Origin of the sequence: Manganibacter manganicus (assembly GCF_002075885.1) — a bacterium.
GTDB classification, from domain to species: Bacteria; Pseudomonadota; Alphaproteobacteria; order Rhizobiales; family Rhizobiaceae; genus Mesorhizobium; species Mesorhizobium manganicum.
Genome location: NZ_MDET01000023.1, coordinates 55,345 through 112,281 on the forward strand (window position 1 = coordinate 55,345; position 56,937 = coordinate 112,281).

General features: G+C 61.7%; 56 protein-coding genes (2 of these 56 cut by a window edge). 18 read left to right on the forward strand and 38 right to left on the reverse strand.

The annotated features are described in order from the left end of the window. The 8 genes from dxs to aroC form a co-directional block, all read right to left on the reverse strand. Positions 1-1,449 carry the 5' portion of a 1-deoxy-D-xylulose-5-phosphate synthase gene (gene dxs / locus BFN67_RS14570; RefSeq protein WP_080920290.1) on the reverse strand. 468 nt of this gene lie to the left of the window's left edge, so the window shows 1,449 of its 1,917 coding nt (coding positions 1-1,449); it begins with the start codon at positions 1,447-1,449; its stop codon lies beyond the left edge, outside the window. A 66-nt stretch (positions 1,450-1,515) separates the two neighbouring features. Continuing rightward, positions 1,516-2,436 carry a pirin family protein gene (locus tag BFN67_RS14575; protein WP_080920291.1) on the reverse strand — a complete coding sequence of 307 codons (921 nt, stop codon included), beginning with the start codon at positions 2,434-2,436 and terminating at the stop codon, positions 1,516-1,518. Positions 2,437-2,453: 17 nt separating this feature from the next. Beyond that, positions 2,454-2,846, reverse strand: coding sequence for a type II toxin-antitoxin system VapC family toxin (locus tag BFN67_RS14580; RefSeq protein ID WP_080920292.1), 393 nt, complete (start codon positions 2,844-2,846; stop codon positions 2,454-2,456). After that, complete coding sequence (locus BFN67_RS14585) at positions 2,843-3,094, reverse strand: type II toxin-antitoxin system Phd/YefM family antitoxin (RefSeq protein ID WP_080920293.1); 252 nt, start codon at positions 3,092-3,094, stop codon at positions 2,843-2,845. The genes BFN67_RS14580 and BFN67_RS14585 overlap by 4 nt, the downstream gene beginning before the upstream one ends. Positions 3,095-3,160: 66 nt before the next feature. Further along, positions 3,161-3,412 (reverse strand): exodeoxyribonuclease VII small subunit, encoded by a 252-nt coding sequence (locus BFN67_RS14590; RefSeq protein ID WP_080920294.1) that lies wholly within the window; start codon positions 3,410-3,412, stop codon positions 3,161-3,163. Positions 3,413-3,415: 3 nt separating this feature from the next. Next, positions 3,416-4,342 carry a histone deacetylase family protein gene (locus BFN67_RS14595; RefSeq protein ID WP_080920295.1) on the reverse strand — a complete coding sequence of 309 codons (927 nt, stop codon included), beginning with the start codon at positions 4,340-4,342 and terminating at the stop codon, positions 3,416-3,418. An 83-nt stretch (positions 4,343-4,425) separates the two neighbouring features. Next, complete coding sequence (gene ribB / locus BFN67_RS14600) at positions 4,426-5,523, reverse strand: 3,4-dihydroxy-2-butanone-4-phosphate synthase (RefSeq protein WP_080920296.1); 1,098 nt, start codon at positions 5,521-5,523, stop codon at positions 4,426-4,428. 103 nt (positions 5,524-5,626) lie between these two features. Further along, positions 5,627-6,733 (reverse strand): chorismate synthase, encoded by a 1,107-nt coding sequence (gene aroC, locus BFN67_RS14605; RefSeq protein WP_080920297.1) that lies wholly within the window; start codon positions 6,731-6,733, stop codon positions 5,627-5,629. A 183-nt stretch (positions 6,734-6,916) separates the two neighbouring features. Between aroC and BFN67_RS14610 the strand changes: the two genes are divergently transcribed. Beyond that, on the forward strand, positions 6,917-7,183 hold the full coding sequence (locus BFN67_RS14610) for a DUF1344 domain-containing protein (protein ID WP_080920298.1): 267 nt from the start codon (positions 6,917-6,919) through the stop codon (positions 7,181-7,183). A gap of 12 nt (positions 7,184-7,195) precedes the next feature. Here the strand turns inward: BFN67_RS14610 and BFN67_RS14615 are convergent, their stop codons facing one another. From BFN67_RS14615 to BFN67_RS14630, 4 genes are all read right to left on the reverse strand, one after another. Next, entirely contained in the window at positions 7,196-7,783 is a 588-nt protein-coding gene (locus BFN67_RS14615; RefSeq protein WP_080920299.1) for a histidine phosphatase family protein, read from the reverse strand. A 58-nt stretch (positions 7,784-7,841) separates the two neighbouring features. After that, complete coding sequence (fabI, locus tag BFN67_RS14620; RefSeq protein ID WP_080920300.1) at positions 7,842-8,660, reverse strand: enoyl-ACP reductase FabI; 819 nt, start codon at positions 8,658-8,660, stop codon at positions 7,842-7,844. A gap of 83 nt (positions 8,661-8,743) precedes the next feature. Further along, entirely contained in the window at positions 8,744-9,679 is a 936-nt protein-coding gene (locus tag BFN67_RS14625; protein WP_080920301.1) for a DnaJ C-terminal domain-containing protein, read from the reverse strand. An 89-nt stretch (positions 9,680-9,768) separates the two neighbouring features. Then, complete coding sequence (locus BFN67_RS14630) at positions 9,769-10,230, reverse strand: RT0821/Lpp0805 family surface protein (protein WP_080920302.1); 462 nt, start codon at positions 10,228-10,230, stop codon at positions 9,769-9,771. A 38-nt stretch (positions 10,231-10,268) separates the two neighbouring features. Between BFN67_RS14630 and pdxH the strand changes: the two genes are divergently transcribed. Further along, positions 10,269-10,886 carry a pyridoxamine 5'-phosphate oxidase gene (gene pdxH / locus BFN67_RS14635; RefSeq protein ID WP_080920486.1) on the forward strand — a complete coding sequence of 206 codons (618 nt, stop codon included), beginning with the start codon at positions 10,269-10,271 and terminating at the stop codon, positions 10,884-10,886. 837 nt (positions 10,887-11,723) lie between these two features. Here pdxH and BFN67_RS14640 read toward each other — a convergent pair. From BFN67_RS14640 to purD, 3 genes are all read right to left on the reverse strand, one after another. Continuing rightward, on the reverse strand, positions 11,724-12,476 hold the full coding sequence (locus BFN67_RS14640) for a crotonase/enoyl-CoA hydratase family protein (RefSeq protein ID WP_080920487.1): 753 nt from the start codon (positions 12,474-12,476) through the stop codon (positions 11,724-11,726). A 15-nt stretch (positions 12,477-12,491) separates the two neighbouring features. Then, complete coding sequence (locus tag BFN67_RS14645; RefSeq protein ID WP_080920303.1) at positions 12,492-14,267, reverse strand: acyl-CoA dehydrogenase family protein; 1,776 nt, start codon at positions 14,265-14,267, stop codon at positions 12,492-12,494. Between the two features lie 105 nt (positions 14,268-14,372). Then, positions 14,373-15,659, reverse strand: a complete 1,287-nt coding sequence (gene purD / locus BFN67_RS14650; protein WP_080920304.1) for a phosphoribosylamine--glycine ligase — start codon at positions 15,657-15,659, stop codon at positions 14,373-14,375. 137 nt (positions 15,660-15,796) lie between these two features. On the opposite strand from purD, the gene ubiA reads away from it, so the two are divergent. After that, the gene (gene ubiA, locus BFN67_RS14655; protein ID WP_080920305.1) at positions 15,797-16,780 is read left to right on the forward strand and encodes a 4-hydroxybenzoate octaprenyltransferase; all 984 of its coding nucleotides are present in this window, start codon (positions 15,797-15,799) and stop codon (positions 16,778-16,780) included. Between the two features lie 10 nt (positions 16,781-16,790). Here the strand turns inward: ubiA and BFN67_RS14660 are convergent, their stop codons facing one another. The 7 genes from BFN67_RS14660 to BFN67_RS14690 form a co-directional block, all read right to left on the reverse strand. Then, positions 16,791-17,357: a DUF6101 family protein gene (locus tag BFN67_RS14660; protein ID WP_080920306.1), complete on the reverse strand. Its 567-nt coding sequence runs from the start codon at positions 17,355-17,357 to the stop codon at positions 16,791-16,793. Between the two features lie 283 nt (positions 17,358-17,640). Continuing rightward, positions 17,641-19,071 carry an FAD-binding oxidoreductase gene (locus tag BFN67_RS14665; RefSeq protein ID WP_080920307.1) on the reverse strand — a complete coding sequence of 477 codons (1,431 nt, stop codon included), beginning with the start codon at positions 19,069-19,071 and terminating at the stop codon, positions 17,641-17,643. Then, complete coding sequence (locus BFN67_RS14670; protein ID WP_139789189.1) at positions 19,064-20,059, reverse strand: L-threonylcarbamoyladenylate synthase; 996 nt, start codon at positions 20,057-20,059, stop codon at positions 19,064-19,066. The genes BFN67_RS14665 and BFN67_RS14670 overlap by 8 nt, the downstream gene beginning before the upstream one ends. Positions 20,060-20,109: 50 nt before the next feature. Next, complete coding sequence (gene glyS / locus BFN67_RS14675) at positions 20,110-22,344, reverse strand: glycine--tRNA ligase subunit beta (RefSeq protein WP_080920308.1); 2,235 nt, start codon at positions 22,342-22,344, stop codon at positions 20,110-20,112. Next, the gene (locus tag BFN67_RS14680; protein ID WP_080920489.1) at positions 22,344-23,273 is read right to left on the reverse strand and encodes a glycine--tRNA ligase subunit alpha; all 930 of its coding nucleotides are present in this window, start codon (positions 23,271-23,273) and stop codon (positions 22,344-22,346) included. The genes glyS and BFN67_RS14680 overlap by 1 nt, the downstream gene beginning before the upstream one ends. Positions 23,274-23,510: 237 nt before the next feature. Beyond that, a complete protein-coding gene (locus tag BFN67_RS14685; protein WP_080920490.1) occupies positions 23,511-25,301 on the reverse strand; it encodes a tetratricopeptide repeat protein in 1,791 nt (596 codons plus the stop codon). Between the two features lie 171 nt (positions 25,302-25,472). Beyond that, positions 25,473-26,489, reverse strand: a complete 1,017-nt coding sequence (locus tag BFN67_RS14690; protein ID WP_080920491.1) for a polyprenyl synthetase family protein — start codon at positions 26,487-26,489, stop codon at positions 25,473-25,475. A 173-nt stretch (positions 26,490-26,662) separates the two neighbouring features. Here BFN67_RS14690 and BFN67_RS14695 point away from each other — a divergent pair, with 173 nt between their 5' ends. From BFN67_RS14695 to moaB, 7 genes are all read left to right on the forward strand, one after another. Next, positions 26,663-28,357 carry an alpha/beta hydrolase gene (locus tag BFN67_RS14695; RefSeq protein WP_342587449.1) on the forward strand — a complete coding sequence of 565 codons (1,695 nt, stop codon included), beginning with the start codon at positions 26,663-26,665 and terminating at the stop codon, positions 28,355-28,357. 43 nt (positions 28,358-28,400) lie between these two features. Further along, positions 28,401-28,619, forward strand: coding sequence for a putative signal transducing protein (locus BFN67_RS14700; RefSeq protein ID WP_080920310.1), 219 nt, complete (start codon positions 28,401-28,403; stop codon positions 28,617-28,619). A 2-nt stretch (positions 28,620-28,621) separates the two neighbouring features. Beyond that, positions 28,622-29,419, forward strand: a complete 798-nt coding sequence (locus BFN67_RS14705) for a methyltransferase (protein ID WP_080920311.1) — start codon at positions 28,622-28,624, stop codon at positions 29,417-29,419. Positions 29,420-29,494: 75 nt separating this feature from the next. Further along, a complete protein-coding gene (locus BFN67_RS14710; protein ID WP_080920312.1) occupies positions 29,495-30,352 on the forward strand; it encodes a S49 family peptidase in 858 nt (285 codons plus the stop codon). A 96-nt stretch (positions 30,353-30,448) separates the two neighbouring features. Continuing rightward, positions 30,449-30,634: a hypothetical protein gene (locus tag BFN67_RS14715; RefSeq protein ID WP_080920313.1), complete on the forward strand. Its 186-nt coding sequence runs from the start codon at positions 30,449-30,451 to the stop codon at positions 30,632-30,634. A 25-nt stretch (positions 30,635-30,659) separates the two neighbouring features. Next, a complete protein-coding gene (locus BFN67_RS14720; RefSeq protein WP_080920314.1) occupies positions 30,660-31,529 on the forward strand; it encodes a 4-(cytidine 5'-diphospho)-2-C-methyl-D-erythritol kinase in 870 nt (289 codons plus the stop codon). A 10-nt stretch (positions 31,530-31,539) separates the two neighbouring features. After that, positions 31,540-32,079, forward strand: a complete 540-nt coding sequence (moaB, locus tag BFN67_RS14725) for a molybdenum cofactor biosynthesis protein B (protein WP_080920315.1) — start codon at positions 31,540-31,542, stop codon at positions 32,077-32,079. Between the two features lie 3 nt (positions 32,080-32,082). Here moaB and BFN67_RS14730 read toward each other — a convergent pair whose 3' ends face one another. From BFN67_RS14730 to cysD, 8 genes are all read right to left on the reverse strand, one after another. Further along, on the reverse strand, positions 32,083-32,943 hold the full coding sequence (locus BFN67_RS14730) for a C40 family peptidase (protein ID WP_080920316.1): 861 nt from the start codon (positions 32,941-32,943) through the stop codon (positions 32,083-32,085). Positions 32,944-32,954: 11 nt separating this feature from the next. Further along, positions 32,955-33,305 (reverse strand): MarR family winged helix-turn-helix transcriptional regulator, encoded by a 351-nt coding sequence (locus BFN67_RS14735; protein ID WP_080920317.1) that lies wholly within the window; start codon positions 33,303-33,305, stop codon positions 32,955-32,957. Between the two features lie 84 nt (positions 33,306-33,389). Further along, positions 33,390-34,457: a calcium:cation antiporter gene (locus BFN67_RS14740; protein ID WP_080920318.1), complete on the reverse strand. Its 1,068-nt coding sequence runs from the start codon at positions 34,455-34,457 to the stop codon at positions 33,390-33,392. A gap of 36 nt (positions 34,458-34,493) precedes the next feature. Further along, positions 34,494-35,858, reverse strand: a complete 1,365-nt coding sequence (locus BFN67_RS14745) for a leucyl aminopeptidase family protein (protein WP_080920492.1) — start codon at positions 35,856-35,858, stop codon at positions 34,494-34,496. Between the two features lie 78 nt (positions 35,859-35,936). Next, entirely contained in the window at positions 35,937-36,551 is a 615-nt protein-coding gene (locus BFN67_RS14750) for a hypothetical protein (RefSeq protein ID WP_080920319.1), read from the reverse strand. Positions 36,552-36,618: 67 nt separating this feature from the next. Further along, positions 36,619-37,446: a 3'(2'),5'-bisphosphate nucleotidase CysQ gene (gene cysQ, locus BFN67_RS14755; protein ID WP_425349784.1), complete on the reverse strand. Its 828-nt coding sequence runs from the start codon at positions 37,444-37,446 to the stop codon at positions 36,619-36,621. Further along, positions 37,424-39,361 (reverse strand): sulfate adenylyltransferase subunit CysN, encoded by a 1,938-nt coding sequence (gene cysN / locus BFN67_RS14760; RefSeq protein ID WP_080920320.1) that lies wholly within the window; start codon positions 39,359-39,361, stop codon positions 37,424-37,426. The genes cysQ and cysN overlap by 23 nt, the downstream gene beginning before the upstream one ends. A 2-nt stretch (positions 39,362-39,363) precedes the next feature. After that, on the reverse strand, positions 39,364-40,269 hold the full coding sequence (cysD, locus tag BFN67_RS14765) for a sulfate adenylyltransferase subunit CysD (protein ID WP_080920321.1): 906 nt from the start codon (positions 40,267-40,269) through the stop codon (positions 39,364-39,366). A 409-nt stretch (positions 40,270-40,678) separates the two neighbouring features. Here cysD and BFN67_RS14770 point away from each other — a divergent pair, with 409 nt between their 5' ends. Further along, positions 40,679-41,413 (forward strand): outer membrane protein, encoded by a 735-nt coding sequence (locus tag BFN67_RS14770; RefSeq protein WP_245295277.1) that lies wholly within the window; start codon positions 40,679-40,681, stop codon positions 41,411-41,413. A 357-nt stretch (positions 41,414-41,770) separates the two neighbouring features. Continuing rightward, positions 41,771-42,532, forward strand: a complete 762-nt coding sequence (locus BFN67_RS14775; protein WP_245295271.1) for a tetratricopeptide repeat protein — start codon at positions 41,771-41,773, stop codon at positions 42,530-42,532. 776 nt (positions 42,533-43,308) lie between these two features. Here the strand turns inward: BFN67_RS14775 and BFN67_RS14780 are convergent. From BFN67_RS14780 to BFN67_RS14815, 8 genes are all read right to left on the reverse strand, one after another. Further along, positions 43,309-44,325 carry a type II secretion system F family protein gene (locus BFN67_RS14780; RefSeq protein WP_080920324.1) on the reverse strand — a complete coding sequence of 339 codons (1,017 nt, stop codon included), beginning with the start codon at positions 44,323-44,325 and terminating at the stop codon, positions 43,309-43,311. Positions 44,326-44,331: 6 nt separating this feature from the next. After that, positions 44,332-45,345, reverse strand: a complete 1,014-nt coding sequence (locus BFN67_RS14785; RefSeq protein ID WP_080920325.1) for a type II secretion system F family protein — start codon at positions 45,343-45,345, stop codon at positions 44,332-44,334. 24 nt (positions 45,346-45,369) lie between these two features. Further along, complete coding sequence (locus BFN67_RS14790) at positions 45,370-46,863, reverse strand: TadA family conjugal transfer-associated ATPase (RefSeq protein WP_080920326.1); 1,494 nt, start codon at positions 46,861-46,863, stop codon at positions 45,370-45,372. A gap of 29 nt (positions 46,864-46,892) precedes the next feature. Then, positions 46,893-48,176, reverse strand: a complete 1,284-nt coding sequence (locus tag BFN67_RS14795) for a CpaE/TadZ family protein (protein ID WP_080920327.1) — start codon at positions 48,174-48,176, stop codon at positions 46,893-46,895. A gap of 28 nt (positions 48,177-48,204) precedes the next feature. After that, positions 48,205-48,930, reverse strand: a complete 726-nt coding sequence (locus tag BFN67_RS14800) for a CpaD family pilus assembly protein (RefSeq protein ID WP_139789190.1) — start codon at positions 48,928-48,930, stop codon at positions 48,205-48,207. Positions 48,931-48,941: 11 nt separating this feature from the next. Next, positions 48,942-50,426 carry a type II and III secretion system protein family protein gene (locus tag BFN67_RS14805; RefSeq protein ID WP_080920329.1) on the reverse strand — a complete coding sequence of 495 codons (1,485 nt, stop codon included), beginning with the start codon at positions 50,424-50,426 and terminating at the stop codon, positions 48,942-48,944. Beyond that, positions 50,423-51,241 carry a Flp pilus assembly protein CpaB gene (gene cpaB, locus BFN67_RS14810; RefSeq protein ID WP_080920330.1) on the reverse strand — a complete coding sequence of 273 codons (819 nt, stop codon included), beginning with the start codon at positions 51,239-51,241 and terminating at the stop codon, positions 50,423-50,425. Before cpaB ends, BFN67_RS14805 begins: the two co-directional genes overlap by 4 nt. 160 nt (positions 51,242-51,401) lie before the next feature. Continuing rightward, on the reverse strand, positions 51,402-51,920 hold the full coding sequence (locus BFN67_RS14815; protein WP_080920494.1) for an A24 family peptidase: 519 nt from the start codon (positions 51,918-51,920) through the stop codon (positions 51,402-51,404). A 182-nt stretch (positions 51,921-52,102) separates the two neighbouring features. On the opposite strand from BFN67_RS14815, the gene BFN67_RS14820 reads away from it, so the two are divergent. The 6 genes from BFN67_RS14820 to BFN67_RS14845 form a co-directional block, all read left to right on the forward strand. Beyond that, positions 52,103-52,522 (forward strand): pilus assembly protein N-terminal domain-containing protein, encoded by a 420-nt coding sequence (locus BFN67_RS14820; protein WP_080920331.1) that lies wholly within the window; start codon positions 52,103-52,105, stop codon positions 52,520-52,522. 100 nt (positions 52,523-52,622) lie between these two features. Continuing rightward, the gene (locus tag BFN67_RS14825) at positions 52,623-53,231 is read left to right on the forward strand and encodes a TadE/TadG family type IV pilus assembly protein (protein ID WP_425349787.1); all 609 of its coding nucleotides are present in this window, start codon (positions 52,623-52,625) and stop codon (positions 53,229-53,231) included. 92 nt (positions 53,232-53,323) lie between these two features. Then, positions 53,324-53,920: a TadE family protein gene (locus tag BFN67_RS14830; protein ID WP_245295272.1), complete on the forward strand. Its 597-nt coding sequence runs from the start codon at positions 53,324-53,326 to the stop codon at positions 53,918-53,920. A 101-nt stretch (positions 53,921-54,021) separates the two neighbouring features. Next, positions 54,022-55,260, forward strand: a complete 1,239-nt coding sequence (locus tag BFN67_RS14835; RefSeq protein WP_080920332.1) for a phosphopentomutase — start codon at positions 54,022-54,024, stop codon at positions 55,258-55,260. Further along, on the forward strand, positions 55,253-56,143 hold the full coding sequence (gene mutM / locus BFN67_RS14840) for a bifunctional DNA-formamidopyrimidine glycosylase/DNA-(apurinic or apyrimidinic site) lyase (RefSeq protein WP_080920333.1): 891 nt from the start codon (positions 55,253-55,255) through the stop codon (positions 56,141-56,143). The genes BFN67_RS14835 and mutM overlap by 8 nt, the downstream gene beginning before the upstream one ends. Positions 56,144-56,212: 69 nt before the next feature. Further along, on the forward strand, positions 56,213-56,937 hold the 5' portion of the coding sequence (locus BFN67_RS14845; protein ID WP_080920334.1) for an enoyl-CoA hydratase. 49 nt of this gene lie beyond the right edge of the window; 725 of the gene's 774 nt are visible here — the first part of the coding sequence; it begins with the start codon at positions 56,213-56,215; its stop codon lies off the right edge, out of view.

The window sequence follows — 56,937 nt, forward strand, 5'->3', positions numbered from 1 at the left end:
GACGCCATTGCCGCGCGGATAGCGGAAGGAGATCGGCCCCTCGTCATATTCGGCCGCCGTGCGCACCATATGGCGCAGTTCCGCCTCGTCGCTCGCCGCCATGACCACGAAGCCCGGCAGCGAGGCCAGGAAGGTGGTGTCGAAGGCACCGCAATGCGTCGCGCCATCGGCACCGACATAGCCGGCGCGGTCGATCGGAAAACGGACCGGCAGCTTCTGCAGCGCCACGTCGTGCACGACCTGATCGTAGGCGCGTTGCAAAAAGGTGGAATAGATCGCGGCGAAGGGCTTATAGCCCTCGCTCGCCAGACCGGCGGCGAAGGTGACGCCATGCTGCTCGGCAATGCCGACATCGAAGGTGCGCGTCGGAAAAACCTCGCCGAACAGGTCGAGCCCGGTTCCGGACGGCATGGCGGCGGTCACGGCAACGATCCTGTCGTCCTCCGCCGCCTCGCGGATCAGGCTTTCTGCGAAGACGTTGGTGTAACTCGGTGCATTCGCAGGGGCCTTTGCCTGTGCGCCGGTGATGACATCGAACCGGCTGACGCCGTGATATTTGTCCGATGCCGCTTCGGCCGGGGCGTAGCCCTTGCCCTTCTGCGTCACCACATGGATCAGCACCGGGCCGCGTCCATTGTCGCGCACATTCCTCAGCACCGGCACCAGATGCTCCAGATTGTGCCCGTCGATGGGGCCGATATGGTAAAAGCCCATCTCCTCGAACAGCGTGCCGCCGGTGACGTAGCCGCGCGCATGTTCCACCGCGCGGGTGATCGCGCGATCGACGCGACGGCCGAGATAAGACGTCAGCTTCTTACCGACATCGCGCAGGCCCTGATAGGTGCGCCCCGATGCCAGTCGCGCCAGATAGGCGCTCATGGCCCCGGTGGGCGGGGCGATCGACATATCGTTGTCGTTCAAGATCACGATCAGGCGCGCGTCCAGCGCACCCGCATTGTTCAGCGCCTCATAGGCCATGCCGGCCGAAAGCGCGCCATCGCCGATCACGGCGATGACGTTGTTTTTACCGCCACCAAGGTCGCGCGCCACCGCCATGCCGAGGCCGGCGGAAATGGAGGTGGATGAATGTGCGGCGCCGAACGGATCGTATTCGCTCTCGTCGCGCTTGGTGAAGCCGGAAAGGCCGCCTTCCTGCCGCAGCGTGCGGATGCGGTCGCGCCGCCCGGTGAGAATCTTATGCGGGTAGGCCTGATGACCGACATCCCAGATGATGCGGTCGGCGGGCGTGTCGAAGACGTAATGCAGGGCAACCGTCAGTTCGACCACGCCCAGACCCGCACCGAGATGACCGCCGGTCTGCGACACGGCGTCGATCATCTCCGCGCGCAATTCGGAGGCAAGCTGCGGCAGGTCGCGCTCGGCCAGCGTTCGCAGATCGGCAGGAATGACGACCTTGTCGAGGAGCGGCGTATTGGGCTTCGCATTCATGGCGCCAACCTGATCGGGCTTCTGACGAAACCGGGCATAGGCTGTGGGCAAGCGAAAGTAAACGTATCACCGCTCAGGCAGCGGAATGAATTCCTCCTCGTCGCCCGGCACGATGTCGAAGCGCCCGGTCTTCCATTCATTCTTGGCCTGCTCGATGCGCTCCTTGGAAGAGGAGACGAAATTCCACCAGATATAGCGCTTCGAGCCAAGCGAAGCGCCGCCGAACAACATGAAATGCGCACCGGTCGCGGAGGAAACGACGATCTCGTCGCCCGGCTTGAACACCAGCAGCCTTGCGGCCGGGAAACTGTCACTGGTAATCGTCACCTCGCCATCTAGCGTATAAATGGCGCGCTCCTCGGCATCGGCCGGAATCCTTATCCGTGCGCCCGGCGTCAGGCGGATATCGGCATAAAGTGTGTCGGACGCCACCTGTACCGGCGAATGCAGGCCGGAAAACGAACCGATGATGATGCGGCCTTTCACGCCTTCCGCATCGATGACCGGCAGTTCGCCCTTGCCTGTATTCTCGAAGATGGGCGCCACCTCCTCCTTGCCGTCCGGCAGCGCCAGCCATGTCTGCAGGCCGGAGATCGACATCGGCGCGCCGCGCGATTCTTCCGGCGTGCGCTCGGAATGGACGATGCCGCGCCCCGCCGTCATCAAATTCACGTCGCCCGGCTCGATCACCATTTCGGTGCCGAGCGAATCGCGATGCCGGATCTTGCCGTCGAACAGATAGGTGACCGTGGAAAGCCCGATATGCGGATGCGGCCGCACATCGAGCCCCTGCCCGGCGCGCAGGATCGCCGGCCCCATCTGGTCGAAGAAGATGAACGGCCCAACCAGTCGCCGCCGCGCCGTCGGCAGCGCGCGACGAACCTGGAATCCGTCAATGTCACGGGCGTTGGGAATGACCATCAGTTCGATCTGGTCGCACGCCGAGGCATTGCCGAGGACGGGATCGTTTCCGGGGAAGAAGGACATTGAATCGGTCTCCTTCGTTATGGCCAGGTAAGAATTCCCACATCATAGCGCGCTAGGTGGCGATCGAATGTCACAAACTGCATGTCCTCCATGATCGCCTGTGCAAGCATGATGCGGTCGAACGGGTCGCCATGCAACAATGGCAATCGCTCAACGAATGCGGCGTGTGCCGGCGTGATGTTTATCAGTAAAAACCCGGCCGTTTCGAAATGCCTGATTGCCTCATGGCCAGAAAAGGGCGGGCTATCGGGACGCCGCAGCCGGTGTTTTATAGCGATCTCCCACACGGCCGCCGCGGAAACGCTAACGGTGTTCTCGGCATCACCGATCCATTCCATAAGATTTGAGGGGATACGCTTGGGCTCGGTGAGCGTCCAGATCGCTACGTGTGTGTCGAGAAGGAGCCTCACTTTTCCTTACCGAGGAACATGGTCTCAATCTCAGCATCCATGGCCTGAAAGGCTTCAAAATCCATTGGCGGGTATTTGCCGGCGAGCAATCCCAGCCGGCGCTTCTTCCTCGGGACAGCAATCGGCACCAGCCTCGCTGCCGGCTTGCCGTTGCGCGCGATGACGATTTCTTCCTCTGCCCCGCTTTCCACCGCTTCCACAAGTTTGGACAGCGACGTCTTGGCCTCATGCATGTTCACCATTCCCATGGTGATCTCCTTAGCTAACTATGGCTAAGTATATGCGGTCGAGCGCGCCAGTTCAACAAGCCCGCGCTATTCCCCGTCGAGCGGCTCCGTCCCCGTCGGCTTGCCGTCACGCGAAAGGCGAATCTTTTCAACCTTATCCTCGGCGGCCTTCAACAAGCGGTCGCAATGCGCCTTCAGCGCCTCTCCGCGCTCGTAGATGCGGATCGACTGATCGAGCGGCACCTCGCCCCGTTCCAGATCCTCGACGATCTTCTCCAGCGCATCCAGCGCCTGCTCGAAGCTCATCGTCTTGATGTCGTCATTGCTTGCGCCGTCCATACCCTATCCCTTCATCAATCGGCCGACATGGGCGGCGACCGAAAACGCCAGCCCGTGCAGGTCGTAGCCGCCTTCGAGCAGGCTGACCAGACGGTTGTCGCAATGGTGCGCGGCGCATTCCATGACCTGCCCGGTCGCCCAGTCGAAATCCGCCTCATCGAGATTGATCTCGGCCAGTGGGTCGCGGCGATGCGCGTCGAAACCGGCCGAAACGATAATGAGATCGGGCCGGAAAGCATCGACAGCCGGAAGCACGCGAGAAGAAAGCGCCTCGCGAAAGATATCGCTGCCGGTATCGGGCGCAAGCGGCGCGTTGACGATGTTGCCGGCACCCATCTCGTTTTTCGCTCCGGTGCCGGGAAAAAGCGGCATCTGATGCGTCGAGCAATAGAGCACGGAGGGGTCGTCCCAAAAGATATCCTGCGTGCCGTTGCCGTGGTGAACGTCCCAGTCGATGATGGCCACGCGTTCGGCACCGTGTTTCTTCTGCGCATGGCGCGCGGCGATGGCCGCATGGTTGAACAGGCAAAAGCCCATCGCCGTGGCCTTCTCGGCGTGGTGGCCGGGCGGACGGGCCGCAATGAAGACATTGTCGGCCGTGCCCAAGAATACGTCGTCCACCGCCGCGTTCGCCGCGCCGATTGCCGTCAGCGTCGCCTGCCAGCTTTTCGGGCTGGCCGTGGTGTCGCCATCGATGCGGACAATGCCGGTTTCGGGAATGGCGGCGCGCACACGCTCCACGAAATCAGCCGGGTGCGCGTAAAGGATCGTCGCCTCATCGCCCAACGGCGCTTCGACCCGATCAACGCCGATAAAGGCTTCCTCGTCCAGCACCCGCTCGATGACGCGCAGCCGGTCCGGCCGCTCGGGATGACCCGGCGGCGTGATGTGCTCCAGAAAAATCGGATGGGTATAGAGACGGGTGGTCATGCCCCGATATAGGCGCGCAGAGGCGATTTGGCCATGCACCGCGCCTCCCGCCCTGCCCTGTTCAACAGAAGATCGGCGGCAGGCTACAGAATTTCGGTCTCGGCGATATGGATGCCGAAGCCCTCCAAGCCGACATAATGGCGTTCGCGCGAGGCGATCAGCTTGATCGAGGAAATCCCGAGGTCTTTCAGAATCTGGGCGCCAAGACCGATCTCGCGCCACTCGTTCTCGCGGCGGCGCGCCTCCTCATGGTCTTCCCGGCCCTCGGCTGCGGGGCGTTGGCGATCCTGATGAGCCACGCCGACCGAGCCCTCGCGCAGATAGACGATCACGCCGCGCTGGCGCTCGCCCATGGTCCGCATCACATCGTCCAGCCTGTGGCGGGTGCCGAACACATCGCCCACCACGTCCTCCGAATGCAGCCGCACCGGCACCTCATGGCCGTCGCGAATATCGCCAAAGACGACAGCGAGATGGTGCATCACGTCCCATGGCAGCGTGTAGGTGAAGGCCTTGGCCTTGCCGCCGGGGGTTTCGATATCCGAACAGGCGACGCGCTCGATCAACGTTTCCTGGCGCTGGCGATAGGCGATCAGGTCCGCGACCGAAACCTGCTTTAGCCCGTGCTCTTTCGCGAAAGCGTCAACCTGCGGGCCGCGCTTGACCGTGCCGTCATCGTTGACGAGTTCGGAGATGACGCCGACCGCCGGCAATCCCGCCAGCTTGCACAGATCGACCGCCGCCTCGGTATGGCCGGAGCGCATCAGCACGCCGCCCTCGCGCGCGATCAGCGGGAAGATATGGCCAGGCCGGACGAAATCCGAGCCGCCGACATTGCCATTGGCAAGGTTGCGCACGGTCAGCGTGCGGTCCTCGGCCGATATGCCGGTGGTGGTGCCGTGCTTGAAATCGACGCTGACGGTAAAGGCGGTGGTGTGGGCCGAATCATTGTCGGCCACCATCGGTGCCAGGTTCAGCCGCTTGGCGTCGGCCCGCGTCATCGGCGTGCAGACGATGCCCGAGGTGTGGCGCACGATGAACGCCATCTTTTCCGGGCTGCAATGGACGGCGGCGACGATCAAATCGCCTTCGTTCTCGCGCCCGTCATCGTCCATGACGACGACGATTTCGCCGCGCTCGAAGGCGCGGATGGCTTCAACGATCTTCTTCTGGTCGTACATGGCTCACTTCGTTCGCGGCAATCGGCATCAGGCAATAGGCAATAGGCAATAGGCAATAAGGGAAGACGGGACGAAGCGAAAGCCATAACCGACTGCCGACTGCCTACTGCCGTCCTTCCCCCACCTGCCCCCTGTGCCGCAGATAATGGTCCGCAATCACGCAGGCAAGCATCGCTTCGCCGATCGGCACGGCGCGGATGCCGACGCATGGATCATGACGTCCCTTGGTGCGAACCTCGACATCCTTGCCGTCCATGTCGATGGACTGGCGCGGCGTGAGGATCGACGAGGTCGGCTTGACGGCGAAACGGGCGACGATCTGCTGGCCGGTGGAAATGCCACCCAATATGCCGCCGGCATGGTTCGACAGGAAAACCGGCCTGCCGTCATTGCCCATGCGCATCTCGTCGGCGTTTTCCTCGCCGGTGATGCGGGCGGCCTCGAAACCGTTGCCGATTTCGACGCCCTTGACCGCATTGATCGACATCAGGCCCGACGCGATGTCCTGATCGAGCTTGGCATAGATCGGCGCGCCGAGGCCAGGCGGCACGCCATCGGCCACCACCTCGATCACCGCGCCGACCGACGATCCGGCCTTGCGGATGGCGTCAAGATAATCGGCGAAGACCGGCACGGAGGCCGGATCGGGCGTGAAGAACGGGTTTTCGGCGTCATCGACGAAATTCCAGTTCCAGTTGGCGCGCTCGATGGCCTTGTCGCCCATGGCAACCAGAGCACCGCGCACGACCATGCCCGGCACGACCTTGCGCGCCAGTGCGCCGGCGGCGACGCGCGCGGCTGTCTCGCGGGCCGAGGAACGGCCGCCGCCGCGATGGTCGCGCAGGCCGTATTTCAACTCATAGGTGTAATCGGCATGGCCGGGGCGATACTGGCGGGCAATCTCGCCATAATCCTTGGATCGCTGATCGACATTTTCGATCAGCATCGAAACCGGCGTGCCGGTGGTGATCATCGTGACGCCGTCGTCATCCAAAATGAATCCGGACAGGATCTTCACCTCGTCGGGCTCGCGGCGCTGGGTGACAAAGCGCGACTGACCGGGGCGGCGGCGATCGAGATCGGCCTGGATTTCGGCGCGGGTGAAGCGAATGCCGGGCGGGCAGCCATCCACCACGCAGCCGAGCGCTGCCCCATGGCTCTCGCCCCAGGTGGTGACACGGAAGAGATGGCCGAAGGTGTTATGCGACATTCCTGATGGCCCTAACGCGGCGGCTGACCGCCGCCTTCTATTGCCGTTTCCCGCAAGGGTCAAACGATGGTACAGCCGATCATCGCTTGTGACTGAGTGGTTTTAGTTTTGACATATTCTTCGAATGGGGTCGCCCCTCGATTATGAATCACGTGCGCCAGGCACAAACCAGTGAGGACGAATATGCGTAGTATTTCGAGGCGTATGCTTGCCGGCGCCGTAGCCGCCCTGCTGTTCACATGTGGAATGGCTTTTGCCGCCCAGACCGAAGGCGTCATCAAGAAAATCGACAAGGACGGCATGACGCTCACCCTCGATGACGGCAAGGCCTACAAGCTGAACGGCGAAATGAATATGGATTCGCTGAAGGTCGGCATGGATATCGTCATCGCCTATGACGTCACCAACGGCGAAAACGTCATCACCGACATGCAATTGCCGGACGACTGAGGACGAGATGGCTTATAGCCATTCCAGGCGGCCGCCGCGCAGTCGCAACACCTTGTCATGCGGGGTTTCAAGGTTCGCGGCCTCGTTGCCGGGCACCTTCTCGATGAGGTGGAACAGGACGCGGATAACGCCGCCATGGGTGACACAAACCGTGTCGCCGGCAAGCTCTTCCAGCCATGGCCTGATGCGCTCACACAGCATCGCATAGCTTTCGGCACCCTCGCCCGGCGGCAAGAAATCCCATTTGTCGAGCGAGCGTTCCTGCGCGGTGCCAGGATGCCGCGCCTCCAGCTCGGCATAGGTGAAACCCTGCCATTCGCCGAAATTCACCTCCACCAGCCGCGGATCGGTGCGGTAGGCCGTGGGGTCGAGCCCCATGGCGGTGCGTGCTAGTTCCATCGTGTCGCGGGTGCGCCGCATCGGGCTTGCGACGAAATCGAACCCCTCCGCCTTGCCGATCAGCGCCGATAGCTTGCGGCCGTTCTCGCTCGCCTGTTGTCGCCCCAGCGCGTTGAGATCGATGTCGGACTGGCCCTGCAACCGGTCCTGTGCGTTCCAGTCGGTCTGGCCATGACGCACGAAATAGGCGAGTGCGGACATTTCCGCTCCTGCTTCCCCTGAATTAAAGGGCTTGTGTGAAGAAAGGCTGGACCGCAGATCAGTCCTTGACGGTGGCGATATCGGGGGCGTCGACGGCCTTCATGCCGACAACATGGTAGCCCGAATCGACGTGATGAACCTCGCCGGTGACACCGCGCGACAGGTCCGACAGGAAGTAGAGCCCGGCATCGCCGACCTCCTCGATGGAGACGCTGCGGCGCAGCGGCGCGTTATATTCGTTCCATTTGAGGATATAGCGGAAATCGCCGATGCCCGACGCGGCCAGCGTCTTGATCGGCCCGGCCGAGATGGCGTTGACGCGGATGTGCTTCGGCCCGAGATCCACCGCCAGGTATTTCACGCTGGCCTCAAGTGCTGCCTTGGCCACGCCCATGACATTGTAGTTCGGCATGACCTTTTCGGCGCCGTAATAGGTCATGGTCAGGATCGAGCCGCCGTCGTTCATCAATTTCTCGGCGCGCTGGGCGATCGCGGTGAAGGAATAGACGGAGATGTCCATGGTGCGCAGGAAATTGCCGTGGCTGGTATCGACATAGCGCCCCGTCAGTTCCTCCTTGTCGGAGAAACCGATGGCGTGCACGACGAAATCGAGCTTGCCCCATTTCTTTTCAATGGCGGCAAAGCAGGCGTCGATGCTCGCCATGTCGGTGACGTCGCAATGGCCGGCGACGAAAGCGCCGATCTCGGCGGCGAGCGGCTCGACGCGCTTCTTCAGCGCATCGCCCTGATAGGTGAAGGCGAGTTCGGCACCCTGATCGGCGCATGCCTTGGCGATGCCCCAGGCGATCGACCGATTGTTGGCGACCCCGAGAACAACGCCGCGCTTGCCTGCCATAAGGCCCTGTTGACCTGCCATGTGACCGCTCTCCAGACATATCAATCGATTTGGAGTGCCTATCGCACAGGCACACACAGCCTTCAAGCGCCCAAACGAACAGCTTAATCCTTGCGCGCGCGCATCAGCGCCTCAAGCTCGCTGTCGCCGCCTTCCGGCAGCATCAGGCGCACATGGACATAGAGATCGCCATGGCCGCCGGCCTTGAGCGGCAGGCCACGGCCTTTCAGGCGCAAAATCTTGTCCGAACTCGACCATGCCGGCACATTGACCGCGACCCGGCCGGTCGGCGTGTCCACCGCGACCTTGGCGCCCAGCACGGCATCGGCAAGCGGAACCGGCTGGTCGGCGTGAAGATCGCGGCCTTCAACCCGATAGCGCGGATCATGCCGCAGGCGAATCTTGACCAGCGCGTCGCCCGGCCCTCCCGGCCCCTGCGCGCCCTGCCCCTTGAGGCGGATCGTCTGGCCGTCCTCGACATAGGCCGGCAGTTTGACAGCGATCTTGTGGCCGTCGGGAAACTGCGCCGTGACCTTGGCCGCGGTGGCGATCTCCTCGATCGTGACATCCAACGTCACGTTGAGATCGGCGCCGGCGGAGGCGCGGCGACGGTCGCCCATGCCGCCTCCGCCGCCGCGCAGGGCGTCGCCGAATATCTGGCTGAAAATATCGCTGTTGCCGTCGAACGGGTCACCGCCCGGACGGCTGGACCTGAACTCGAAGTGAGCGCCACCCGGCCCGCCGCGCTGCTGGCGAAAACCGGCGAAAGGATCGCCGCCGCCGGCGTTCTGGAAGCCCTCGAAGCCCTGAAACCGCTGTTTGCCCTCGCCATCGATCTCGCCACGGTCGAACGCCGCCCTGGTCTTGTCGTCGCCAATGACCTCATAGGCCTGAGTGGCGGCGGCAAAACGGTCCTTCGCCTTGGGATCGTCCGGGTTCTGGTCCGGATGATATTTCTTGGCGAGCTTGCGGTAAGCCGATTTTATGTCCTTGGCCGAAGCGTTTTTGGCTACGCCCAGCACCTCATAAGGGTCGCGCATTGATCCTGCCTGCAAAGCGGGTGAATTCACCACTCCTATATGCGTCGGTATAGGAAGAAATTCCAGTGTTTCCACACGAATGGCCGAAATCAGAGGGGCTTGAACTCGGTAAGCGTCCAAAACCCCTGCGAAACCATACAGGCTTCGCCCTTATACATAGCCACGCCGTCATAACGCTCGCGCGACGTGGAAAACCGCCGGCAGGGCTCGCTGCCGTTGTTGTTCTCGCTCAGGCCGCTGATCGAACCGCGCGACCCGGTCGCGGCGTTCGCCCACACCACCGCCCCGCCGGCCAGCGTCGCGACATCGGCGGAGGACACCGCATCACGGATGGTCGCCTTGTCGGCGACGAGATCGGGCGCAGGCTGATCCGGGCCGGAGGCGATCGACCCGGTGACGATGGAGCGATCCACCTCGGCCTTTTCAAGGCTGAACCCGCCCATGCCGCAACCGCTCAGGGCAAGAGCGGCAATCAACAGCGCGGCCGCAGGCCTGGCAGAAGCGATAATGTGGCTTTGCCGCCTGTCAAAAACCGACGCGGTGAGCGACAATGGCTGATCTCCTGCCAAAAAATGGAACTGAAAAACTTATGAGCGACACGGAGTTAACATCGAGTGACTTCACCGAGCGGGCGGAGCCTTTCAGATTGTTCGCCGAATGGCTGGAGGATGCCGGAAAGAGCGAGCCCAACGACCCGAACGGCGTGGCGCTAGCCACCGTCGACGCAGACGGCCTGCCCGACGTGCGCATGGTGCTGCTGAAGGGTTTCGACGAACGCGGCTTCACCTTCTACACCAATTTCGAAAGCGCCAAGGGCCGCGAGATCCTCGGCAGCATGAAGGCGGCGATGTGCTTTCACTGGAAGTCGCTGCGGCGGCAGGTTCGGGTGCGCGGGCCGGTCGAGATCGTCAGCGACGCCGAGGCCGATGCCTATTACGCCAGCCGACCGCGCGGCAGCCGTATCGGCGCCTGGGCCTCGAAACAGTCCCGGCCGCTGGAAAGCCGTTTCGCGCTGGAAAAAGCCGTTGCCGAATATACGGCGCGCTATGCCATTGGCGAAATTCCACGGCCAAAACACTGGTCGGGCTTGCGCATCATGCCGAGCAGCATCGAGTTCTGGCACGACCGCCCGTTCCGGCTGCACGACCGCGTCGTATTTTCACGCAACAAGGATGGCGGCTGGGACAAGACGCGGCTTTATCCGTAGAGGATGATATGGCCCGCTTTCATGGTGCTGCGTAACGGGTTGCCCTGCGCCGTTCGAGACGGCGGCTCACGCCGCCTCCTCACGATGAGGGAGCTTGGCGCGATACACCCCGCTCTGCCTCCTGAGTTTTATCGAAGGGCGGCCATCTCCCCACAGGGAGGAAGATCAGATGTCGCGGCGGTTTTCGCCAATCGCAAACGTTGCAGAACTGGCGAGATGGGCAAAGCTGCTGATCTCCCTCCTTGTGGGGGAGATGGCCGGCAGGCCAGAGGGGGGTGCTGTCCCGCTGACAGTCATGATTGGCGTGGATGAAAAATCACGACAGTCAATCATTGGCAAAGATATTTCCCTTGCCAATCAGACGCTTGCCCATTCAGCGGTGATTTCTTCGCACTTGCTTTATCCACACCCGCCATCCTTCCCCCATAATCCGTCTCAGCAGCTTGCCAGCGGGAACGGGTGTGCACACTCGAGCATCCAGGCAAGTGTGGCGCCGGGTGTGTTATCCGTAACAGTGAACGGAACCGCCCGGCCCGAACCGGACCTGCGTTGCTCGCGCCCGCAAATGGGCGATGGGCCGGGAAAGGTAAGGGTAGAAACGCCGGCGGCGCATGGCAGAGCGTCACTACTTAAATAACCAGGCGCAATGCCATGCGCCGTCTCCCGACCTTTCCAAAAGAAAGGTCCGTTCTTTGAAATGGCCAGACGGCGAAAGCCGGGCGTGGCAACGGTGAAGTGCGGCTTGGCGCGAAATGACATCTCGTTGAGCCGCCATCTCGCTCAATTGTTTAGCGCATGATCTTATCCGAAAAGTCTGCAACTTTTCGGGATCAGGCTTTATCTTTTCTTGCGCTCCATGAATGCGCGCAGCGCCGCACGTGCCTCGTCGGATTTCAGCCGCTCACGAAAGCGGGCGGTTTCCTCGCCGATGCGGGCGACCACGGCATCGCGTGGGCCACGAATCAGTTCACGCGCCATGCGCAGGGCCTCCTGCGGCTTGGCGGCAATGCGCTCCGCCGCCGCCATAACCGTTTCCTCAAGCGCATCTTCGGCAACGACATCGTAAATCAGGCCCGCAGCCTTGGCGTCGGTCGCCGACAATCCCTCGCCCAGCGCCAGCAGGGCAAACGCCCGCTGTGGCCCGAGCAAGCGCGGCACGATCAGGCTGGAGCCGGCCTCCGGCAGCAGGCCGAGATCGACAAAGGGGGTGAGAAAGACGGTGCGCTGCGTGGCGAAAGTCAGGTCGCAATGCAGGTTGAGCGTCGTGCCGATACCGACGGCGATGCCATCGACCCCGGAAATGACGGGTTTCCGCAATTGCGCCAATGCCAGCAGGAAATCCCAGACCTCTGAACCGCCGTCATCGCCATTGGCGATATCGAGGAAGTCTCCAAGGTCATTGCCGGCCGAGAACGCGCCCGGCACACCGAAAAAGACATGCACGCGCACCGCTTCGTCGGCTTCGCCAGCGGCCAGCGCCACCGACATGGCGGCATACATCGCCCCGGTCAGCGCGTTCTTCTTGTCCGGGCGGTTCATGCGGACGATCTGCGCGGCGCCCCTGCGCTCGACGAGAATGTGATCGGTCACGGCCATCTCTTGGGTTCAATCCGAAGCCAATGCCTTGCCGGCATCGAGCAGGCTGGCCGCACCGTCGATGGCGCGCCCGCGCAGCGCCACCACTTCACTCAGGAGGTTCTCGGCATAGAAGCGACACAGCGCGATCCGGTCCGCATCATTGCCGGCCAGGGCGGATTTGGCCAGGTATGCACCGCCCGCGGCCAGCGAAAACAGCCGAAGATAAGGCGTGGCGCCCGCCAGCACCTCATCGGTTTTCCCGTCGAGGAGCAGTCTCTGCAAATGCCCTGTCACCTCGGTCAGGACATCCAGCGCATCGTCCATCAGATCGCCGGTATGGCCGAAGCCGGGATGATTGGATTCCTGCACCTCGGCGATGATGGCGGCGAGTTCGCCGATGTAATAATGCACATGCTCGCCTTCGCTGAGATCGAGCTTACGCAGCACCAGATCGATGGCCTGAATGCCATTGGTGCCTTCATAGATCGGGGCAATACGGGCATCGCGGTAAAGGGCGGCCGCGCCCGTCTCCTCGATGAAGCCCATGCCGCCATGGACCTGCACGCCGAGCGAAGTCACTTCAACGCCGACATCGGTCGAAAAGGCCTTAGCCAGCGGCGTCAGCAGATCGGCGCGCTCGCGCCAATACCGCGCCTTGTCGCGCTTCGTATGGTGCGCCATGTCGATGGCGTGCGCACAGGCATAGCAGATCGAACGGGCGGCTTGCGTCAGGGCCTTCATGGTCAAGAGATTGCGCTGAACGTCCGGGTGGTGGACGATCGGCGCCATGCCGTCGCCCGCATAGCTCGATGCCCTGCCCTGACGGCGCTCATTGGCATAGGCCAGCGCCTTCTGGAAGGCGGCCTCGGCCACCGCCACGCCCTGTATGCCGACGGCGAGGCGGGCATTGTTCATCATGGTGAACATGCAGGCCAGCCCCTTGTTCTCCTCGCCGACCAGCCAGCCGACGGCGCCGGGTTCTGCGCCCTCGAAACCGTCGCCATAGACCATGGTGCAGGTGGGCGAGGCATGGATGCCGAGTTTGCGCTCGATGCCGGCGCAGAACACATCGTTGCGGCGGCCGGGGGAGCCATCCTTGTTCAGAAGGAATTTCGGCACCAGGAACAGCGAAATACCACGCGTGCCGGCAGGCGCGTCGGGCAGGCGCGCCAGCACCATATGCACGATGTTGTCGGTGAGATCGTGCTCGCCATAGGTGATGAATATCTTCTGGCCGAAAATACGATAGGTGCCGTCCGGGCCGCGTTCCGCACGGGTACGCAGGGCATTGAGGTCGGAGCCGGCCTGCGGCTCCGTCAGGTTCATCGTCGCCATCCACTCGCCGGAGACGAGCTTGGCCAGATAAGTGTGCTTGAGAGCGGCGGTCGCGTGCTTGTCCAGCGCCTCGATCGCGCCCATGGTGAGTGTCGGGCCGACGCCGAAGGCCATCGAGGCCGAATTCCACATTTCGAGCACGGCGACGGAAAGCATGGTCGGCAGGCCCTGCCCGCCGTAGTGTATCGGGCCGGTCAGCGCGTTCCAGCCACTGTGTGCCCAGCGCCGGTAAAGATCGCGCCAGCCGGCCGGCATGGTGACGACGGCGCCTTCGAGCTTCGCCCCTTCGCCGTCACCGACCTTTGCCAGCGGCGCCAGCTCCTCGCCGGCAAAACGGCCGGCTTCGGCAAGGATCGCCTCGACCACATCGCGGTCGAGATCGCCGAACGTGCCGGCCTCCAGCGCGGCATCGAGGCCGGCGACTTTATTGAGCGTGAAGGCGATGGTTTCGACCGGTGCACGATACATGCCGCTCCTCCCCTTGTGTCAGGGCGAACATCAGGCCGAAAACCGGATTCGATGTCTCAGCCGGATGCTTTAGCTGTCACTATAGCAACTGGCGCCACAATTCCATCAGGACGGTTCGGTGTTGTCCTCTCTTTCGATTGCACGCCAGCCGATATCATGACGATAAAAGCCCTGCGGCCAGTCTATCCTGTCGATCGCATCATAGACCCTGGCCTGCGCCGCGCCCACCGTCGATCCGGCTGCCGTGACATTAAGCACCCGCCCGCCATTGGCGACAAGCGCGCCGGCATTGATGGCGGTGCCCGCATGGAAGATTTCGACGCCCTCGCCCGCCGCCTGGTCGACACCCCTGATGACCGAGCCTTTTTCGGGTGTGCCGGGATAGCCTTTGGCGGCCATCACCACGGTGAGCGCAACGGCATCGCTCCAGCGCGCCGAAACGTGTGCAAGCTGGCCATCGACGGCGGCATTGAGAAGGACGAGCAGATCCTCCTTGAGACGCATCATCAGCACCTGACATTCCGGGTCGCCTAAACGAACATTATATTCGATCAGCTTCGGCCCCTGATCGGTGATCATCAGCCCAGCGAACAGGATGCCGGAAAACGGTGCGCCTTGTTCGGCCATGCCCCGCATCGTGGGCTCGACGATCTCACGCATGGTGCGCTCGGTCAGTTCGTGCGTCATCACCGGGGCCGGTGAATAGGCGCCCATGCCGCCGGTGTTGGGGCCGGTGTCGCCGTCACCGACGCGCTTGTGGTCCTGAGCGGTGCCGAAGGGCAAGGCGGTCCTGCCGTCACACAGGCAAAAGAAACTGACCTCCTCGCCCTCAAGATATTCCTCGACCACGACCTCGGCTCCGGCGCTGCCGAACGAGCCTTCAAAACAGGCTTCGAGCGCGGCCAGCGCCTCGGCCAGCGTCATGGCGACGGTGACGCCCTTGCCGGCCGCCAGCCCGTCGGCCTTGATGACGATTGGCGCGCCCTTTTCCTCGACATAGGCTTTGGCGGCGGAAAGATTGTCGAAGCGGCCAAAGGCGGCGGTCGGAATACCATAACGTGCGCAAAGCTCCTTGGTGAAGCCTTTCGACCCTTCCAGTTGGGCCGCGGCCTTCGTCGGCCCGAGGATGCGGACACCGGCGGCGCGCAAATCGTCTGCGATACCGGCGACCAGTGGCACTTCCGGCCCGACCACGACCAGATCGATATCCTTTTCAGCACAGAAAGCCGCCACCGCGGCATGATCCGCGACATCGAGTTCGACCAGTTCGGCTTCCTTCGCGATACCGGGATTGCCCGGCGCACAATAAAGCCGCGTGAGCATCGGTGAAGCGGCCAGTTTCCAGGCCAGCGCATGCTCGCGGCCACCGGAACCGAGAAGAAGAACGTTCATGAACCGCCCTGACGTGTCTGTGGTTTGGACTCAATTTTCGGCCTCTATAAGAGAATGTCGGCTTTCGTGAAAGTTCCTCAAGGGCAAGAAGCACGGTGGCGCTTGACGCCCGCGCGCCGGCCTGCCACTCCACCGCCATGGAAACCGTTCAGTCAAAAGCCGCACAGGGCCGCGTCGCCGACGCGCCGAGCGGCCATTGGGTCTACCGCATCCTGCCGCGCGCGCTGTGGCCCTATGCGCAGCTTGCGCGATGGGACCGGCCGATCGGCTGGCAATTGCTGTTGTGGCCCTGCTGGTGGTCGGCGGCACTTGCGGCAAGCGCCTTTGCGCGCTCGGCCGATCCGGTGCTTTCGCTGCTGCCGCTGCCTTCGACGCTGGTGCTGTTCCTGATCGGCGCCATCGCCATGCGTGGCGCCGGCTGCACCTATAACGACCTCGTGGACGTCGGGATCGATTCCGAGGTCGAGCGTACCCGCTCGCGCCCGCTGCCTTCCGGGCAAGTCAGCCGCTGGCAGGCATGGGCATTCCTGATCGTGCAGGCGCTGATCGGCCTTGTCGTGCTGTTGCAGTTCAACGGCTTTGCCGTTCCACTCGGGATTTCATCACTTGGGATCGTGGCGATCTACCCATTCATGAAAAGATTCACCGACTGGCCGCAACTGGTTCTGGGTCTTGCCTTTTCATGGGGGGCGCTGATGGGTTGGGCGAACGAGTTCGATGCCGTCGACGGCCCGGCGCTCCTGCTCTATATCGGCTCGATCCTGTGGGTGATTGGCTACGACACGATCTATGCCCATCAGGACAAGGAGGACGACGCCATCGTCGGCGTGCGCTCGACCGCGCGGTATTTCGGCGAAAACACCAAATCCTGGCTGGTCGGCCTCTATGGCGGAGCACTGATCTGCTTCGCCTTCGCCTTCGCCTCCGCACAGGTGCCGCTGGTCTCGCTGGCCGGACTGATTGCCGCCGGCGCCCATATGGCGCGCCAGATCGCCGTTATCAACATCGATGATCCCGATCAGTGCCTGAAGCTGTTCAAATCGAACAATCAGGTCGGCTGGCTGATCTTCCTCGGCCTGATTGGCGGCGCGCTGTGGGTGGCGATGAAGCCCCTGATTTGAGGGCTCGGCCTTACTGGCGGGCGATAATCTCCTCGCCGGCAACGACCAGCCGCATTCCAAGGTCGCCGGAGCGACGCCGGGCGAGAAAGCGCGGACGGCGCTTTGTCGAACTGCGGCCCTTGCGGCGTTCCTGCGGCGGCAGGGTCTTGATGGCGGCGCCGAGCGATTCCTCCAGCGTGCGGGCAACGCCGTCTGCTTCGATGAGAAGCATGGGAAGGCGGTAGGCGTCCACCCAGGCCCGCCAGTCGGCGGCGACGTCATAAAGGTCATCCGCCACCAGGAGCGGCACCGACAGCATCGGGTCGTGGTGCAGAAGTTCCAGCGTCACCGTGACATTGCCTTCCGGATCTTCCATGGCACGCGCGGCGACACCGCGAAACACCCGCGCCGGCAGCGCGATGATCGCCGGCACGCCGCTCATCTCCAGCATCCGCCGGATGACGACGCCGCGATGATCGATGGAAAAAGTCACATCGCCATGATCGTCGCGGGTCGCATAACTCACCGTTTGCGGCAGGCGAAAAGGGTCGAGACGCATGGCGCGCCCGGCCCAGACTGGCTTCAGTCCGGTGTTCATACAATGCCTTCCTGTCTCTCCTGAGAGCCGGTTTTCCGGTCCCTCGAGAGCGCCGTGCGTTCAATTGAACGCACAAAGGACGCCCTCACACTTTGATGGAGCATCGGAATATCCGAAAACCGGATTCCACTTTTCGGTCCGATGCTCCGGGCCAGTTTTCCCGACCTCGTTATGAGCAGAGACTAGCGCGGGGTTCTTACCGCCGCGCTTAAGAAAGTCGGTTAAATTTTGCTGATCTCGCGGATGGTTATCGGAATACCACCAGCACAGATAATGGAAAGGATCAGATAACCTTGCCGGGGTTCATGATGCCGGCAGGGTCGAAGGCCGCCTTGACCCGCCGCATCAGGTCGATGGCCATCGGCGGCGCGGTGGCGATGAGTTCGTCCCGCTTCAACTGGCCGATGCCGTGCTCGGCCGAAATCGAGCCGCCGAGCCTGCGTACGATATCGTGCACCGCCTTGTTCATGGCATGATAGAGCGCAAGGAATGCCTCATCATCGCCGCCTTGGGGGCGCGAAATATTATAGTGCAGATTGCCGTCGCCCATATGGCCGAAGCAGACCGGCCGCGCGCCGGGGCTGACCGACTGGACCGCATCTCCGGCAAGCGCGATGAATTGCGGGATCGAGGCGAGCGGCACCGAAATGTCGTGCTTGATCGAGGCGCCTTCGGGCTTCTGCGCTTCCGGCAGCACCTCGCGAAAATTCCAGAAGGCGTCGGCCTGCGCCAGACTGGCGCCAATCACTGCATCGCCGGCGGTTCCGGCCTCCAGTGCGGCGGAAAGAATATCTTCGGCAAGGCCCCTGGCATCCTCGGCGGAACGCCCGGACGAGACTTCCATCAGCACATACCAAGGCCAGTCGCCGGCGAGCGGGCGCACGACGCCTTGCGCATGCTTCAGCGTGAAATCGTAAGGCCGCTGGCCGATCAGTTCGAAGGCGGTCAGCGCGCTGCCGGCGCGATCCATGGCAAGGCCGAACAGCGCCAGCGCCGCCTCGCTCGACGGCAGGCCGACAAATGCCACCTCGCGGCCCTTGGGTTTGGGAAAGAGTTTCATGACCGCCGCCGTAATCACGCCCAGCGTACCCTCCGCGCCTACGAACAGGTTTTTCAGATCGTAGCCGGTATTGTCCTTTTTCAGCTTGCGCAGATCGTCGAATACCTCGCCCGTCGGCAGCACCACCTCTACACCGAGGCACAATTCGCGCGCATTGCCATAGGCGAGCACGCCTGTTCCGCCGGCATTGGACGACAGATTGCCGCCGATCTGGCATGAACCCTGCGAGGCCAGCGAAAGCGGAAACAGCCGGCCAGCCGTATCTGCGCCTTCCTGCAAGGTCTGCAAGATGACGCCAGCTTCGGCGGTCACGGTGTTGGAGTGGATGTCGATTTCGCGGATGCGATTCAGCCGGGACAGCGAAAGCACGATTTCGTGCCCCGATGCATCCGGCACCTGTGCGCCGACCAACCCTGTATTGCCGCTTTGTGGCACGACCGGGGTTTTCGTTTCACTGGCAAGGCGCATGATTTGACTGACCTCATCGACGCTGCCCGGTCTCAGCACCATCGACGTGCGGCCATGCCACAGGCCGCGCCGCTCCGTCAGGTAGGGCGCGATATCGGCCTGATCGCGCAGCGCATATCTGTCACCGACAATCGTCGCGAACCGCGCGACAAGACCGGAATCGAGAGCTGACGAAACATCATCCATGGCTTATCCGTCTTTCGTCGTCGCTGAGGCCGCGTGGCGCGGCGGCACGCGACAAGCGGTCGTTGATGGCCTCGCCCAGACCGGACATCGGAACAGTCTCCACGGCAATCATTTCCGCTCCCGCCACATCCAGTTGCCGCATGAAGGCAAAAAGGTTGCTGGCCGCCTCGCGCAGATCGCCTTTTTCGGAAAGGTTGAGTTGGGCTGCCGCCTTCTGCCAGCCGGCAATGCGCTTCGGTCCGAATGCCAGCAGCGCCTCGCCTTCCCGCACCGCTTTGGCATCGAGGCGCATTCCGGTATTCGGCGCATAGTGCGAAACCATCATGCCCGGCGCCTGGATACCCGCGACACCGCGCTGGAGCGCGACGCCAGCAACCCGCTCGATCTCGTCAGCAGCCATGCCGCCCGGCCTCAACAAACGCAAGCCGCCATCCACGGCCCTGACGATGGTGGATTCGAGGCCGACCTCGGTTGCACCGCCATCGACCACCAATCTGATCTTTTCGCCCAGCGATGCTGTCACTGCGGCGGCGGATGTGGGGCTGATGCGCCCCGAGGTATTGGCGCTTGGCGCCGATAGCGGCCGGCCGAACCGCGCGATGAGTGTTGCGCCAAAACCCTGCGGCATGCGCAGCGCAATGGTGTCCAGCCCGGCGCTCGCCAGCGGATGAATGTCGGCATCGTGCTGCAAGGGCACAACCAGCGTCAGCGGGCCGGGCCAGAAGGCGTCGGCCAATTTTCGCGAGAGAGGGTCGAACCGGCCAATGCGCTCGGCCATGGCAAGATCGCTGACATGGGCGATAAGAGGATTGAAACGCGGCCTGCCCTTCGCCTCGAAAATACGGGCGACCGCCTCGCCATTTGTGGCGTCACCGGCAAGGCCGTAAACCGTCTCGGTCGGGATGGCGACGACCTCGCCCTTGCCCAACAAAGCCAGCGCGCGCTCCATGGCGTCGCCGGCGGGAACGATCTCAGCGATTGTGTTCATGGCCCAGGTGCTATCGCGGCGCGCGCCTTGCGGCAAGCAAAAGCCGCGTATCACCCCGCAATGCGGGAGAAATCGGCAACCGTGTCGGTGGCGGCACGAATGCGCTCCAGCAGCGCCAACCGATTGGCCCGCACGGCCTGATCCTCATCATTTACGAGAACATCTTCAAAGAATGAATCAACCGGTTCGCGCAGGCCACTCATGGCAAGCATGGCGCCGGAAAAGTCTTCATTCTGAATCGCTTGCGCGGCCTGGCTGTCGGCCTGATTCACCGCCGCAAACAGGCTTTTCTCGGCATCCGCCCTGAACAGCGACGGATCGACCGTGTCGGCAATTGCCGTGCCCTTCTTGTGCTCGGCGGCCAGAATGTTGGCGGCGCGCTTGGCGCCGGCAAGCAGGTTCTTGCCATCCTCGGTATCGAGGAAGGAACCCAGCGCCTCAACCTTGCGCATGATGATGAGCAGATCGTCGGACTGCGGCGTGATGACGGCATCGATCAGATCATGCCGCGCACCCTGATCGCGGAGGTACACTTTCAGGCGGTCGTGAAAGAAGGAGAGGAGATCGGCCTGTGCCCACGTGGCAAGTTCCAGCCTCACCCCGTTCTCGACTAATATCCGCACCACACCCAACGCCGCCCGTCGCAACGCGAAGGGATCCTTGCTTCCCGTCGGCTTTTCGTCGATGGCCCAGAAACCGACCAGTGTGTCCAGTTTGTCGGCCAGCGCCACCGCCACCGAGATCGGGTCGGTTGGCGCACGGTCGGACGGGCCTTGCGGCTTGTAATGTTCCTCGATCGCCGCCGCGACGCTCGCATGCTCACCCTGCAACAGCGCATATTTGCGGCCCATCGCGCCCTGCAATTCCGGAAATTCACCGACGATTTCTGTGGTGAGGTCTGCCTTGGCCAGCACCGCCGCGCGGGTCGCCAGATCGGGTTCTGCACCGACAATCGGCGCAATCTCTTGCGCGAGCCGCCTGATGCGTTCCACGCGCTCGCCCTGCGTGCCGAGCTTGGCATGAAAGGTGACGCCAAGATGATCCAGCCGCGCCATGCGCTGATCGAGCGGCTTTTTCAGGTCCAGTCCGAACTTTTCAGCCGACGCCTGCAATTGTGCGAGATCGGGAAGGTCCGCCTGATCCGTCTTCCAGAAATGGACCGCATCGGACAAACGGGCGCGCACCACCTTGCCGTTGCCGTGGGCAATTTCCTTACCGCCGTCCCTCGCCTCGATATTGGCGACAAGTACGAAACGGTTGGAAAGTGCGTCCTTCGAGGCTCGCTCCGCTCGCGCCTCAGGATGAGGATCGTCGTTGGGGTGGCTCAGCCCTTCCTCATCCTGAGGTGCCGGCGAAGCCGGCCTCGAAGGACGCACCACAAAGCACTTCTGATTGGCGCGGATGGTGAGACGGATCACCTCCGGCGGAATGGCCAGGAACTCCTTCTCAAATTCGCCGAGCAGAACGACCGGCCACTCGACCAGCCCCGCGACCTCTTCCAGCAGCCCATCGTCTTCGACCAGTTCCAGCCCATTGGCAAAGGCCAGGTTGTGGGCATCCGTCAGGATGATTTCCTTGCGCCGGTCGGCATCGATGACGACTTTGGCGGCTTCCAGCTTGGCGGCATAATCGTCGAACCGCTTGACGGTGATCTCGTCCGGCGCGTGAAAGCGGTGGCCGCGCGTAACGTTGCCGGAGCGGATGCCCTCGACCTCGAAATCGACCACCACCGGTTCCTCGGTTTCCGGTCCGAAAGTGCACAGGATCGATTGCAACGGACGTACCCAGCGCAGCGCCTCGCCGCCCCGCCCCTCGACGCCGCCATAGCGCATGCCTTTCGGCCCCGACGCAGCCCCCCAGCGCATGGATTTCGGCCACGGAAAGGAGCGGATGATGCCCGGCAGAAGGTCGGCGATAATCGCCTCTGCCGCCCGGCCCGACCTGGAAATGCGGGCAACGTAGAAATCGCCCTTCTTCGGGTCGGACTGGATTTGCGCCTCGTCGATGGAGGCGAGGCCGGCAGAGCGCAGAAAACCCTGTATGGCCTGTTCCGGCGCTTTGGTGCTCGGCCCCTTGCGCTCTTCATGGACATCCCTGGAACGCGCCGTGACCCCGCGAATATCAAGCGTCAGCCGGCGCGGCGTGAAATATTCGCGCGCCGCCTCATAGGTCAGGCCGGCATCGACCAGACCATCCGTCACCATTTTCTTCAAATCCGCGGCAGCTTTCCGCTGCATGCGGGCGGGAATCTCTTCCGAACGAAGTTCGAGCAAAAGGTCAGGCATTATGCGGCCTCCTGCACGAGGCCAAAACCGCCGGCGTCGGTGAGCAGAAAGGCCTCGCCACACGCCTTGGCGAGATTACGCACCCGCAGAATATAGCTCTGCCGTTCGGTAACCGAGATCACCCCGCGTGCGTCGAGCAGGTTGAAGACATGGCTTGCCTTGATGCATTGGTCATAGGCCGGCAGCACCATAAGGTGCGGCTGGTCCGGCGCGGCTGGCGCCCCGGCTTTCAGCAGCGCCTGGCATTCGCCCTCGGCATCGTCGAAATGCTTCAGCAGCATCGCGGTGCTGGCAAATTCGAAATTGTGGCGCGAATATTCCTGCTCGGCCTGCAGGAAGACATCGCCATAAGTGACCTTTTCCGTACCTTCGCGGCCGTTGAAGTTCAGGTCGTAGACATTGTCCACGCCCTGCACATACATGGCCAGCCGCTCCAGTCCGTAGGTCAGTTCGCCGGCAACCGGCGCGCATTCGATGCCGCAGACCTGCTGGAAATAAGTGAATTGCGAGACTTCCATGCCGTCGCACCAGCATTCCCAGCCGAGCCCCCATGCGCCGAGCGTCGGGCTCTCCCAATCATCCTCTACGAAGCGGATATCGTGCAGCAGCGGATCGATGCCGATGGCCTCCAGCGAGCCGAGATAAAGCTCCTGCAAATTCGGCGGGTTCGGCTTCAGGATAACCTGATACTGGTAATAATGCTGAAGCCGGTTCGGGTTCTCGCCATAGCGGCCATCCTTCGGCCGGCGCGACGGCTGCACATAGGCCGCGTTCCACGCTCGTGGTCCAAGTGCGCGCAGCGTCGTGGCCGGATGAAAGGTGCCGGCGCCCACTTCCATGTCGTAGGGCTGGAGCACCGCGCAACCATAGTCCGCCCAATAAGCATGCAGGGCCAGGATCAACCCCTGGAACGAGCGGCGGGGATTCATATGGTCGGCAATATCGGCGTTCACGGGGGCCTCGAGGGGAAAGGCAGATGCGTGCCCGTCCTAGAGGCGCGACCCAGCAGCGTCAAGATGAAGGGGAACGCTTCGCGATGCCCGGACGCGATGCAGTCCCTGAATGTTTGGCGTGCCGAACTGCCCATGACCTCCGCTATGGCTACGGCGTTCGTCAGTCGAAACGCCCAGTCAGGGGCTTTTCGTCCAGCTATGCCGGAACGTTCCTCACCCCTTTGGGCTTGGCGCCGGCTGCGGTTTGGTCTTAGGAGTCTCCTGAGCGGTGTTGGGTTCGATCGGCGGCAATCCATCGGCCAGTTTCTTCTGGACTTCGGCGAGCACATCCGGATCGGGCTTCAGGTCGCGCGCCGTGCTCCACTGGAATGTCGCTTCCAGGCGCCGGCCGACCCGCCAATAGGCGTCGCCCAAATGAGCGTTGAGCACCGGGTCTTCGGGTTTCAGCGAGACGGCGCGTTCCAGTTCACGCACGGCGTCATCGTAGCGGCCGAGCTTGAAATAGGCCCAGCCAAGCGAATCGACGATATAGCCGTCGCTTGGCCGCAGATCGACGGCCTTCTGGATCATCGCCAGGGCTTCCTTGTAGTTCTCGCCCCTGTCGACCCAGGAATAGCCGAGATAATTCATCACCTGTGGCTGGTCGGGATTGAGTTCCAGCGCCTTGCGGAAATTCGGTTCGGCCTTCGGCCATTCCTTCAGACGCTCATAGGCGATGCCGCGCTGGTAGAAGATGTTCCAGTCGCCCTTGTCCGGCGTCTTCAAATGTTCGACAGCCTTGTCGTAAAGATCGGCGGCCGCGCGAAAATTCTCTTTCGAGCCATAAACGCCACCGAGCGCCAGATAACCGCGCATATCGTCCGGATTGGCATCGACCAGGGCCTTGAGATGCGACACTGCCTCGTCCTGTCGGCCGAGATCTGCCAGATTGAGACCGAGTTGCAGTTCGGCAACCTCCTTGAGCGGAGAGTTGTCAGCGACCCGGCGATAGTATCCGATCGCGCGCTCGCCGTCCTTCAACTGCTCGGCGATGCCCGCAAGCTGAACCAGCACTGCGGCGCTGTCGGGATTCATGGCGAGCGCATATTCGAGATAGAGCCGCACGAAAGGCTGGCCGCCACCGCGATTGAGCGCAGTGGCAAGGTCAAGCAAAATCTCGGCCGCACCGTCCGAGGGCGTCGCGACGAGTGGCTCGATCTTCTCGCCCTTGGTGATCTTTTCACGCAGCGCGATGATCTCTGGCTTGCCGGTTACGAACTTTTCGGCCTCGTCCAGCGCGGCCAGCGCCTTGTCCTTGTGGCCATGTCGCGCCAGGAATCCGGCATAAGCCTCGGCCGCGCGAATCCATGTCTCGGGAGCCGCACCGCCGGCCGCCGTGTTCTTCACTGTGGCACTATAGGCGGAATCGGCCCGGTCAGTCATGCCGGCGGCATCTGCGATCAGGGCGCGATGGAAGGATTTGAACAAGCCAAACCATTCCGGACCCTTGAGTTGGTCGATATAGGCCAGCGCATCCGCACCATTGCCCGCCCCTTCCTTGGCCCAGGCAGTCATGATGCCGGCGATCAGACGATCGAGATCGCCTTGCAAGGAAAATTTCAGCCAGTATTGCGCCTTGGAATAGTCCTCCTTGCGGAAGGAATCGACAGCCAGCGCCAGCCGGGAAAACCGTTCGACGTCCGGCACTTCCTTGAGCCTGGTGGCATAGGGCAAGGATTCGTCGAAACGGCCCTGGGCGATAAGCGACAGCATCAGGCTCTGCTGCAGATTGACATCGCCGGGGTCGAAGGCCAGCGCCTGCTTGTAGAACTTGATGGCGTTGTCGAGATCATTGTCCATCTCGGCAACGCGCGCCGCCAGATAAGCGCCCGAGAGCGAGGTAATCTCGACAGGCTTCGATGAATTCGCGGCATCGGCGTTCTCGCCGGCATAAGCCGGCAGGCACAGCGTCATGGCTGTCACCATCGCCAGGCCCTTGAGCCAGTGCGCATATGTTTGCCGCATCGTCATCCCTTCTGTGTGCCGGCTTTCCGTCAGCCGCAATCGTGCCCGGAACAGGCAAAGCAGAATCCCTTTTCGGGGGCAAGCATGGCCTTTTTGCGATAAAGCATCAATCGGCAGCGCTTCACAATCGAGTCAGGCGCTGTCAAAAGCTCCCGCTTTCCCGCGCGACGGTCAAGAGACCCGGCTGATGCAGAAATCGATCACGTCGATCAGTGCCGACTTTTGCGGCGTGGCATCCAGCGGCGCCAGCGCATCGCGGGCGATCTCACCAAAATGCCGGGCACGACTGATCGTGTCGGCCACAGCGCCATGGCGTGCCAGCAGGCCGGTAGCCTTTTCCAGTCCCGTATCGTCGGCGCGTCCTTCCTCGATGGCGCGCTTCCAGAAGGCGCGCTCGGCTGCCGTGCCACGGCGGTAGGCAAGGATGACGGGCAGCGTCACCTTGCCCTCGCGGAAATCGTCGCCGACATTCTTGCCAAGGTCCGTGCTGGAACCGCCATAATCCAGCGCATCGTCGATCAACTGGAACGCGAGCCCGAGATTCATGCCATAGGAGCGCAACGCGGCGCGATCGGTGCGTGACGCGCCGGCAACGACCGGACCGACCTCGGCGGCCGCCGAGAACAGCGCCGCCGTTTTGGCCTTGATGACGGCGAAATGTTCGTCCTCGGTGGTTTCGAGGTTCTTGGCCGCTGCCAGTTGCATGACTTCGCCCTCGGCGATGATCGACGCGGCGCTTGACAGGATATCCAGCGCCTCCAGCGATCCGACCTCGACCATCATGCGAAACGCCTGGCCCAGAAGATAATCGCCGACCAGCACGCTCGCCTGGTTGCCCCAGATCATGCGCGCGGTCTTCTTGCCGCGACGCATGCCGCTCTCATCGACCACATCGTCATGCAACAATGTGGCGGTATGCATGAATTCGACGCTGGTGGCCAGCTTGACATGGCCGTCGCCGCGATAGCCGAACATCTGAGCGGCGGCCAGCGTCAGCATCGGTCGCAACCGCTTGCCGCCGGACGAAATCAAATGATTGGCGATCTGCGGGATCATTTCCACGTCCGACCCGGCCTTGGAAAGGATCAATTCATTGACGCGCCCCATATCGGCAGCGGTGAGGTCGATCAGATCCTTGATGGATGCGACGTCCGGCTTGGCGTTTTCGATGTTCAGAACCACACCCACCACAAACACTCCAGTCACAAAAAGCGCGACACGATGCACGCAATAATCCAAGCCCAGATTGACTCTAGCGACATCCGCCGCCGCGGCAAGAGGCGAAATGGCGCGGCAACGCGCAATCCCGCCGCCATCCACCAACACGACGGGTATCGACACACCTGCCCCCGGCTGGCATTGTGGCCGCATGTAGTCGTACGTTCATCGATGCCGGCATGCAGGCGCAATTGACTCGAAATCCCGCAATCCGGCTCTGGCAGACGCTTTCGACAGGCGGGCTGCTCGTTGCGACGGTATTCTTCGCTGCTTCGCTGACGCCGTCGCTCATTCCGCGCAGCCATATCACGCAAGGCATCCTTTCCGGTTTTGCTTGCGCCGCCGGCTATGGCGTCGGCGTCGCCGGCTTCTGGTTGTGGCGGTATCTGGAATTGCCACGGGGCAGCACCCGTCTGGTCCGGCGGGCCCGGATTGCAGCGACAATCATCTGTCTCGCTATCGCTTTCGTTTTTCTCTGGCGCGCTACGGCATGGCAGAATTCCATCCGAAACCTGATGGGCATGACGCCGGTCGAAAGCATCTATCCCTTCACCGTCGGCCAGCTCACGCTGGCGATCCTGATCGTCCTGATCGCACTGGCACGTCTGTTCCGGCTGACATGGCGCGCGGTCACCACACGCCTGCGCCCGTTCATTCCGCGGCGCATCGCCAATGTCATCGGCATTGCCGTCGCCGCCGTTCTCTTCATCGGCATCGGCAATGGCGTCCTTCTCAGATACGCCCTGCATATCGCCGAAGGCTCGTTTCGCACTCTCGATTCATTGATGGAACCCGACGTCAGTCAACCAGCAGATCCGGCAAAGACCGGCAGCGCCGCCTCGCTGATAAGTTGGGATGACCTCGGGCGCGCCGGGCGCAACTTCATATCGAGCGGCCCATCGCAAAAAGACATAGAGACCTTTCTCGGTCGCAAGGCCCTTGCCCCCATCCGCGTCTATGCCGGCCTTGGCTCCGCCGATGCGCCACAGGCGAGGGCCAAGCTCGCTCTGGCCGAGTTGAAGCGCGTCGGCGGGTTCGAACGCTCCGCGCTCATTATCGCCACGCCCACCGGAACCGGCTGGATGGATCCGGCCGCAGTGGACACGCTCGATTATCTCGAAGGCGGCGATGTCGCCACCGTGGCGATCCAATACTCCTATCTCGCAAGCTGGCTGTCACTGCTGGTCGAGCCCGAATACGGCGGCGAGGCCGCGCGGGCCTTGTTCAGCGAGGTTTACGGCTACTGGACGAATTTGCCGAAAGATCATCGACCAAAGCTCTATCTTTATGGACTGAGCCTCGGCGCCATGAACTCGCAGCGTTCCAACGAATTGTTCGAGGTCCTGGCCGATCCGTATCAAGGTGCGTTGTGGGCCGGGCCTCCCTTTTCAAGCCAGCCATGGGGCTCGATCACACGCCAACGCAATCCCGGCTCGCCGGTCTGGTTGCCGCGCTTTCGCGACGGGTCTTACGTGCGCTTCACCAGTCAGACCGACGCGCTCGCCATTCCCGGCGCGCACTGGGGGCCGATGCGGATCGTCTACCTGCAATACGCCAGCGACCCGATCGTGTTCTTCGACGCACTTTCCATTTACAGGCCGCCGGCATGGATGCACCAACCGCGCGGCCCCGACGTCTCGCCGGCGCTACGATGGTACCCCATTGTCAGCTTCCTGCAATCGCTGGTGGATATGGCCATCGCAACCACCACGCCGGCAGGCTACGGCCACGTCTATGCGCCGCAGCACTATATCGATGCCTGGCTCGAGGTGCTGGGTGCAAAGGATTGGTCCGCGCCGGAGATCGCAAGGCTGAAGCAGCATTTCGCCAAGCTTTAAGCAGGCCGTTTACATCGTCGCGCCAAGCTGCGAATTTCCGCCGATGATCGAACTTTTGCGCACCAACGATGCCGTCATCATTTCCTTCGTCGAATCGCTGATGCGCGATGCCGGCATCCGCTGCTTTGTCGCCGACAGCAATATGAGCATACTCGACGGCTCGGTCGGCATATTGCCGCGCCGAGTGATGATCGATGGCGAGCGGGCAGACGAAGCACGGCGCATCCTTACCGATGCCGGCATCGCCAATGAAATGCGCTGACGATGATAGCAGCGACATTATCGGAGCGGGAAATTCCGGCCCATACGATCGATTCCTTCCATCGTGGCGGCTTCTGGCTGGCACAGCCGGCAAGGGGCGGGCACAGGGCCGGCATGGACGCAATGGTGCTGGCGGCTGCCGTGCCCTCGTCCTTCGGCGGCCGGCTGGCGGACTTCGGCGCCGGTGCCGGGGCGGCCGCGCTCGCGGTGCTTTCGCGCTGCCCGGATGCCTCGGCCGTGTTGTTCGAGCGTGCCGCCGAAATGACGATTTTCGCCGATGCCACGCTTGCCCATCCCGCCAATGCGCATCTTGCCAGCCGCGCCTCGGTGCTGCGCGCAGACGTCTCTTTGGAGGCAAGTGCGCGCAAAACCGCCGGGCTTGCCGACAATTCGTTCGATTACGTCATCATGAATCCCCCCTTCAACATGGGCGACGACCGCGCCACGCCCGATGAGTTGAGGCGGCAGGCGCATGTCATCCAGGACGGATTGTTCGAAAGCTGGATCCGCAATGCCGCGGCGGTTCTGAAACCGGGCGGTGGCCTGGCGATCATCGCCCGCCCGCAGTCGCTTCAAGCCATTCTCGCAGCTCTCTCGCGCCGCTTCGCCAATGCCGAACTGCTCGCCCTCCATCCGCGTGCCGATGCGGCTGCGATCCGCATCATTATCCGGGCCGTTCACGGCGCGCGCGGCAAGCTTTCAATCCGGCCGCCGCTGGTCCTGCACGGCGACAACGGCCATACTTTCACCGAGCGCGCCGATGCTGTGATCAACGGACTGGGATCGCTGTTTGGAGACTGACGGGAGCCACAGCGGCATTGCCCTTCGACGCGGAATCCCTACATGCCTCTCGCCTACAATCGGAGATGACAGACCTTGCGACGCCTTTTCAATCGATTGCTGCCGAAATCCTGGCGCTCCAACGATATCGTCGTCCCGGTTATCCGCTTGCAGGGAACGATCATGGCCGGCGGCAGCCAGTTTCGTCCGAGCCTGTCGCTGGCCTCCTGCGCCGGGATCATCGAAAAAGCCTTCGCCTTCGATGCGCCCGCCGTCGCCGTTTCGATCAACTCGCCGGGCGGCTCTCCGGTCCAGTCGCGGCTGATCTACAAACGCATCCGCGATCTGGCAGCGGAGAAGAACCGCCAAGTGCTGGTTTTCGTCGAAGACGTCGCGGCATCGGGTGGCTACATGATCGCGCTTTGCGGCGACGAGATCATTGCCGACCCCTCCTCCATCGTCGGCTCCATCGGCGTGGTCTCAGCCTCCTTCGGCTTTCCCGAATTGATGAAAAAGATCGGCGTCGAGCGGCGTGTTTACACCGCCGGCAGGAACAAGGCCGTGCTCGACCCGTTCAAGCCGGAAAAGAAAGACGATATAGAGCGCCTGAAAGCCTTGCAGCTTGAAGTCCACGAAACCTTCATCGACATGGTCAAGGACCGGCGCGGCGCAAGGCTCAAGGACGAGCCGGACCTGTTCACCGGCCTGTTCTGGAGCGGCAGGCGCGGCCTGGAACTGGGGCTCGTGGATGGATTAGGCGACATGCGTTCCACGTTGAAGGCGCGTTTCGGGCCGAAGACCAGGCTCAAGCTGATCACCGCGCCACGCGGCCTGCTTTCGCGTTTCGGGCTGTTCGGCAGCAGAAGCGCAGCTTCGGAAATCGCGGGCGCGGCAGCCGGTGGCCTGATCGATGCGGCGGAAGAACGCGCCCTTTGGGCACGCTTCGGCCTTTGAAAAATCGTCCGGAGCGTCTACCATGCGGAAATATCCCACCCCAGCGGCCTGATCCCGGTGATTTGCAGGCCGATCTAGCGCGGGAGGACCATTGGAATGCCACAACTCATATTCTTCATCGTCGTCGGCGCCGTTGCCTATTATGGCTACCGTACCTTCATCAAGGAAGCGGATCGGGTGACGGCCAAGGTGCGCCGGACCGAAAAGCAGGCCGCCAACGGTACGATGGGAACGCTGGTCAAGGATCCCAAAACCGGCGAGTATCGCCTCGCCAAGGACTGAGCGCCAACCGGCTTAGGGCACGATCGTGAATGTCATCGCCGCACTGCTCGTTGAAGCCGCGCCGGCGAAGATCAACCTCGCCTTGCACGTAACGGGCCGGCGCGCCGACGGCTATCATCTGCTTGAAAGCCTTGTCGCCTTCGCCGAACTCGGCGACAGGATCGAAGTTCGGCCGACGAACGAGGATCATTTTTTCATCGGAGGGCGCTTCGGCGGCGAATTGGCAGCGGACAACCACAATCTGGTGCTGCGCGCGCGCGACGCGCTGCGGCAGGCGGTTGCGCTCACGCCGCTCTCTCCGGTTTCGATCCATCTCGAAAAGATGCTGCCGGTCGCCTCCGGCATCGGCGGCGGATCGAGCGATGCGGCGGCGGCCTTGCGCCTGCTCAATCGGCTGTGGGGATCGCCGCTCACGGTCGAACAGCTTGCCGCGCTTGCCCGCCAACTCGGCGCCGACGTGCCGATGTGCCTCGCCGCCCGGCCGCTGATCGCGCGCGGCATCGGCGAAATGGTTGAGCCGGTCGCCCTGCCCGCTCTGGCCATGGTGCTGGTCAATCCCGGCGTCGCTGTCTCGACGCCGCAGGTCTTTGGCCGGCTCGAAAGCCGTGAGAACCCGCCGCTGCCGCCATTGCCGCGCCATGCGGATTTTGCTGGCCTTGTCGGATGGCTCATCGCCACGCGCAACGATCTCGAAGCGCCGGCCCGGCAAATGGCGCCGGTCATCGGCGACGCGCTGGACGCGCTGGCATCGAGCGGCGCCGCATTTTCACGCATGTCGGGATCCGGCGCCACCTGCTTCGGCCTGTTTGCAACGCCATCCGCGGCGCAGGCTGCCGCCACAACGATCCGGCACGCGCGGCCGAACTGGTTCGTCGAAGCGACGGCAACGAATTGAGGTCAACAGCATGGCAAAGCCCCGCCCCTTCATCCCCATCGGCATCGCGGTGCTTACCGTTTCGGACACGCGCAGCTTGGCCGAAGACAAATCCGGCCAGACGCTGGCCGATCGGATCATCGAAGCCGGCCATGTGCTTGCCGCCCGCGATATCGTCACCGACGATATTGAAGCTATTCGAGAGAAGGTGCTCGGCTGGTCACAGGACGACGCCATAGACGTCATCATCACCACCGGCGGCACCGGCTTCACCGGTCGCGACGTCACGCCGGATGCACTGGAGCCGATATTCGAAAAGCGCATGGACGGATTTTCCGAAGTGTTCCACCGCATCTCCTATGACAAGATCGGCACGTCCACCATCCAGAGCCGGGCGACTGGCGGCGTCGTCAACGCCACCTTCGTCTTCGTGCTGCCTGGCTCCCCCGGCGCCTGCCGCGACGCCTGGGACGGCATCTTGAAGGCCCAGTTGGATTACCGGCACATGCCCTGCAATTTCGTCGAGATCATGCCGCGGCTGGACGAGCATCTGCGGCGCGGCGGCAAATAGGCATCAGGGCCGGCGGAAGCCGGTCGGGCCGCCATAAAGATAGCCGATGCGGGCAATGGCATCTTTCAGCCCCTCGCGCGAAACCAGCATGGTGTGGCCACTGGCGTGGATCATGTTCTCGCGGTCCGTCATGATCGCGACGTGCCCCTTCCAGAACACCAGATCGCCACGCTGCAGGCCGGAATGATCCGGCCCCGGATCGAGCGCCTCGCCCAACCCGGCTGCCTGCATGTCGGAATCGCGCAGCACGTCACGGCCGGTCATGCGCATGGCAAGCTGCACGATGCCGGAGCAATCCACGCCGAAACCAGACATGCCACCCCACAGATAGGGGGTGGCGAGCAGGCTTTCGGCCACCGTTACATAATCCCCCGCATGCTCGGCAATCGGGCGCAGATGGCTGGCGATCACCGCCTCGCCGGACAGAAGCACGGCATAGGACGTGCCGCGCGTCTCCACCTGCCCCGCAATCGCCAGCGTCGACCCCATGGACAGGACCGAGCGGCGCGGAAAGCGCAGGTCCGGCCCTGGATAAACGAAGGTGCGCGGTGCGGAGACGATGTGCGTCGGCTCCTGCCCGGCAGATCCAATGGCCTCCGCCGCGACATAGCCGACATAATCGTCGCGCTCGGCCTGCACCCAGGCCCAGCCGTCACTTTGGTCGAAAACCCGCACGGCGTCGCCGAACAGAAGCTGCGTGTCGATGCCGCTTTCAAGCTTCGGCTGCCGGCGCATGTCGGCCACCGGAACCACGATCCGCGCCAGAGTACCGGCGACGAAGCGTTCAGCCTCCACCTCACCCTTGAGGCGAAGGTCGGCAAGGTCGGCGCGAAAAGCGTGAAGGCGAGGGTCGTGAACGGTCAAGGTCGCGGCTTTCAGATCGGCAGTTGTAACGCGCTGGCGATGATATCATCGCCGAAGCGCTCGACATAGAGCGCACCCTCGACAGTTCTGCGGACCAGCACGTTGCGGCGGTCGTTCTCGTCGCGGTGGCGTGAGACCAACTTCATGGCGCCCATCGTATCCAGCGCGCGGGTGATGACGGGCTTCGTCACGCCGAGCCGAGCAGCCAGCCCGCGCACGGTGTGTGGTGGCGCATCGAGGTAAACGGTAAGCAGGATCGCCATCTGCCTGAGCGTCAGGTCGTGCGCGTCATTATGGACCGTGTGCAGCGCCACCTGCTGCCACAATCGCAATGCCTGAACAGGACGCAACTGGATCGCCATGAGGCCGAGTATGGCCGGAAATCGTTTCGCTTCCGTTTCATTTTGTCAGCTCGCCGCAAGGCGCGGCCGGTTGACGCGAGACCGTCAACCCCACCAGAAGATGGTTGCAATGATGATATAGAGCCCAATGAGCGCCGCGCCATCGACAATATCGGCACGACCGTCCACGGTCACGACCGTGACCACGAGCACCGACAGAAAAAGCGCACCGGCCAGGATCGGCGGGATCGCCAGCGTGAAGGGCGCGCCGCCGAAGGCGAAGCTGACAAGGATAAGGATGGGAATGAGCGCCACGGCCACCTGAAGCGCGCTGTTGAGCACGACGCTGACCGCAAGGTCGGCCTTGCCTTCGGCGGCGAGCCGGATACCGACGACATTCTCGACGGCATTGCCGGCAATCGCAACAACGACGAGGCCGGCGAACGCTTGGCTGATGCCTAGCACTTCAATCGCCGGCTCGAGCGCCTCGACAAACCAGTCCGAGACCAAAGCCGCCGCAATTCCGCACAGCGCCAACACGCCTACAGCCATGGCCAGCGGCCACGTATGACCACGCTTGTGCGCCTCGGCGGGCATTGTCCTTTCGCCTTGCGTGAGCATGACCTTGGTCTGGACCGCAAGGACAAGCAGGAGAACGATGGCGCACACGACCGCCAGCGGCTGCTCATGCTCGGCAGCGGGCAGATGCAATTCGTGCGCCAGCGTCGGCAGCACTAGGGCGCAAACGGCCAGCAAAAGCAGGATGGCTATCATTCGCGGCGCCTGGCTCTCGAATTTCAGAACCCCATGCCTAGCGCCGCCCATGAAGAAGGCCAGACCGAGCACAAGCAGCGCGTTCCCGAGGATCGAGCCGATCAGCGAGGCCTGAACCACCACCACGAGGCCGGCCTGAAGGGCGAAGATCGAAACGAACAGTTCAGGCAGATTGCCCACCGCCGACTGGATGATGCCTGTCGCTGCGGGGCTGAGATAGTTTCCCAGTTGATCCGTGGCCTCGCCGATCAGATGCGCAATGCCGGCCAGCGCAAGCGCGCAGACGGCGAAATTCGGGATCGGCCCGACGCTCAAGGCATGCAGCACGGCAGCGAGTCCGACCAGAACGGCCGATGCGCCCATGACGACCCAGGCCTTGCGTTCAACCGTTGCGAACATTGGTCCCCCTCTTGTGCAGGCCCAGTCTATCTATATTCAGCCGAAACGGCGCGATATCACCCGTTCCAAGGCGCGGATGCCCTGCGCCTCGCCGCCAACCGGGGCATGTGGGCGCTCGGTCGGATTCCAGCCGTAAATGTCGAAATGCGCCCAGCAGGTCGTCTTTTCCACGAAACACTTCAGGAACAATGCCGCCGTGATCGAGCCGGCAAAGCCGTCTGCGGTGACGTTATTGACATCGGCAATGCGAGAAGAAAGCTTCGCCGTATAGGGTTGCCAGAGCGGCATGCGCCAAAGCGGATCCTCGACCGCGGCGCTCGCCTCGCCGAGTTCGTCGGCCAGTGCATCGTCATCGGTGTAGAAGGGCGGCAGGTCCGGGCCGAGCGCCACGCGAGCCGCGCCCGTCAGCGTCGCCATATCGACCAGCATCTGCGGCTGTTCCTCATCGGCCAGCGCCAGCGCATCGGCCAGGACCAGCCGGCCTTCCGCGTCGGTGTTGCCGATTTCGACGCTGATGCCCTTGCGGGATGTCAGCACGTCGCCCGGCCGGAAAGCGTTGGCGGAAATGGAATTCTCCACGGCCGGGATCAGCACGCGCAGCCTGACCTTCAACCCGACCGCCATGACCATAGATGCCAGGCCGAGGACATTGGCCGCACCGCCCATATCCTTCTTCATCAAGAGCATGCCGCTGGCCGGCTTGATATCCAGCCCGCCGGTGTCGAAGCACACGCCCTTGCCGACCAGAGTGAGTTTCGGCGCATCCGCCGGGCCCCATTGCATGTCGATCAGGCGTGGCGCCTCGACAGAGGCGCGCCCGACGGCATGGATCATCGGGAAATTTGCCCTGAGCAGTTCGTCGCCGGCGATCACCGAGATTTCGGCCTTGTGGACCTTGGCCAATGCGCGGACGACATTTTCGAGCGCCTGCGGCCCCATATCGTTGGCCGGTGTGTTGATGAGGTCACGCGCCAGAAAGACACCGCCGGCAATGCGCTTGACAAAGGCGGGATCCACACCTTCAGGCAAGGCAAAGCGCAATGCCCTGCCCGGTTTCCTGCCATAACGGGTGAAGGTATAGCTGCCGAACAGAAGCCCGAGCGCCGCAAGGTTCGGATCGGCATGCCGTGACGAAAACCGCCACTCGCCGTCCGGCAAGGCCTTGGCCAGCGCGCCGATGCCAAGCACGGGCCCGTCCGCACCGATGCCGAACAGGGCGCCGCCAACGCCGCCATCGGCGCCCGGCAGCAGCAGCGTGCGGCCGGCCTCCCCGGCAAAGCCGTTCGCGGTCGCCCAGGCCAGTTCCGACGGCGACAGGCCGGCAGTTTCCAGCTTGCCGGCGGCAATGCAATGAACGGGCAAGGCCGCTTTCAGCGCCTTGTCAAAAAACTCGACAGCCATGAAAACCTCTTTCTTCATCAGACGGCGCAAATAGCCTGCATCGATGGAATTTTTATAACCAAAGCCGGCGGGACGCCATTACCGAAGCGACGTGTGAATCCTGACCTGTGCGGCTGCGAAGAATGCATAGGCGGCAAGCTCGGCAAATTCCTCGAAAGTCTCGTAACCGGCTCCGACCATGAAGCGCAGCGGTGTGCGCGATCCGTCCACCGCCAGGGACAGAGCGGCGGCGATGGCGATCATCACAATCTCAAGCCAGGGAACGCCGCGCTGCCGGATGATTTCTCCCGGCAGGCGCCAGAAGCGGAAGCGCACCGCAATCGCTAGCATCGCCACAGCCAGTATCGCGAGCGCGGCATGGACCGCGTCGATGAAAGGCAGCAGGTGGGACGAATAGATCGGCTGGCCTTTGGAGGTAAATTCCGTCGGTGGATAGAGGCTTGCGCCCCAGCCAAGTTCGCGGCCGGCGAGAAACAGCCAGATGAGGACCCCGCAACGCCAGTACCAGACATGGGCGGGCACCTCGGAGGCTGCCTGATAGCGAAAGGCAATGACCGCCCCGCCCAGAAGCAACAGGATTTGAAAATTTTCGATCGGGCCGTTTTCCCAGGCAATGCTGGGTGCAAGGACATTGACAAGGCCAATCGCGGCAAGGAGGGAAACGAATCCCAACAGGCGAAAAAACAACAACATGCCGCCGACTAACCTGGCAAAAGCCGCCGGATCAACCCGAGCGGTGCAAATTGGCGGGCGATGCGGCTCAAGCGTCAGTTCGGCTGTCCGCGATGAAATGCGGGTTGGCGAAATCGCAATCGTCCTGCTGGTCGCGCTTGCCGTAACGAAGGGGCGTTCCCTCCAGCGTAGAAGTCCGGCCACCGGCGGCCCGCAGCACAGCGTCGCCAGCGGCGGTGTCCCATTCCATCGTGCGGCCGAAGCGTGGATAGATGTCGGCCTCGCCTGCCGCGACAAGGCAGAACTTCAGCGACGAGCCGACCGACACGATTTCCGCCGCGCCAAGCCCGGCAATATAGGCATCGGTTTCAGGCGTGTTGTGCGACCGGCTGGCAACAATGGTGCGCGGCGATGCCGGCGCGCGCACGGCAATGGTGCGACGTTCGGCTATCCGGCCATTCTGACCGACGCTTGCCGCCTCCGCCCTGCCCGGTCGGCCGGTGAAGAGCTGGCCGGTGCACGGCGCATAGACGATGCCGACTTCCGGCACGCCATCGCGGATCAGGGCGATATTGACGGTGAAATCGGTGCGATGCTTGACGAACTCCTTGGTGCCGTCGAGCGGATCGATCAAAAAAAACGCCGAACCAAGGTCGATCGGCGCGATGCCGGCGGCACTTTCTTCTTCCGCCACGCAGGGGATGCCGGGATAGGCGGCGCGCAGGCCGGCCAGAATCACCGTCTCGCTTTCGCGGTCGGCTATAGTGACGGGCGAGGTATCGGCCTTGCTTTCCACCGCGCAGCCTTCATGAAAGATGCGCATGATCCTCGCGCCGGCGGCGAGCGCCAGTTCCTCGAACAGGCCGAGCATCGCCGCATCGCCAGATGTTTCGTCAGATTCCGGCGCCGCTTTCATACTGGTCCTGGGCAAGGTCACGCTGCAATAGCCATTGATCGAGAGCTTCCACCATCTCCTCCGGCGAGCGGCCGAGGGTTTTCAGGTGGACCTCCGGGTTTTCCGGCGGCTGATAGGGAGAATCGACGCCGGTGAAGTTCTTGATTTCACCTTTCAGGGCGCGCGCGTAAAGCCCTTTCGGATCGCGCCGCGCGCATTCCTCGAAGGGCGTGTCCACGAACACCTCGATGAATTCGCCCTCGGGCATCAATTCGCGCGCCACCCGTCGCTCGGCCCGGAAGGGCGAGATGAAGGAAACGATGACGATCAACCCGGCATCGGCCATCAGTTTCGCCACCTCTGCGACGCGGCGGATATTTTCCACCCGGTCCGCATCGGTGAAGCCGAGATCGCGGTTGAGCCCATGGCGGACATTGTCGCCATCGAGAATATAGGTGTGGCGTCCAGTGGCGTGGAATTTCTTTTCAAGCAGGTTGGCGATGGTGGACTTGCCTGAGCCCGAAAGGCCGGTGAACCAGAACACCGCCGGCCGCTGGCCTTTCATGTCGGCGCGGGCGCGCTTGCCGACATCGAGCGACTGCCAGTGGATGTTGTCGGCACGGCGCAGCGAATGCACGATCATGCCGGCCCCGACAGTGGCGTTGGTCATGCGGTCGATAAGGATGAAGGCGCCGGTGGTGCGGTTTTCGGCAAACGGGTCGAAGACGATCGGCAGCCGCGTCGAGATGTTGCAGACGCCGACCTCGTTGAGCGCCAGCGACTTTGCCGCCTCATGCGCGAAATCGTTGACGTTGACGCGATATTTCAGCTCGGTGACGGTGGCGCTGGCCTCGTCCGTCTCGGTGCGAAGGATATAGGAGCGGCCGGGCAGGAGCGGCTGCTCGCTGAACCAGACGAGATTTGCGGTGAACTGGTCGGCCACCTGCGGGCGGGCATCGGGCGCAACCAGCATGTTGCCGCGCGAGACTTCCACCTCGTCATCGAGCAGGATGGTGACGGCCTGACCGGCCACGGCGAGTTCAAGGTCGCCGTCTTGTGCCACGATGCGCTTGACGCGCGCCGGCGTGCCGGATTTCGCCACCACGACCGCGTCGCCCTTGGAAACCGCGCCGGAAGCGACGGTGCCGGCAAAGCCGCGGAAATCGAGGTTCGGCCGGTTCACATATTGCACCGGGAAGCGGAACGGCAGTTCCAGAGCCGCCTCGTCCACCGGCACGGTTTCGAGATGCTCGACCAGCGTCGGCCCGTCATACCAGGGCATCGCCTCGGAGCGGCGCGAGACATTGTCGCCATAGCGCGCCGACAGCGGGATGGGCACGACGGTCTGGAAGCCGAGTTCGTGGGAAAATGCCGCGTAGTCGGCAACGATGCCGTCGAACACGGCCTGGTCGAAATCGACCAGATCAATCTTGTTCACCGCCAGCACGATATGCCGAATGCCGAGCAGCGAGGCGATGATCGAATGGCGGCGCGTCTGGCGCAGAATGCCCTGGCGCGCATCGACCAGCACCACGGCCAAATCCGCCGTCGAGGCACCGGTCGCCATGTTGCGGGTGTATTGCTCATGACCGGGCGTGTCGGCGACGATGAACTTGCGTTTCGGCGTAGCGAAGAAGCGATAGGCGACGTCGATGGTGATGCCCTGCTCGCGCTCGGCCTCCAGCCCGTCGACGAGCAGCGCGAAATCGATGTCGTCGCCGGTGGTGCCATGCTTCTTCGAATCGCGCTCAAGTGCCGCGAGCTGATCCTCGAAAATCTGGCGCGTATCGGAAAGCAGGCGGCCGATCAGCGTCGACTTGCCGTCGTCCACTGAACCGCAGGTCAGAAAGCGCAGCAGCGATTTCTTCTCCTGCGCCGCAAGATAGTCGCGCACGCCGTCGGTCGCTTCGAGTGCCTTTGCCGAAACATGGCGCATGATCAGAAATATCCTTCGCGCTTCTTCTTTTCCATCGAGCCGGCCTCATCGCGGTCGATGAGCCGCCCCTGGCGCTCGGAGGTGCTGGCCGTCAGCATCTCGCCGACAATGGCCTCCAGCGTGGCGGCACTGGAATCAATCGCGCCGGTCAGCGGATAGCAACCCAGCGTGCGGAAACGCACCATGCGATTTTCGATCTGCTCGCCCGCCTTGAGCTTCATGCGCTCGTCATCCTTCATGATGAGCATGCCGTCGCGCTCGACCACCGGCCGCTCCTTGGCGAAATAGAGCGGCACGATAGGGATATTCTCCTGCAATATATATTGCCAGATATCGAGTTCCGTCCAATTGGACAGCGGGAAGACGCGGATCGATTCACCCTTGGCCACGCGCGTGTTGTAGATCTTCCACATTTCCGGGCGCTGGTTCTTCGGGTCCCAGGCGTGGCTCGCGTTGCGGAAGGAAAAGATGCGCTCCTTGGCGCGTGACTTCTCCTCGTCGCGCCGCGCGCCGCCGAAGGCCGCGTCGAAGCCGTGCTTGTCGAGCGCCTGCCGAAGCGCCACCGTCTTCATGATATGGGTGTGCGTGTTCGATCCATGATCGAACGGATTGATGCCGTCGCGCACGCCGTCCTGATTGATATGCACGATGAGGTCGAAGCCGCGCTCCTTCGCCATGCGGTCGCGAAACGCGATCATCTCGCGGAACTTCCAGGTCGTGTCCACATGCAGGAAAGGGAACGGCGGCTTGGCCGGATAAAACGCCTTCATCGCCAGATGCATCAACACGGATGAATCCTTGCCGACCGAATAGAGCATGACGGGTCGCGAAAATGTCGCCGCCACCTCACGAAAGATGTGGATCGCCTCGGCTTCCAGTTGTTGCAGATGGGTCAGCGGGGCGTTCATCGGCTTTCGGTCTTTCTTAATCGCCTTGATCGGCCCTCGTCGGCCCTGATCGGCAAAGGTCTTCTAGCAGTTTGCGTGGGAGAGGCGAAGCTTCCTGCGCCCGTTAAGCCGGGCATGGCGAACAAATTTTGCGCAAACGTCCAGAGAAACCGGAATTCCGATCCGCTTTGGTCCGGCATCCATGTCAGACGCTCCGACTGTCTCATTTCCGCAACAATCGGGCAAAGTTCACTGCTGTCAGGCGGCGATTTCGCGTAATACGTTTGTATTAGTTGAAATGCTCTTTTAAGTTGAATTCAACTTCCCTAATGGGAGGTTGGGCGGGAGCATATCGTACCTGTTGCGGTTTCGGCGACAGACAGGAGTTGCTTTCATGCCCGATCCAACAATCGGACGGAGGGCTTCGACCTTGAAAACCATTCTCATCGCTGCATCGGCGGCACTTCTTGTTTCCACCTCGGCCTATGCGGCGGATATCGTGGTCGATCAGGCACCGTTGCCTGTGGCTGCCTATGACTGGTCCGGCGCCTATATCGGCGTCAATGCCGGCGGCGGCTTCGGCAAGTTCAAGCATCCGTTTTCCGTGACGGCGGCCCAGGGCCAGGGCATCGGCGGTTCGCTCGATATAACCTCTGGCGGTTTCCTCGGTGGTGTCCAAGCCGGCTACAACTGGCAGTCGGGCCAGATGATCTATGGCGTCGAGGCTGATTTCCAGGGTTCAGCCGTCAAGGCCGAAGACTCACTCGATCTAAATATCTTTGGCAACAGCGTTTCCGGTGAACTCGGCACCAAGATCGACTGGTTCGGCACGCTGCGTGCCCGCATCGGCTACACGCCGGTCGATCGTTTCATGGTCTATGCCACCGGCGGCCTAGCCTATGGTCATGTCGAGAGCTATATCAACGCTGAAGCAAACGGCGCTTCAATTCTTGACGAGAGCAAATCCAAGACCAAGGCTGGCTGGACCATCGGTGCCGGCGCGGAATATGCCGTCACCAGCAACTGGACCCTCAAGACAGAATATCTCTACACCGATCTTGGCAAGACGACGCTTATCGACACGAATATAAATGGCGCAAACGCCAAACTCGAAAACGACGTCGCCTTCCACACGGTTCGCGTCGGCCTGAACTACAAGTTCTGATTGCCAGCTTGCCCGGCGGCGGCCAGCCTCCGGGTCTCGGGTACAAGGCCTTGCGAAAGCAAAGAGACCGCCGGCGAATTTTCGCCGGCGGTCTTTTCTTTGGTCGAACTGCTTGGCCTTCCCGCCTCTCCCCATGTCCAAGACCAATCATGGGCAGGCGATAAATTAACCGGCTGTTAGGGTTAACAGAATATTTCTTCATCATGGGGAGGTTGCCCGGTGGAGCGGCCTGCGGACGAAGGGGATTCTGGGGCGATGCCAGCCATTTGCAGATCAGCCATTTGCCGGCCAACCATTTGGCGAGCAGCCGGTTGCATGCCGGGAGCGGCAACGCGGCTTGCGTCGACGGCAGCGCTCATGCTCGCCTTGGCAATCGGCGTCAGCGGCTGCGGCACGGATCGGATGACAACCGGCTCCATCGCGCGCATGCCGTCCAGTTCGCTTGCCGCCATGTCCACGACGCAGGTGCATGACGCCTCGGTCACGTTTGGCCGGACCTATGCCAGGAATCCGAACGACAAGGCGATCGCCATGCGCTATGCGACGCTGCTTCAAATGGATGGCGACGCCAGCCAATCGCTCGCCGTGGTGCGCAAGCTGGCCATCGCCTATCCGAAGGACCGCGAAGTGTTGTCCGCCTATGGCAAGGCGCTGGCGGCCAACGGCCAGTTCGAGCCCGCGCTCGATGCGGTACGCCGGGCGCAGACACCGGAATATCCCGATTGGCGGCTGATGTCCGCCGAAGGCGCCATTCTCGACCAACTCGGCCAGAAGGACGAGGCCCGCCAACGCTACCGCAAGGCGCTGGAACTGAAGCCCAACGAACCGTCCGTCCTGTCCAATCTGGGCATGTCGTATCTGCTGGACGGCGATTTGCGCACCGCCGAAATCTATATGCGCGACGCCGCCAAACAAGCCGGTGCCGATAGCCGCGTGCGGCAGAACCTGGCTCTGGTGGTGGGCCTGCAAGGCCGCTTCGCCGAGGCGGAGAAAATCGCCGTGCAGGAGCTTCCCGCCGCGCAAGCCGAGGCCAACATCGCCTATCTGCGCGCGATGCTTTCGCAGCAGAACGCCTGGAACCAGATCAAGGCGCAGGACAAGAAGAAGGCGACCAACTGACCCGTAGGGATTTGGCGTGACCTGGACCTTGCGTGCTCCGAGACGCCGGCGTCGCCCACGGGGAGACACCAGTTTGTGCTGTGCATGCTTCGAGACGCCGGCGTCGCCGGCTCCTCAGCATGAGGAAGGTAGGTGCGGCTCCCGTTTGAGCAGTGCGTCGTTCGAGACGGCAGCTCACGCTGCCTCCTCACGATGAGGGAGGTTGTGTGACGTCGCCGTCTCAAAGCAATGACATGGGCGCTACATCAGCCCTCATCCTGAGGTGCGAGCTCCTGAGCTTGTCGAAGGGGCGAGCCTCGAAGGACGAGGGCGGCTCCAGTTCGCGTGGATGGAAATTTATCGTCTGCTGTTGCCAGTATAAATAAAATCCTTGTCGAACAAACGTTTGGCTGAGTAACGACGGTTTCCTTCTCCCGCTTTATCCACACCCGCCATCCTTCCCTCATAATCCGTCTCAGCAGCTTGCCAGCGGGAACGGGTGTGCACACTCGAGCATCCAGGCAAGTGTGGCGCCGGGTGTGTTATCCGTAACAGTGAACGGAACCGCCCGGCCCGAACCGGACCTGCGTTGCTCGCGCTCGCAAATGGGCGATGGGCCGGGAAAGGCAAGGGTAGAAACGCCGGCGGGCGCGGACAACCGTGCCATATAATTGAACTTAGGAGGTACGGCCCCGCGCCCGCTTCCCGACCTTTCACCTCGAAAGGTCCGTTCTTTGAAATGGCCAGGGCCGAAAGGCAGCGTGGCAACGGTGAAGTGCGGCCTGCCCTTGAGCGACCTATTCGCTGCTGGCTGCCGGCTTGTCGCCGAATATGCCATGCTGGCTGACCTGCATGCCGGCCGGCCCCAGAATCACGGCAAACAAAACCGGCAGGAAGAACAGGATCATCGGCACCGTCAGCTTGGGCGGCAGGGCGGCCGCCTTCTTCTCGGCTTCGTTCATGCGCATGTCGCGGCTTTCATTGGCGAGCACCCGCAGCGCCTGACCGACAGGCGTGCCGTAGCGCTCGGCCTGCGTCAGCGCCTGGGTAACGGATTTGACCGATTCGAGGCCGGTGCGGCCGGCCAGGTTTTCATAAGCCTGGCGCCGCTCCTGCAAATAGGAAAGCTCGGCATTGGTGAGTACGAATTCTTCCGCCAACTCGACCGACTGGGCGCCGATCTCGTCGGCAACACGGCGCATGCCGGCTTCCACCGACATGCCGGACTCCACGCAGATCAGCATCAGATCCAGCGCATCCGGCCAAGCCGCCTGGATGGATTGCTTGCGCTTCGTGGCGCGGTTGCTGACATAAAGCACCGGCGCATAGAACCCGGCATAGGCCACCAGAATGCAGACGAACAGTTTGACGAACAGCGCCTGCTCGGCAAGCCCGCCCAGCACAAAGAGGTAGATCAGCGCCAGCGCCAGCCCTACGAAAGGCAGGACGAGACGGAAGAACAGGAATCTGGTCAGCGGGTTCTGCCCGCGGAAGCCGGCCATCTTGAGTTTCTGCAAGGTGCCTTCATCGGCAAGCGCACGCTTCAAATCGAGGCGCTCGACGATGTTGCGCATGCCGACCGACTGGTGCTCGCGCAGGCCCTTGCGCTTGCGGTCAGCCGCCGCGGCCAGCCGGGCGCGCTGCTGGGCACGCAACTCGTCACGCTCCAGCGCCACCGATTTCATGCGCGTCTTGAGGGTATTTCCCCCGAAGGCCGGCATCAGCGTGACCACGGTGGCGAAGACCGCAATCGCAACCAGCATGGCGACCAGGAAAGATGGATCGGTAAGGGTTTGGACGACGTTGCCGGTCATGTTCGCCTACACGTTGAAATTGATCATCTTGCGCATGATCATGATGCCGATCGCCATCCAAAAGGCCGAGAGGCCGAGGATGAGATGGCCGGTGCTGGTGATGAAGAGCGGCATGATATAGGAGGGGCTGGTGATGAAGACCAACCCGGCGACAATGACCGGCAGCGCGCCGATGATGGCCGCCGATGCCTTGGCTTCCATCGAAAGCGCCTGCACCTTGGCTTTCATCTTCTTGCGGTCGCGCAGCACACGCGACAGGTTGCCCAGGGCTTCCGACAGATTGCCGCCGGCCTGACTCTGGATCTGGATGACGATGCCGAAGAAGCCGGCCTCGGCGCAGGGCATGGTTTCCGGCATGCGCAAGGCGGAATCGGGGATCGACTGGCCCATTTGCTGGGCATCGACCATGCGCCGGAACTCAGAACGAACGGGTTCGGGCGATTCATTGGCGATCAGGCGAATGCCGTCATTGAGCGGCAGGCCGGACTTGACCGCGCGCACGATGATATCGAGCGCATTGGGAAACTCGTTGAGGAAGGCCTTGACGCGGCGCTTCCGGCGGAACGAGACGAACCAGCGCGGCAGGCCGAGAGCACCCGCAATCAGCACGCCGGGCAGGATGAGCAGCGGCAGACCCAGCAGATAGGCGATCAGGGTGAGGAACACGCCGCAGATCGCCGAATAGACGTAAAAGCGGTCCGCCGTCACGCGCATTCCCGCCTGGCGAAGCTGGATCTTCAGCGGCGGCTTCTTGAGCCTGCGGTCGCTGGCCTTCTGCTTTTCGTCCAGTTCCTTCAGTGAATCCTGCACCGTTTTGCGCCGCTTGGCCACTTCGGCGATCCTGTCGCGGCTGGCCTTGACGACCGCCCTGTCCGTTTCGGCGGCCTTGATCGCACCGAGCCGCCGGCCGGTGTTCTTCTCGCTGTCGATGCGGTTGAACAGGAAAGCATACGCCACTGCGCCGGCGCTGGCCCCGGCCAGCCCGACGAACAGCAAAGTGGTCCCGTCAATCCCGAACATGCAAAGCCCCTGCGTCCAGATCGCTCAATCGGCGCTCTTCTCCATCGCTTCCAGCGCGTTGGCCAGCCGCTGCTCCTCGCCATAATAGCGGGCGCGCTCCCAGAAATGCGGGCGGCCGATACCGGTCGAGGCATGATGGCCGAGGATGCGGCTGTTCTGGTCCTCGCCGGTGATGTTGTAGAGAACGAGGTCCTGGGTGATGATGACGTCGCCCTCCATGCCGATCACCTCGGTGATGTGGGTGATGCGACGAGACCCGTCGCGCAGGCGCGCGGCCTGAATGATGACATCGACCGAGCCGACAATGATCTCGCGTACGGTTTTTGGCGGCAGGGTATAGCCGCCCATCGCGATCATGGATTCCATGCGGCTCAGGCATTCGCGCGGGCTGTTGGAGTGAATGGTGCCCATCGAGCCGTCATGGCCGGTGTTCATTGCCTGCAACAGGTCGAACACTTCCGGGCCGCGCACCTCGCCGACGATGATGCGCTCGGGGCGCATGCGCAGGCAGTTCTTGACGAGGTCGCGCATCGTCACCTCGCCCTCGCCTTCCAGATTGGGCGGGCGCGTTTCCAACCGCACGACATGCGGCTGCTGCAATTGCAGTTCGGCGGAATCTTCGCAGGTGATGACCCGCTCGTCGCGATCGACATAATTGGTCAGGCAATTGAGCAGCGTGGTCTTGCCGGATCCGGTGCCGCCGGAGATGACGACATTGCAACGCACGCGCCCGATGATCTTGAGGATTTCGGCCCCTTCCGGCGAGATCGCTCCGAAGCGGACCAGTTGATCGAGCGTCAGCTTGTCCTTCTTGAACTTGCGGATGGTGAGCGCGGTGCCGTCGATGGCGAGCGGCGGCGCGATGACGTTGACGCGCGAACCGTCCGGCAGGCGCGCGTCGCAGATGGGCGAGCTTTCGTCCACGCGACGGCCAACCTGGCTGACGATGCGCTGGCAGATGTTCAGGAGTTGCTGGTTGTCGCGAAAGCGAATGCCGGTCTGCTCGACCCTGCCGTTCACCTCGATATAAACATTGTGCGAGCCATTCACCATGATGTCGGCGATGTCGTCGCGAGCCAGAAGCGGCTCCAGCGGCCCGTAACCCAGCACGTCATTGCAGATGTCCTCGAGCAGCTCTTCCTGCTCGGCAATGGACATGGCGAAATTCTTGATCGCGATGATATCGTTGACGATATCGCGGATTTCCTCGCGTGCGCTCTCGGCATCGAGCTTGGCAAGCTGCGATAGGTCGATCGTATCGATGAGAGCGGCGAAAACCTGGCTCTTGGTGTCGTAATAGCTTTCGGAGCGCTCGCGGCGGGCACGCTTGGGCTCCTCCATCAGCGGCGGCGCTTCGATGGCACGCCGGCCTGGCGCTATCGTGGCGGTTGCTGCGGCAGCAGACCTGGCCATGACCTCGACGTCGGCAGCTTTCGATGCCGCTGCCGCGACCGGCCGTTCCGGGCTGTGCTCGATGCCGGCACGCTTGCCGTCGTCATTGCCTCTCTTGCCAAACATGAGCGATTACCGATCCATTCGCAGCAAGATCATTTCCTGTTGCGTTTCAATTTTTCGATGAGCGAACCCAAACCGGCCTTGCGGCGGCCCTTCATTTCGGTACGGCCCGTCAACACATGGGCGATCTCGTTTATGATGGCGACCACCGGGCTCTTGGCATCCATTTCGCCCAGCATGCGGCCGTTATTGGCGGCATTGCCAAACAGGAGCGGATCGAAGGGCACGACCGCCATTGGCGTGATACCCAGCGGTTCCGCGAAATCCTGCACCGAAATCTCGGGGCGTTTTTGGACGCCCACCTGGTTGAGGACCAGTTTCGGCGGCGCATCATTGGGACGCAATCGCTTCAACATATCGACAAGATTTTTCGTGTTGCGCAGGTTGGCCAGTTCCGGCGTTGCGGTGATGACGATTTCATCGGCCTTGGTGAGTGTGTGCTTCGACCAGCCGCTCCACATATGCGGAACGTCAAGCACCAGCATCGGCGCGCTGCGCTGCGCTGTCTCGATTACCTGCGAAAAAGCCTCCGGCTCGAAATCATAGATGCGGTCGAGCGTGGAAGGTGCTGCCAGCAGCGAGAGATGCTCCGCGCATTGCGCCAGCAAACGGTCCAGATAGACCTCATCGATGCGTTCGGGAGAGAACACCGCTTCCGCCATGCCCTGCGCCGGGTCCTGATCGAAGTTGATATTTGCGGTGCCGAAAGCCAGGTCGAGATCGGCAACAACCACTTCGGACTTGAACAGCGACGACATCGCCCAGGCGGCATTGTGGGCCATAGTGGACGAGCCGACGCCTCCCTTTGCGCCGATGAAGGCGACAGAGCGGCCAAGCGGCTCTGCCTCCGGGTCGATGAAAATCGAAGAGATCACGCTGACAATATCGGCCATCGAGACGGGCGCAATGACATACTCCGATATGCCGGAGCGGATCAGTTCCCGATAAAGCCCGACATCGTTGTAGTAGCCAACGACGACGACCTTTGTGCTGGGGTCGCAATGCTCCGAAAGGGCAGCGAGATGCTGCATGAGTTCCTTGGGCTCACTACGCGACTCCAGCACGATCAGGTTCGGCGTCGGGGCCGACTGGTAGAATTCGATAGCCGTTGGAATACCACCCATATGAACCTTAACGTGAGCTTTGGCCATACGCCGGTCCTCACCGGCGCGCTCGATCGGACCCGCGACGCTCTCGGTCTCGCAGAATGCCTGGATCGAGACGCGCGGGATCGGTCGCAGCGAACGCATAGCTGCCAGATCGGCCAAAAGGGTCTCTTCGGCATCGTCGGCAGGATCGTAGGCAAGGTTGCTCATTGTCGTGCTCGCTTCAGGCAGTATCGACTCAATAGTTGACTTCGCCGGGCAGGATGGCGTTGCCATTGCTGCGATAAGTGCCAATCACCCTGCTTCTATTTTCAGCGTCGATCTCACTCTGCTTCCTTGGCCCGAGAAGGTCGTTCGGATTGGCAATCTGCGCGGCAAGATTGTTCTGGTAGGAGCAGCCGAAATTCGCGTAGTGTCGGTTTTCCGTGGTATCAGCCAGATCGTCGGGCCAACGGCCGCATTTGTCCGTCTGCGCCCTGACTGCGGTGTAGATGACCCTTATAGGTGCGGCGATCTCCGCCGACCGAGCCTGATAGGACGTGATTACGACGCGGCCCTTGCGCACGCCGCTCGCAATCGCCAATCGGGCGAAATCCCGGCCAGCAGCTCTCGCGGCGACCTCGTTGACCGAGCCGTATGGGATCAGGATGGTCAACACCGGCGCCGCGCGTCGGTCATAGCTATCGAGAAAGCCCAGCAGGGTCTCGCGCTGATTACGCGTCATGCCGTGGTCGCCCGCGCCGACCGGAAGATCGATTTTCTGATCTTGCTCTGCGATAACAATCGGATGATTGGTGCGATAATCGTCAGGGATCGAGCCGACGGTGATGCTGTCGCGGTTTGCGCAACCTGCCAGCAATGCCGTCATGGTAACGGCCATGACAGAGACCGATAATGCCAAGCCACCCGCATGCCGGCGCTTGTTTGTGCCAACCGTCTCTGCCTTGTATGTGATATCGGACATTTCAGCCCCACTCATTTGTAGATGTAGCCGACGACGCCATGATAGCGTCCGGCAGGCAAACTGGTCTGCATGGTGCCATAGACGCGGTTGACGCGACCAAGGAAGATGCCTACGCCGTCGCTCGGCGGATTGAAATTGTCATCCGGCTTGGACAGTTCGTTACGTGCCACCGGGCGAACCAGGTAGGGTGTGATTATGACGACCAGTTCGCTTTCGTTGCGCACAAATTCCCGGCTGCGGAACAGCGCGCCAAGGACAGGGATTTTCGCCAAACCGGGTACGGCATTGATGGTCTGCCTGATATCGTCATTGACCAGGCCGGCGATCATCATTGAGCCGCCGGAAGGCAGTTCGACCGTGGTATCGGCAAGCCTTTTGCGGAGTGAGACCACGTTCGTCCCATTAACTTCGATCGCGTTTTGACTGGTCGGCTCCGAGACGGATGTCCTGACCTTAAGGCTGATCCGGCCGGCCGACAGAACAACGGGCTGGAATTCAAGACCAATGCCGTACTCGATCTCCTTTAGGGTGGGAATGATGACGCCGTTGTCATTTGTCTGACCGATGACGACGTTATATTCACCACCGACCCGGAAGGTTGCCTTTTCGCCCGACACGGCACTCAAGGTCGGCTCCGCGAGGGTCTTCATAACGCCGGACTGCTCCATGGCGTTCAAAGTCCCCTTCAGATAGCTGTCGCCTCCAACGCCACTTCCACTGGTTCCACCCGTCAAGGCAGACCCGGCGGCACTCGCAAGCGTCTCGAACGATATACCGTCGGCCTGACCGATCATCTTGACGCCAAGTTGCTTCATGACCGAGCGGCTGACCTCGGCTACAGTCACTTTCAACGTGACCTGGTCTTCGCCGACGATCTGCAACAGGTTGATGATCGAGCTTTTCTGGCGTTGCGAATCCGGATTGTTGATATCGACACCGCTTTGGGAAGAGCCGCCCGCCGCCGTCTGTGCATACTGTCCGGTCGTCGCCTCGCCGCCAGAGACGAACGCATTGGCCAAATCCATCGCGCGCTTGGCATCGAGCGGGGTTTCGACCGTGCCGGTCAGCACGACATTATCGTTGATGAGTTCCACCCGGATATCGGAACCGGGAATAAAGCGCTGCAAATTAGCCTGAAGGCCGCTGACATCCCGCTCGACATCAAGGTCGAGGCTGACGATCTGCTCGCCATTGGGGCCGAAAACGAAAATGTTGGTTTGGCCGACCGACTTGCCAAACAGATAGATACGACGTGACGTACGCGTCACCGCGTCGGCGACCGCCGGATTGGCGACCAGAATATCATAGGCATCACTCGGCAAATCGATAACCACGGATTTGTTCAGGCCAAGCTTGACGCGCTGGCTCGCGGTCGTCGCACTCACCGCCGCCTTGCGCCCCGCATAGGCCTGCGTAACACCCGACGTTACGATCCCTACCGGCAAAAAAGCCAAGGCGGCAGCGAAAACGACTGGCAGTTTCCACTTCAATGTCATTTCCTTGCCCCCACTTCGGATACCTGACCGGACTTGATCAGGCGCACGGTGCCGCGGCGGTCGCTGCTGGAAACCAGATAATCGGCCTGGCTCAGATTCTTCTCGTTGATGTCGGTTATCGGTCGAAGTGCCAACGTCAGGCGATCTGCCATCTGTTGAGCGACGGTTATGATTTCCGCCTGCTTCGGCGTCAGTTCGAGCGTCGCGGTCTGGCCAACCCTGGTCTTCTTACCTTCCTCGTCCACCTGAATAGTCTGGTCGATGGCCAGCACACGAATGTTCTTCAGGATTGTTTCGGTGGTGAAGGGACTGCCGGCACCTGCCGCGGCGTCGCCATTGCGTCTTGTCATAATGACGTCGACGAAATCATTGGGGAGGATAAAGCCGCCTGCCGACGTGTCGGCGGCGATTGAGGTCGCGACTGCACGGGTACCGGAGGGTAGGATCGACGACATGAAACTTTGTCCCTCGCCGATCAGCTTGGAGCGGCGAACGGCCTCGCCCGAATACATCGGCATGCGGGCGACGGACCCCTTCAGTTTTTCGAGAGCGTCGGAATCGGAAAGCTTGGTAATGAAATTGGCGTTGACTGCGTCAGAAGGCCATTGCTGCCATTTCAGATTGCTGCCGAGCGCTTCTCCCATCGGCACGTCGGCCGTTAAGGTCAATACGTCTTGAAGTGCGACTGCCGGCTTGTTGGGTGCCTCGAGGGCAATTTCGGCCGGTTCGACCACCGCCATGTTCTTGGCGACATAGCCAGCCCCCCCTGCTGCGGCCACAGCCACACTGAGTATAATCAAACGGGATGCCGGCATGCGCCCAACCCTCGCCCCTTGCAAACCACCTAAGCCGGGTTGGACAGTGCAGCCGCAATCGTCAAATTATGGTTAATGCGATACTTACGATCGTGTTTAATTTAACCTTTAAAGATCACGAATCGTCGAGCTGTCGTTTCCTGCCCAGGGGAATATTCTTTCAGGCTGATAAACGAGATAGCGCCCAAACGACAAGATCGGTCTGCGGATAGGTGAGCAGTCCTCCGACGCCAAGCGCGATGCCGTAAGGGACGCCAGTCGTCTCGTCGGCGAAATGGCGCAGGAACATATTGTCCCGCGTGAAAACAGCGATAGCAGATTTTCGGTAGGAAAGAATTGCCAGTGTCAGCACGCCGCCAAGCAATGTCGAAGTGACGAGATAACCGGCAAGCGCCGGACCCAACCCCATCCAGACCGATGTCGCAGCCAACAGCTTCGCATCACCACCACCCATGCCGCCGACCGCGAACAGCACGAAAGTGACGGCAAGCACCGCACCGCCGGCAGCGAAATGCCACCCGACGGTTGCCCAGTCCATGCCCGTCAACGGTGCTATCAGGAGGAAACTGACAACAAGCAGTGCTGACACACGATTGGCGATCGTCATAGACAGCATGTCGGAAATCGCCGCGAAGAGCATACAGAAAGGAAAAATGACGAAGATCAGCGCTTCAAGCATCATAACCCCCATTGCCGAAACCCGGCGCAGACTAGCCCGGCGTCCGTTAAGGAACGATGATCCGTCTACCAAAATTTGCTTGGAGAAGCGCCATGCTGACACGGACACAATGTCCGCGCTTAACTGTTGATTCACCAATCTCGTTCATTTTCGCCCTCGCCCCCATCCTTCCGGAGACCAAGATGGCTGCATCGAGATTGTTCCTGCCTGCCGTTGGGATGTTTTGCATCATGGCTGCAACCATTCCCGCTCACGCAGGCGCTGGCATCGAAGTCGTGATGAATGAGGCCAAGATCATCAGGCTTACCCATCCCGCAGACACGGTGGTCATTGGAAATCCGGCAATCGCAGACGCCACAGTGCAGGATGCATCGACCGTGGTGCTTACCGGCAAGGGCTTTGGCGTCACCAATTTCGTTGCTCTTGACGAAGCCGGCAGACCGATCATCGATGAGCAGATTACCGTGGTGCGGCAGAACGCTTCCACAGTGCGCATCTACAGGCGCTCCGAAGTGCAGACCATGTCATGTTCACCTTATTGCGAAAGCGCCTACAAGAACACGGCCGAAAAAAGCTCTGAAGCAGAAATGAACGCGCGCTGATGCGTCGGACCTTTCACCCGCCGGCCAGCGTTAGCGCATCGTAAAGCCCGTTTCACCAAATTTAGAGATCGCCCAAACCGGACCTCAATGGGTTTCGGCTATGGTCTTTACCGAACAGGGCGGAATGACAATGGGCTATCGGGGCATCGGTCGATTTAAACCGCGACGTGACAAACTATCGCGTCGCTTCGTGAGTGAGCGCAATGGCAGCACCGCGATCGAATTCGCAATGCTCGCCATCCCGTTCTCGCTGCTGGTCTTTGCCATTCTTGAAAGCTGCATATCTTTCGCAGGCCAGGAAGTCATGGCCAACGCCACCGATAGCGTGGCACGGCAGTTGCGAACCGGCCAATTGCCGTCATCGGTCGATAAGACACAATTAAAACAGCTCATTTGCGACAAGATGGAAGTCATGGTCGCCAAGGGTTGCCCCGGCCTAATGGTCGATCTGCGCCATTTTGGTACGTTCACGGATGCTGCACAAGCCGGATACAGAATAGCAAATGGTGAAATCCAGCTGACGCAAGGGTCCAACGAAACGAGCTTCAAGGTTGATCCCGGCCCCGCATCTTCGAAGAACATGCTTCGGGTGTTCTACAAATGGCCGGTTATCACCGATTTCCTGAGCAAATCCATGTCCGATCTGAAAGACGGCAAGGCGCTGCATTTTGCCTCGGTTACCTGGCAGAACGAACCATTCGACAATTGAAACCTGACTGAGAACGGCGTTCCCGAACTCACTGACAGTAACGGAAGGACGATGAAATGTTGTCGCGTGCGGAGGCACATCGTGGGGCTGCAATGCTGGTCGCGAAAGCGGCGGCAGCCTTCAGACGCGATCGCCGCGGCATCGCGGCCATCGAATTCGCGTTGATCGCTCCACTGCTGCTGGCCATGTATTTCGTAACGATGGAAGTCTCGCAGGCGATCGAAACCAACAAAAAGGTGGGGCGTGTCGGCAGCATTGTCGCCGATCTGGTAACCCAGCAGAAGCAGGTGGACACGAACGCGCTCGACGACATCATGAAGATCGCGAGCACGGCGCTGATGCCCTATAATCGTTCCAGCCCGAGCGTAACCATAACCGCAATCAACATTACCGGCGGCCAGGCCACAGTCGAGTGGTCGCGCAAACTGGTCAATGGCGTAGCCAGCGCCAGCGCAGCAAAAAACAGCGTCATCGCCGTTCCATCGAGCTATAATGTAGCAGGCAATTTTCTGGTTCGCGTTGACGTCCAACTGAGCTATCACCCAGTCATCACCTGGTCGCCGAGCGGTAAGCAAACACTCGGTTTGACAGCGGCATTCGACAGCATCGATATGTCGGAAACTTCATACTACTACCCGCGCTACGTTCAGCAGAAGATCGAATGTTCGAACTGCTACGGGTCCAGTTAAGCCAAGAACGACAGGTCAAGCCGAATGGAATATCTCGCGGGTTTGCAATTGCAAGCCCTGCCAATGGTCTCTACTTTGGCGCGACGCAAGATCGGGTCTCAATGGCACGCGCATTCATTTTTGTCCTCGATTCATTCGGCATAGGCGGCTCGGCCGATGCCGCGCTTTATGGTGATGAAGGCGCGAATACCTTCGGCCATATTGCGCAGGCCTGTGCTGCCGGTCGCGCCGACAGAGACAGACTCCGTACGGGGCCGCTGCAACTTCCCAACATGCTTTCGCTAGGGCTGGCACGGGCTGCCGAAATTGCCAGCGGCTTGCGCGTCGATAATGCGCATATGCTTCGCGAATCCTGTTTTTATGGCGCAGCACAGGAAGTCTCACGCGGCAAGGACACGCCCTCCGGCCATTGGGAGATCGCGGGCCTGCCCGCACTTTTCGACTGGGGTTATTTTTCCGATACGATCCCGGCCTTTCCCGCCGCTCTGACCGAAGCGATGATCCGGGAAGGCAATGTGCCGGGCATCCTCGCCAACCGTCATGCCCCAGGCATCGAGGCCATCGAGAATTTCGGTGAGAAACACATCCGCACCGGCATGCCGATCTGCTACACTTCCGTGGATTCGGTACTACAGGTCGCCGCCCATGAGGACTATTTCGGCCTCGAACGGCTTTATGATTTCTGCAAGGTTGTGCGGCGCCTGTGCGATCCTCTGCATATCGGCCGGGTGATCGCCCGGCCTTTCGTCGGTGAAGCGAAAGGCGCTTTCAAGCGCACGCCGAACCGCAAGGACTATGCCGTGCCGCCGCCTGAACCGACTTTGCTTGACCGGCTGGCTGAAGCCGGATCCCATGTCTTCGCCATTGGCAAGATCGGCGACATCTTTGCTCATCGCGGTATTTCCGAGGTCCGCAAAGCTCCAAACAACATGGCCATGTTCGACATAGCCCTGGATGCGATCGACGACGCCAGGGAGGGTGACCTTGTCTTCGCCAATTTCGTAGATTTCGACACCGAATTCGGCCACCAACGCGACGTCGCTGGCTACGCTGCCGCTCTAGAAGCCTTCGACCAACGCGTGCCGGAAGCGCTGGCTAAGCTGAAAACCGGCGATCTTTTCATCCTGAGCGCCGATCATGGCAACGATCCGACATGGCGGGGCACAGACCATACGCGCGAGCGCATCCCTATCATTGGCGTAGCTTCCGGGATGGCAGGCGGTGATATCGGCTTGAGATCCACCTATTCCGATATAGGTGAAACAGTCGCGGCCCATCTCGGCATCGCCCCCGGTCGTCACGGCGCCTCCTTTCACACGAAAATCGGCGACCATGCCTGAACTTCCCGAAGTCGAGACCGTTCGACGCGGCTTGCAACCGGTCATGGAAGGTGCGCGTCTCATCAAGATTGAAACACGACGCCCGAATCTGCGATTTCCACTGCCGGAACGGTTCACAGAGCGCCTGACCGGCAGAACGATCACCGCGCTTGCGCGGCGCGCCAAATATCTCATCTTTCACGTTGAGGACGGTCCTGCCCTGATCTGCCATCTAGGCATGTCGGGTTCGTTTCGCGTCGAGTTTCCGAACAGCGAGGAGACGCCCGGCGGCTTTTACCATGAGCGGTCCAAAAGCACCGTCCACGACCATGTGGTGTTCGATCTGGAAACGGCCAACGGAGCTGATGTGCGCGTGGTCTTCAATGACCCTCGCCGCTTCGGCTTCATGCTTTTTTCAGAAGTTATGCCGGACTCCCACCCAATGCTTGCCGAGCTTGGAGTGGAGCCGACCGGAAATACCTTGGATGGTCCCCTACTGGCATCGCTTTTCGCAGGGCGGAAAAGTCCGCTCAAGGCAGCCCTACTCGATCAGCGCCTGATCGCGGGACTTGGCAATATTTATGTGTCGGAAGCGCTTTGGCGTGCCGGCCTCTCGCCGCTACGCACGGCCGGAACCATCGCCGGCCGCACCGCGAAAGACAAGGAACGGGCGACCAATCTGGCCGAGGCCGTACGCTCGGTAATCGCCGATGCCATTGCGGCAGGAGGTTCATCACTCCGCGATTACATGCAAACAGATGGCTCGCTGGGTTATTTCCAGCACGCTTTCGCAGTGTATGACCGCGCAGGCGAGGCCTGCCGGACACCCGGCTGCGGCGGGCATGTAGAACGCATTGTCCAGTCAGGCCGCTCGACCTTCTATTGTCGCGCCTGTCAAAAGTAGAATAGAGCAATCCCGTCTGAAAATTGCCTGCCCATCGGTAATTTCCCATGAAGGCAAGGAAGCACAGCCATGTCCTATGAGACGATCGTCACCGAACCTCGCAGCAAAGTTGGATTGATCCGCCTTAATCGACCGCAAGCCCTGAATGCGTTGAATATGCAGGTGCTGGCCGATCTCCTCGCGGCAGCCAGGGCATTCGACCGGGATGACGGCATCGGCGCCATGGTTATCACCGGTTCTGAAAAGGCCTTCGCTGCTGGCGCCGACATCAAGGAAATGCAGGCCAAGACCTATATCGATGCGTATATGCAGGATTTCTTTTCCGGTTGGGAGGACTTTGCCCGCATCCGCAAACCGATCATCGCGGCGGTCGCAGGCTATGCTTTGGGGGGCGGCTGCGAACTGGCCATGATGTGCGATTTCATCATTGCAGCAGACAACGCCAAATTCGGCCAACCCGAGATCACGCTTGGCGTTATGCCAGGCATGGGTGGATCGCAAAGGCTCACCCGCTTCATCGGCAAGTCCAAGGCGATGGATCTCGTTTTGACGGGACGAATGATGGATGCCACCGAAGCAGAGCGCTGCGGGCTTGTATCCCGGATAGTCCCGGTCGCCGACCTGATGGAAGAATCGATGAAGGCGGCAACCAAAATCGCCGATTTCTCACTGCCCGCCGTCGTCATGGCCAAGGAAGCCGTCAATCGCTCCTATGAGACAACCCTTTCGGAAGGTTTGCGATTCGAGCGGCGCGTTTTCCATTCCATGTTTGCTCTCGATGACCAGAAAGAGGG

Bases quoted from the DNA above. Each gene is read 5' to 3' on its own strand.
- BFN67_RS14575 (WP_080920291.1), bottom strand. From the start codon at position 2,436: ATGTCCTTCTTCCCCGGAAACGATCCCGTCCTCGGCAATGCCTCGGCG.
- BFN67_RS14735 (WP_080920317.1), bottom strand. From the start codon at position 33,305: ATGGCGATCCAGTTGCGTCCTGTTCAGGCATTGCGATTGTGGCAGCAG.
- BFN67_RS14590 (WP_080920294.1), bottom strand. From the start codon at position 3,412: ATGGACGGCGCAAGCAATGACGACATCAAGACGATGAGCTTCGAGCAG.
- BFN67_RS14680 (WP_080920489.1), bottom strand. From the start codon at position 23,273: ATGAATCCCCGCCGCTCGTTCCAGGGGTTGATCCTGGCCCTGCATGCT.
- BFN67_RS14820 (WP_080920331.1), top strand. From the start codon at position 52,103: ATGGCTGCATCGAGATTGTTCCTGCCTGCCGTTGGGATGTTTTGCATC.
- BFN67_RS14715 (WP_080920313.1), top strand. From the start codon at position 30,449: ATGCCACAACTCATATTCTTCATCGTCGTCGGCGCCGTTGCCTATTAT.
- ribB (WP_080920296.1), bottom strand. From the start codon at position 5,523: ATGTACGACCAGAAGAAGATCGTTGAAGCCATCCGCGCCTTCGAGCGC.
- BFN67_RS14705 (WP_080920311.1), top strand. From the start codon at position 28,622: ATGATAGCAGCGACATTATCGGAGCGGGAAATTCCGGCCCATACGATC.
- BFN67_RS14595 (WP_080920295.1), bottom strand. From the start codon at position 4,342: ATGACCACCCGTCTCTATACCCATCCGATTTTTCTGGAGCACATCACG.
- mutM (WP_080920333.1), top strand. From the start codon at position 55,253: ATGCCTGAACTTCCCGAAGTCGAGACCGTTCGACGCGGCTTGCAACCG.
- cysD (WP_080920321.1), bottom strand. From the start codon at position 40,269: ATGAACGCCCCGCTGACCCATCTGCAACAACTGGAAGCCGAGGCGATC.
- moaB (WP_080920315.1), top strand. From the start codon at position 31,540: ATGGCAAAGCCCCGCCCCTTCATCCCCATCGGCATCGCGGTGCTTACC.
- BFN67_RS14700 (WP_080920310.1), top strand. From the start codon at position 28,401: ATGATCGAACTTTTGCGCACCAACGATGCCGTCATCATTTCCTTCGTC.
- BFN67_RS14610 (WP_080920298.1), top strand. From the start codon at position 6,917: ATGCGTAGTATTTCGAGGCGTATGCTTGCCGGCGCCGTAGCCGCCCTG.
- BFN67_RS14785 (WP_080920325.1), bottom strand. From the start codon at position 45,345: ATGTTCGGGATTGACGGGACCACTTTGCTGTTCGTCGGGCTGGCCGGG.
- BFN67_RS14825 (WP_425349787.1), top strand. From the start codon at position 52,623: ATGGTCTTTACCGAACAGGGCGGAATGACAATGGGCTATCGGGGCATC.
- BFN67_RS14670 (WP_139789189.1), bottom strand. From the start codon at position 20,059: ATGAACACAATCGCTGAGATCGTTCCCGCCGGCGACGCCATGGAGCGC.
- BFN67_RS14815 (WP_080920494.1), bottom strand. From the start codon at position 51,920: ATGCTTGAAGCGCTGATCTTCGTCATTTTTCCTTTCTGTATGCTCTTC.
- BFN67_RS14625 (WP_080920301.1), bottom strand. From the start codon at position 9,679: ATGCGCGACCCTTATGAGGTGCTGGGCGTAGCCAAAAACGCTTCGGCC.
- BFN67_RS14780 (WP_080920324.1), bottom strand. From the start codon at position 44,325: ATGACCGGCAACGTCGTCCAAACCCTTACCGATCCATCTTTCCTGGTC.
- BFN67_RS14805 (WP_080920329.1), bottom strand. From the start codon at position 50,426: ATGACATTGAAGTGGAAACTGCCAGTCGTTTTCGCTGCCGCCTTGGCT.
- cysN (WP_080920320.1), bottom strand. From the start codon at position 39,361: ATGCGCCATGTTTCGGCAAAGGCACTCGAAGCGACCGACGGCGTGCGC.
- BFN67_RS14740 (WP_080920318.1), bottom strand. From the start codon at position 34,457: ATGTTCGCAACGGTTGAACGCAAGGCCTGGGTCGTCATGGGCGCATCG.
- ubiA (WP_080920305.1), top strand. From the start codon at position 15,797: ATGGAAACCGTTCAGTCAAAAGCCGCACAGGGCCGCGTCGCCGACGCG.
- cpaB (WP_080920330.1), bottom strand. From the start codon at position 51,241: ATGCCGGCATCCCGTTTGATTATACTCAGTGTGGCTGTGGCCGCAGCA.
- BFN67_RS14685 (WP_080920490.1), bottom strand. From the start codon at position 25,301: ATGCGGCAAACATATGCGCACTGGCTCAAGGGCCTGGCGATGGTGACA.
- BFN67_RS14665 (WP_080920307.1), bottom strand. From the start codon at position 19,071: ATGGATGATGTTTCGTCAGCTCTCGATTCCGGTCTTGTCGCGCGGTTC.
- cysQ (WP_425349784.1), bottom strand. From the start codon at position 37,446: ATGAAAGCGGCGCCGGAATCTGACGAAACATCTGGCGATGCGGCGATG.
- BFN67_RS14645 (WP_080920303.1), bottom strand. From the start codon at position 14,267: ATGTATCGTGCACCGGTCGAAACCATCGCCTTCACGCTCAATAAAGTC.
- aroC (WP_080920297.1), bottom strand. From the start codon at position 6,733: ATGTCGCATAACACCTTCGGCCATCTCTTCCGTGTCACCACCTGGGGC.
- glyS (WP_080920308.1), bottom strand. From the start codon at position 22,344: ATGCCTGACCTTTTGCTCGAACTTCGTTCGGAAGAGATTCCCGCCCGC.
- BFN67_RS14835 (WP_080920332.1), top strand. From the start codon at position 54,022: ATGGCACGCGCATTCATTTTTGTCCTCGATTCATTCGGCATAGGCGGC.
- BFN67_RS14660 (WP_080920306.1), bottom strand. From the start codon at position 17,357: ATGAACACCGGACTGAAGCCAGTCTGGGCCGGGCGCGCCATGCGTCTC.
- BFN67_RS14830 (WP_245295272.1), top strand. From the start codon at position 53,324: ATGCTGGTCGCGAAAGCGGCGGCAGCCTTCAGACGCGATCGCCGCGGC.
- BFN67_RS14775 (WP_245295271.1), top strand. From the start codon at position 41,771: ATGCTCGCCTTGGCAATCGGCGTCAGCGGCTGCGGCACGGATCGGATG.
- BFN67_RS14585 (WP_080920293.1), bottom strand. From the start codon at position 3,094: ATGGGAATGGTGAACATGCATGAGGCCAAGACGTCGCTGTCCAAACTT.
- purD (WP_080920304.1), bottom strand. From the start codon at position 15,659: ATGAACGTTCTTCTTCTCGGTTCCGGTGGCCGCGAGCATGCGCTGGCC.
- fabI (WP_080920300.1), bottom strand. From the start codon at position 8,660: ATGGCAGGTCAACAGGGCCTTATGGCAGGCAAGCGCGGCGTTGTTCTC.
- BFN67_RS14745 (WP_080920492.1), bottom strand. From the start codon at position 35,858: ATGGCTGTCGAGTTTTTTGACAAGGCGCTGAAAGCGGCCTTGCCCGTT.
- BFN67_RS14790 (WP_080920326.1), bottom strand. From the start codon at position 46,863: ATGTTTGGCAAGAGAGGCAATGACGACGGCAAGCGTGCCGGCATCGAG.
- BFN67_RS14750 (WP_080920319.1), bottom strand. From the start codon at position 36,551: ATGTTGTTGTTTTTTCGCCTGTTGGGATTCGTTTCCCTCCTTGCCGCG.
- BFN67_RS14800 (WP_139789190.1), bottom strand. From the start codon at position 48,930: ATGTCCGATATCACATACAAGGCAGAGACGGTTGGCACAAACAAGCGC.
- pdxH (WP_080920486.1), top strand. From the start codon at position 10,269: ATGAGCGACACGGAGTTAACATCGAGTGACTTCACCGAGCGGGCGGAG.
- BFN67_RS14795 (WP_080920327.1), bottom strand. From the start codon at position 48,176: ATGAGCAACCTTGCCTACGATCCTGCCGACGATGCCGAAGAGACCCTT.
- BFN67_RS14615 (WP_080920299.1), bottom strand. From the start codon at position 7,783: ATGTCCGCACTCGCCTATTTCGTGCGTCATGGCCAGACCGACTGGAAC.